Consider the following 55,924-nt stretch of genomic DNA (forward strand, 5'->3'; position numbering starts at 1 on the left):
AGAGTCTTCCTGATGTTGAACGCTTCAAACGAGGTGTGCTTCGTCGCGAACGCATCGAAACTACCGGTATTGGGCATGGAGTAGCCATTGCACATGGGAAAATCCTTGGCCTTGACTCGGTGAAGATAGCCTTAGGGCTCAGTACAAAGGGGATAGACTTTGCATCAAAGGATGGGCTACCTGTCCATTTGCTGTTTGTCATTGCCTCAAGTCCTTCCATCCAGATTGAATATCTCCGCGCTCTCAGTGCAATTTTGCAGAGTGTCCGTACTGAACAGGTACGTGAACATTTGCTCGCACTCAAGGATCTTGGTCACGATGAACGTTGTGAGAGATTTTTTTCTATGATGTCGTCGCAGAACTTTGTCTGGCTATGCAAAACCCAGAAAGATTAGTAAAAAATACCGTTTACGAGGACTTTGTTAACGTTTTTATCAAACTTTTCTACAGGAATATCATCAAAGAATTGGTATCTCCTGCAAATGCCTATGGTCATGACCGAAGGATAGCGGTTTAAAAACCTGTCATAATACCCCATCCCTCTTCCCAGCCTTTGTTTGAGTTTGGAAAAAGCCAACGCAGGAACAAGAATGATGGAATGCTCATCTGGTTCAATGATGTGTTCGCAGATTGGTTCTGCAATGTTTCTCGATGATCTGACCAGTCCTTTGTTCCAGACTTTTTCTGCAAGGCAGAATTCCATAAGCCCTTCATCGAGACATCTGGGAAGGGCCAGTCTTTTTTCTTTGACTGCGATATCTAAAAATTTATTGATATTCACTTCGCTGGGAAGGGGTACGAAGGCAAAGACTGAGGTTGCGTTTTTATACTCGTCACAAGCAAGCAAGGCTTCAATGCTTGCATTATCTTCTTCTGAGAAATCATGGTCCTTGTTGTCGAGTGCTTCTTTTTGAAGCAGTATTCGTAGCTCCTTCTTTGTAACCATAGCCATATTATAGCATGTACCCTGCTATCACAAGCAAGATGGTGGCAACAAGGAGGATTCCGTCTGGTTTTCCATATCCGAGGGTCTGCCTTTCTCGCCCAGGGTCAAAGGCCCTTGCATCGAGGGCTGAAGCGAGATCCTCGCTGCGGTCCAACAGCAAGGAAAAAATGCTGCCACCTAAATCCGATAGGGTGCGTATCGGGTTCCCTGTCCTTGCCTGCCGGGACTTTCTGGCAGCCGTTACTTGTTCTGTCACATCAAAGATGATCGGTACCAAAGAAAGGGTCAGCTCGATGCTGCTTGCAATTTCCCAGCCTTTCACAAAAGGTATCCTTTCCAGGATTGAACCAAGGGATCGGGCAAGGTCGTCAGGGGCAGTGGAGTCTGCGAGCAACATGCCAGATAGTATGATTGCAAAAAAACGTACGCATGCTGCTGCGGCCTGTTGTGCGTCATGGGTAGAAAAAAAAGTGGTCAGGGCTATGAGCAATGCCATGAAACCGAAGAATTTCAGCTCCCTTCCATAGGAGCGTACTGGTAACCTTTGCAGTAAGGCAAGCAGGATGAGGGGAGTGAGCAGGACAAGGGCGGTAATCAGGGGGGCTTTCACGAGTGGGAAACAGAGGGCGATGACGCAGCCGAACTTTGTTACCGGGTTGCTTGCATTGAGGAAGCTCTTTCTGTCCCGGAAATGGAAGATCATTGCTTCAGCCATGTAAGCTCCTCGATTTTGGCCTGCAAAGGAACGTATACCCCATGCTCAGGCAAGAGCGGAAGGATATCGATTGCTTTACCGTCTGCAATCACGCTTCCTTTTTCCAGGAGTATGGTTTGGTCTGTGTATGCAAGGATTTTCTCCACTTCATGGCTGACTAGAATGATGGTATGCCCTGCCTCATGCAGTTTGAGGAGGGTCTTTATAACCTGGAGGACCGACGGATAGTCAAGGTTGGCAAACGGTTCATCCATGATGAGAAGCTTTGGGTCCATGACCAGGACCCCGGCAATAGACAGGCGGCGTTTCTCACCACCGCTGAGTGTCCGGGGTCTTTGCTTGAACTGCTCTTTCAGTCCCATGAGGGTTCCGACTTCCTCGAGTCGTCTCATTTGTTCTTCTTGGGGGAGGCGAAGGTTCTCTACACCGAAGAGAATATCTCTCTCCACTGTCTGGCCGACGATTTGGCTATCTGCATCCTGGAAGACGAGACCGATTGAATCCAAGCGCTTTTTTGGGGCTCTGGTGACGTCCTGTCCCTCGATAGTAACTGTTCCCTCCGTTGGTTTGAGCAGGCCTTTTACACATTTGAGCAAAAGGCTCTTTCCGGAACCGTTTGGACCGGTAAGCAAAACGAAGGCTCCTTTCTCGATGGAGAAGGAGATGTTCTTGAGAATCGGTTTGTTTTTTTCAAACCCAAAACTAAGATTGTGTACCTGCAATATAGGCTCTTGTTGTTGTGTCATGTTCAAATTGACTGTACCAGATGTACCTTCTTTGAACAAGATAAACAAAAGGGTGCAGGTGCAAAAGGAAAACGCTAGAGTCGATCTGGGCAGAATACAGGAACAAGTTCTCCCAGTCCATCGAATGTCTGGTAGAAAGACTTGAGGATTCGCTGTAGTCCTGTGACTGATTTATGGGATATGAGGTAACAGCCAGCATAAAAGGTGTTATATAAAAACAGCGACGCTAGCAAATAACAACGACTGAGAAACGAGGCATGAAAAATTGAGAAACTGTCAAAACCTTTGATTTTTAGACTGCAAACTATACTTGACTCAGCTATATATGTTGGAAAAATTATTTATTAGCAATTTGAATCAGCCGAAAGAATCAAAATAGCATTTTGCCATCATTCACTGGTGACTGTTGATTCATGTTACAAAGCAAGGTTTCAATGTCCTGTCTGCTTGCAAGATCATAGGAAAAGGCACTTGCACTACCTGCACAAACCCCCATACGGAGAGCTTGTTTATAATCACCAGTTTTTAAATATCCTGCCAAGAATCCAGCAACCATGGAATCTCCCGCTCCTATGGTGTTAAGCACTTTTCCTTTAGGAGCATCACATTGGTGGACTGTCCCAAATTCATCTATGAGTATTGCACCTTTTTTCCCCAGTGATACTAAAACATTTTTTGCCCCACTGTCCTGGAGTTTTTTCCCATAGGTTATTGAATCTGCAATCCCAGAAATTTTTACTCCAAAAATTTCACCCAATTCAATATCGTTTGGTTTTATAAGAAAGGGATGGTAAGGAAGCACATTAAGAAGTAAATGATTTGTAGCATCTACAATTGTCTTTATTTTTTTTCCCTGCAAATGGCATAGAATATCTTCATAAATAGTTTGAGGTACCATCGGGGGGATGCTTCCCGCTAGAACTAGACAATCAGCTTCAGAAAGCAGATCGAGTTTTGCATAGAGTAATTCAATATCTTTCTTGTCGATTTCTGGTCCTCTTCCGTTGATTTCACTTTCTGTGTTGGCGGTACGTATTTTCACGTTGATTCTCGTAAAACCGTTGGCTACTTGAATGAAGTCAGCTTGAATCCTTCTTTGATGCAATAAATGAGTCAAAGCTGTTCCCGTAAACCCCGCTTCAAACCCATAGGCAATGGTATCGATCCCAAGAGCATGTAGCACAATGGAAACATTGATTCCTTTCCCGCCAGGGAAAATCTTCTCAGTATTTGTCCTGTTCAAGGCTCCCAAGATAAAAGAGTCGACAGAGATTACATAGTCTAACGAAGGATTGAAAGTAACAGTAGCTATCATGAATTCTCCTCAACAAATCAATAGAAATGACATAGATAATTACAAATGCTTTATAAGTAAATAACCTCGATTTTATGTAAGCTAATGCCACTTATCTGATGATGGACCATTATTTTTCCACTGCAAGACCGTGAATTGTCTAAAGCAATTCACAATCTTGTCAATGAAGTTTAGCTAATTATTATCTTGAAGAAAGGCTTAGCGATTCACTTCAGCCCAAAGCTGATTCCAATGGTCTGTCATTTTGGTCTTGTTTTTCATCAAATACTCATAATCCAAATCAACAAGTCCCAAAGTGTCACTATTAGGTAAGCTGCTTGGTTTGCATAACTTGTTGGAACCACGACCGGCTAAGTCGGTACGCATATTCTGGAAATCAGTTGAAGCCAACAGATCAATCATAGCTTTTGCGGCTACCAAATTGGGAGCATCTTTCACGATTGCCGCTCCTCCAGGCATTGCTGTGTTTCCTTCGTTCATATAGATGATTTGCATAGTGGCACCACCCCCAGCGATAATACCTGCAGGTGTCGATTCATATGACAAACCGACTGCATATTCACCTTCGTTGACTAAGTTATATACATCTTTGGAGGAATTAGTTGAGAAGCTATTCTCCATCAGTTGTTTTACATAAGTCCATCCTTTTTCGTCATCGAACTTATCTCCCATCACTGCCAAGATTGTCTGCAATTGCCTCCAGCCAGACGAAGATGCAGAGGGATCTGCCAGAATAATTTTTCCTTTCAACGCAGGTTGAAGCAGATCTTTATAACCCTTTACCGAAACTCCGAGCTGTTTCAATACGTTTGGATTCACAACTAAACACATGACCTGTACATCATAAAATGTATAGTACTCGGATGGGTCGTGGAATCCTTGTTCTTTGTCTAGGGTTGAGGTATAGGGTTGAAGAATATCATGGTATTTTTCACCATCAGCTGCAAACATTCCTCCAATAACCACATCAGCACCACTTGTTGCATCACTCCGGATCTTTGTAGCCAAAGTACCCACAGAATCGGCAACGATTTCGATTTTGCACTTTGGATAACATTCCTTCCACAGTTTCAATAATAATTCCTGCTGTGTCTCTTCCATTGTAGTGTACACCGTCAATGTTCCTGTAACCTCATCAACCCCTTTTGCCCAATCAGGTCGATCAGTAGTGGTTATAGGAGTCTTCGACTCGTTTGTCCCATTCGCAAATGCGAATCCAAGTGCCATGACAAAAATCAACGATATTGCCAGCATCTTCTTTCTCATGATATCCTCCATTTTTTAATCTGAAAGAATTTCTTTCAGAATTGTTCCCAATTCAATTACATCCGTACGTTTTCGATCTTGGTAAATTTTAAGTAAACCATAAGGCATATGATGGTTAGGATTGTAGTCACTGTTGCAAAGGCTGCCGCTACCCCGTATATACCGTTGTTGATTGCCACATAAGTACCGATTGTCAATGTTATTGTTCGATTGTTGTACAGGATGACTCCACTCGACATTTCCGTGATGATTGAAACCCAACTTAATACTGCTCCTGAAATAATTCCACTGGACATCATAGGAACAGTAATTTTAACAAATGATTTCAGCTTGGAAGCCCCTAAGCTCAAGGCTGCCTCTTCAATGCTTGGACTGATTTTCATCATTGCGGCAGTTGCCGAACGGCTGGTAAATGGCAACCTGCGTATTGCCAAAGCTATTACCATAATTACCAGTGTACCTGCAATGCAGAAAGGCTTATGGCTATAAACGATTACCAAAGCAATGCCGATTACTGCTCCTGGCATGATATAGGGTAGCATAGAGATTGTATCGATGAGGTTACTGATTGCATTTCCTTTTCTTACTACCAGATATGCAATTAAAACAGCCAGCACCACGATAATAGCTAATGTGAATATACTGATTATCAGAGTATTGTTTGTAGCTCTAAGTAAGTTTTTTGAGAACGCCTTCTGATAGTTTACAAGAGAATACCCATTCAATAATATGCTGTTGTTATACTTTCTGAAGGACATATAAATGATATATAGTTGAGGCAACATGGAAATCGCTACCAAGGCATAACAATAAATATGCATCAAAATGCCTGAAGCATGGTGGCATTCTTTCTGTTCAATGGGATGCATCGCACTAATGGTAAATTTGAATTTGCTTGTTGCTATTTTCTGAAGCAAGAAAAAGAAGCCAGTAACAATCACAGCAATAATACTAATTGCAGAGGCAAAATGATAATCTGCACCATTTTCTCCCAAGTATTCATTATAAATCAACACCGGAAAAGTTGTATATCCTCTTCCGATAAGCAAAGGGGTACCGAAATCTGCGAAGGAGCGCATAAAGACAAGCAAAGCAGCAGCCAATATAGTCGGCATGGTTAATGTTATCAGTATTTTGAAGAATCTATTGACTCCCTTGCATCCCATACTTTCAGCAGCTTCCATCAGAGAGTTGTCAACATCCCTAAAAGCTCCATTCATATAAATAACTACCAAGGGAAATAATTTCATGGTTTGTACCAATACAATTCCACCAAACCCATAGATGCTCACATTATTGATACCAATCGTTTTCAATAAATTAGTTAGAAGTCCATTATTTCCCAGTAACAGAATCCAAGCATACGCTCCTATAAAAGGTGCAGACATGGTACAGAGTAAGCAAAGGATAAAAAGTAGTTTTCTTCCTTTCATTTTATAGAAAGAATAGAAATAGGCAAATGGGATCCCTAGGAGTAAACAAAGGGCCATAGAGAAAAAGGCTATCTTGAAACTATTGAATATGGTGGAGTAGTAGTAGCTCTTTCCAAAAAACCTTGCAAACGCATCCAAGGAAAACCTGCCATCAGAAGTAACCACAGCTTCTTTTAGTAAACCCGCAATCGGAAATACCAAGAATACTACGAAAAGGGCCAAGATGCCGAATGAAGTCATATTCCAGAATTCAAATAATTTATGTCTTTTCATTATCTTCATTTCTTTACCATCCAATCCATGTCTTGCATAAGACTCTTACCGGTTGTGGCATCGAATATGTTTATTTTGGCGATATTTACATTCAAAAAAATTTGACTACCGGCAGGAAGAATTGATTCGAAATCTGATTCCTTTATTATCTCTGCCTCTTCGTTTGTATCAAGTTTAACAAAATAATGAGTATTTAATCCTAGAAATATGCTATCTTCAATAGTTGCTTTAATACATTTTTCCTGAGGTTGCGTATTGATTATCAATTCTTCAGGACGACAGGATACCAAAACATTTTCATCCGATACTTTTTTTGGATCGATCTTATCGACAGAAATTCTATAGCCATTAGAGAACTCCAATTCAAAGCCGTGGTTGCCTTGAAATAGTTTCCCCTCAAGCAAATTTGATTTTCCTATGAACGTTGCAACAAATAGATCAGCCGGACGCATATAAATATCTTGCGGTCTTCCGCATTGATGAATGATTCCATCCTTCATGACAGCAATACGATTGGAAATCGCCATAGCTTCCTCTTGGTCATGAGTCACGTACACTGTAGTAATTCCAACATTTTTTTGAATTGCCTTGATAACAGAGCGCATCTCCACCCTGAGTTTTGCATCAAGGTTTGAGAGCGGTTCATCCATCAATAACACATCGGGTTGAATAACCAAAGCACGGGCAAGAGCTACTCGCTGTTGTTGTCCACCGGAAAGTCTATCAGGCATTCTGTCTGCATATTCATCTACATGAACTAGTTTTAAGAACTTGTCAGTTTCCCTTTTGGTTATATCAGCGGGGACTTTCCTGCTGCGCAACCCGAATTCAACATTTTTACGGACTGTCATATTAGGGAAAATTGCATAGTTCTGGAAGACCATCCCAATATTCCTCTTATCAGGCTCTAAATTGTTGATTTCCTTGTTGTTGAAGGAAAACTTTCCACCTTCAATGCTATTAAAACCAGCAATCATACGTAGTAGTGTGGTTTTTCCGCAACCGGATGGGCCCAATAAAGTAAATAACTCTCCATCATGAATCTCAATGGAAAGATCTGGAATTACTATGGTCTCTCCATATTTTTTAACAGCATGTTCGATTGAAATATTCACGCTCATCTATTGGCTCCTTTGGTTTTTTTAACTAAGTCTATGTCCAGTTGTTCAGTAGATATTTCTCTGCTTCAACACACCAAAGTCCGTTATGAGCATCGATGATATCAGCTAAGATGCCAAAACGAATATCCTTGACAGATAAGGTTCGAAAATCCTCAATTGCGGTTAGCGGAAGGTCCAGATGGGTATAGATAAGTTTTTTCCCTCCAGGAATTTTAGGAAGGTTCAAGGTGGTCTCAGCTGCGCAGTTCAATCCACCAATATGTGTGATCATTACTGCAGGATCCAACTGTTTTTTTTCAGTCATTCTAAGGGATTCAAGCATATCATATGTGTTTCCACCTGTCGTGCCGATTACATGGGTTGAATTGTAGTGTACATCATAGAAATTCAAAGGTGCGCAGAACTGCTTATCAATAGGACCTGCAAAGAAATTCAAACATCCGTCTCTTCCTAGAATATCGGAACCTAATTGCACCACAGAGGCAATCGGCGCAAATGCAAAAACATCGTCAAATCCTAAGGGAGAGAAGCGACGTAAATAGTTGGCGACATCATCTATATTGGAAGTATTGATAAATTCTACTCGTACGCCACACTCTTGTGCTTCTTTTTCAAATAAGAATTTTGCTCTCGAAAGTCTTTTTGAATTTATATCAGTCAATACAATTAGCGAAGGCCGGTGTTCTGAATGAATTGCATATGTCAAAGCGCCCAATCCCATTGGCCCGGCGGCAGCCAATAGGGCAATGTTTCCTCCTTGTTTAATACCCATTGTGTGGGCATAAACTCCCATTTCTGTATGGAAACATGCATGAAATGCACCAATGCAGCATGACATCGGTTCTGCTAAAGAGGCTTCAAAATAGGCCTCACCTTTATATTCCAATAGACATCCAAGTTCCATAACTTCAGGAGGAAGTATGCAGTAGGTTGCATCTCCTCCGCAAAACTCATATGAATAACCTGGAGACCACATGGTTCCCTTATAATTTAAAGCTGGTTGCAAGGTGAATTTCATACCAGCCTTGAACTGGTCTTTATATTTCTCACCAACCTCTACGATATCACCTGCAAATTCATGACCTGTAATAGCTGGATGTTGTGCAACATCAGAATGGACACGTTTGTGTTTGGGGCCTAAAATCGCACATTTGTAAGTTGACATACAAATACTATCGGAAACAACTTTCACTAATATTTCATCATCGTTGATTTTTGGCAACTCAAATTCGTCAATTCGCAAATCTGATGCCCCATGAATTCGAAGCGCTCTTGCTTTCATACCAAAACTCCCTTTCTTTATACATGAATGTACTATGTCCATGCGTTTTGCAGGGTAAACCCGGTATGAGCAGTTGTCAATTAAATTGTTGTTTTAACAAAAATATATTTCTTAAGAACAAAAAAATTGCGATATATCGAATAAAATTCTCTTTACACCTCTTTAAAGAACCTTAATATTATTGTTTCGAAAGTATTCGGCAATTTGAGGATCAAGTTCGTCGTCGGAAATTAAAATATCAATATCCTGTACGTTCGCGAAAGAAAATGTATTGCTAATTTCCACTTTAGAAGAATCCATGAGTAATACAGTAGTTTCAGCTCTGCTGATTACAGCACGTTTAAGAGAGCTTTCTTCCAAGGCTCCACAATTAAAACCTGTTGTTTTCATATAGCCTGTAGTCCCTAGAAATGCAATATCATAATTCATCTCGCGAATTTTCTCACAGCTATCTGAACCAGAAATGCTCATACTTGAGGGATTGATCTTTCCCCCTGGCATGAATATTTGGACCTTGGAAAGTTTTGCGAGTTCGATGGCACAATGAATACCAGAAGTAAAAACCAAATGAGGTTCATCAGGAAATTTCCGAGCCAGTTCTGTAACAGTTGAGCCTGAATCAAGGAAAATAGAAGTACTTGGATATATTAGGTTAGCGGCTTTTTCCGCGATGCAACGTTTTTTTTCAACGTTTCTACAAAAACGTTTATTCAGTAAATCATCCGTACCGATAATTCGATCAACTGATTTTGCTCCTCCATGTACTCGGACAATTAATCGCATCTCATCAAGTGCTTTGAGATCATTGCGAAGGGTCATCTCAGAAACTGTAGGAAATGCTGTTTTTAAAAGAGAGAAACTGACAGCTCCATTCTCGTTGATAAATTCTTCAATTTGGTTTCTTCGGTTTTTCAAAAGAATCCTCCAAGATTTTCGAAATAAAAATTTCCAAATTAGCATAACGGAATATTGCATTATTTAGAGTCTGAAATACTGATAAGTCTTTTGATGAAATATTTATAACATATTCAACCAAGACTATTATTTATACTATCGTACAAATGAAAACTAACAGTAGAAAGCCATGAACTTATCTTGTGCTATGCCATGATAACCCGTGTTTAGAGGAAGTTTCAAGCGCGTTGCAATCTCAAATATATTTTTTTGCAGCATTCACCCATTCAGGGTAACCCTTTTGGAATCACAGCCCCCACAAAGGGTGACACTAAATATCGATTACTGCACGCCAAGTGGGCATCAGTCTTGCTTTGTATTAATGGTATCTCCCTCCAGACACTAGTCAATCTCCTCTCTCTTTAAAGTGAACCAAAATCAATTGTTTCCCTTGATCACCAATGACACCGAACACAAGAGAGGATTTTCTGTGGTTTTAGAGGTGGTCCGAAGAGGATGCCTACGACCTGCTGAAGAACCGCTTCCAGCTGGAAACCACCCTCAAGCAGGATTTCCGGGCGACTATACTCACCTTCTCCATGCTCTTGGCCATGGAAGAGGTAGTGAACGAGCAGATCCGCAAGGAAGGGGAAGACAAATAGAACAAGCATGGATATTAGATGGGCCACAATAAGTTCGTGGGCATCATCCGCGATGACCTCATACATGCGTTGACGGCCAGAAACCGGATGGACCTAGTAGCTAAGATGAACAAGGTAAGGAAGAGGGCCCGGGCTTTTGTCTGTCCTGCTCCAAGTGCAGAGAACATGAAAAACCCTGATTCCCTCATAATCTCAAGTCAACCTGCTCATCTTCCAGATGAGTCATATTTAAGTTCTGAACAATAATTATTTAGTACTGAAACATCAGATTTGTGCTATTATTTTGCGAAAAAGATAAAGGTATGGTGAATGTAGATGTATTCTTCTGTTTTCCGAAAGGTTTTCCTGATATTTTCTATATTTCTCCTAGGATTAACTGAGGTATGGGCTTTTTCTTTCCAATGGGCGCCCCTTGATCCTTTGTTTCGAGAACCTCTTGCCGATCCCTTTGCCTGCTCAACCAGTTTTCGGTCCTTAGGTATGCTGGATGAAGAGAGTATCCCCGATTCTGTATTGGTTTCAAACGAAGCTACCAACCGTTATGAGAGTATCACTTATGATGATGCCAATCAGCGTGAATATTGGCAGATGAAAAGTGCCGTGAATATCGGTCTGCTTAGGGCTTCGCTGGGATTTATTGAGATGGAAGGGTATATTCAAGGTGGGCTGAACACTGTTTTCCAGAAAAATGGTTCGGTCAATGCCTTGGGGTTCGATGGTCTCTATGGAGCCGGGGCAACCATAAGGCTTTTCAATGTCCTTGCCCTCCAGGCGGGATTTCATCATTTTTCCGGCCATTGGGGAGATGAAATCATAGGGGATTTGCTTGAATACAATCCATCTCTGGATTTATATTCTTCCACTGCAACGTACCATTTGGAGGAATATACCAGAGGTAATTCCTGGATTGCAGGGGCTTCCTTGGACCAGGGCTCTTGGGGCCGTTTGTATTTCTTTGCCGAGCTTCCTATGGAAAGATCCTGGATCAGGCCGGGAATCCATGTACCGGCAGACACCCTTAAGCCAGGAAATAGCGATACTTCTCAGTTTGAGTATATTACCGGACAGGAAGGCCTCACGGGTTTGACCCCGTATGATTCTTCCTACAAGGCTTGGAGACTGCAATCAGGCTTGGAACTCTATATTCCGGTTTCGACTATCGGCTCCTTGTTTTTGGCAGGGGATGTTCAGGCGCACCAAGATGGACAGACGCTCCATCAGGTCGGAGGCTATAATCCTTCCAATCCCTGGGAATTCGAATATACAGTAGGTGGAGGTTTTGCCTTCAATAAGGATTTCATGGAAAGAACGTTTCGGTTTGAAATCTATTATCATGATGGAAGATTCCCGCTCTTGAACTATTTTTTCCAGCGCAGCAAATATCTTGTTATGGGTATAGTAATCAGTGGTTAGGAGTCTTTTTATGAAACGAAAGGTTGTTTTTCTCTTTGTCCTTGTGTTTGCGGTTTCGTCCTGTTTTGCTTCCTACGATATGTTTGAAGATAATTTATCTTTCGATTGGTATGCGGCTGAGTCTCTGTTTCCCTCGTCTGCCCTCAATCCTTTTTCCTCGACTTCGACGCTGAATATCCTCCATCTTATCGAAGGGCAGCCTAGGTCGATTCTCTATACCGATAATGGAGAGTACACATCGGTACCTTTCTATTCAGGTACGAGCTATGCTGATGAAACGCTGTATGCCCAGCTGAAAACAGGGGTTAATATTGGTCTTTTACGGCTTTCGTTTTTTGATATGGTGGAATCGGAAGTAGGATTCCAAGGAGCCTTGAATTCTGTATTCCAAGGATTCGGAGGAGCTAAAAACCTTGGTTTCGATGGAATTTTCTTTTTCGGTTTGCATGTGAGGTTTTTCAATACAGTGACGTTCCGAACAGGGTACCAGCATTACAGCGGCCATTACGGGGATGAAACGCTCTTAAATATTACAGGGCAAACCGAGGATCCCGTAGAGTATGTCAGGGATAATGATATTCTGTTTGGGGTTTCGGTTCAGCCGGTTTCTTTCCTTCGTCTCTATGCTGATGCAAACCTTCCTTTGCCCAAGACATGGATGGCTCCTGCCATCCATATTCCTTTCTGGGTACTCAAGCCTTCTTCTGGGGAGTCTTTGCTTGAGGTTGAATCAGGGAAAGAAGGAATTGCTGTCACTGAATTTGCAGATTCCTATAAAGCGTGGATCATCGATTTTGGAATGGAGGTTCGCCTTCCTGTCCGTAATCTTGGATCCTTGCTTCTTGGCGCCGATGTCGTTGCCAACCAAGATGGACAGACACTTCATCAAGTCGGAGGCTATGATGAAGACAATCCCTGGGAATTTGAATATACCCTCGGTGCAGGTCTTGAGTTCGACCAGAGTATTGGCCTGGGGGCTACCAGACTTATGCTCTGCTATCATGATGGGAGATTCCCTTTGCTAAATTTCTTTTATCAACGGACGAAATACCTTTCCGTCGGCTTTTCAATCAGCCAGTAGTATAGGGCGGAAAAGCTAAAGGAAATACAAGGAAATTTAGAAAGCAATGAGGGGTGAAAAAATTTCCTTTGCTTTCTATTCCCTGGCTAAGGACCAAAGGTACCTTGATTTTAAAAATCTCTTATTCTGCTCTTGAGGGACTGTAAATTGCAGAATATGAACGAGAAGAATCTAAAATTTCCTGATAGGTGTTGACAAGAAAACTCAATTCAGGGTATATAAGAGAACGTCGAGCCGCTTTAGCTCAGTTGGTAGAGCAAAGGACTGAAAATCCTTGTGTCCTCAGTTCAATTCTGAGAGGCGGCAGAAAATCCTGTTACAGCAATGTAGCAGGTTTTTTTTGTCCGGAGTGTTGCGGGTTCATGTACGGCCTGGAAAGGCTCATACGATTTCCCATTGTTTTCTGGTCCATGGGAAATATCCTTGTACCCTGCTTTAATGTGTTGTATCATTCGCTTAGACCAATGCATTACCCTCAGTTTGAGGCTAATGTATAATAATGTATTTGATAACAGCGAAGTGAGAAAGTAATGGAAATATGTGGCAGATTGAAGTTAATAAGAGAATGCTATGGGAAATCTCAGGCCAAGTTTTCTCGTAGACTTATAATGTCACAGAATACGTGGGGACAAGATAAGATAGCAAAACACTCAGTGCCCATTGAATTCAAACAAAACCTTACTGTTATGGGTATCAATATTTATTGGTTGGTTACTGGCAATGGTCCGATGTACCTGTCCGAAGAATCTATAAAACAAGAAACTGGAAAAAACAGGATAGTCTATGACCGTTCAGAATTATTTAATATCCGAATCAATGCTGGAACACTCTCTTCATGATGCATCTCATCACAAGAGCCTGGGAAAGGTAATCGGCAGGTTCATGATGTATTGGTAGAAACACCCCTGAGGGTGTGCATATATTAAGTATGGTCTTTACTTATAGGGTGTGTGCTTCTGTGTGACCGGGGTTAAATGAATGTCGCTCGAATTTTTATTCTTCGCTTTTATTGAGATTGTTACGTTTGTATTGATCTATTTTTTGATGCGTACTAAAGAAAAGCTCTCAGAGAGTAATTCAAAGTATGCTGCTCTAAAAAAGCAGTATGAGCAATTCATTAGTGTCGATGAATATAAAGCTTCTATAGAACAGGAACTTTTACGTATTCAGAAGGAAAGCCAAGATCACCTTGAGTCTAACCGTCAAGAAATTGCACAACTCAAGAAGGAAAGTGAAGATCAACTATCTACGAATAGAACAAAGCTTGTACAAGAAACACAACGTCTATTTGATGAAAGGAACAAAACACTCTCAGACATTGAGAACCAGAAGAATGAAAGCATCCATTCCAAAGAGCAGCGAATATCCACTTTAAATCAAGAAATGGATGAGCTGTCCACTAAGTACAATCAAGCGAGAACATTGCTTTCCAGCCTTTTGAAAGAGGTTTCATTGTTCCAAGATGAAGTAGAAACAAATTCCTTTGGAATATATTCACCTCATTTTGAGTTCGATACTTCGGAGGAATATAAAGATAAACTGATTGAGATCCGAAAGGAATCTAAAGTTCTAATATCTTCAGGCGATGCTGTTGATGCCAATTTTGGGTGGACTGTAAATGGGAGCAAGGCTGAAGGGAAAAAACAGACAAACCAATATATAAAACTGATGCTCAGGGCTTTCAACGGTGAATGCGAAGCAATGGTTGCTGATACTCGTTGGAACAATATCACCAAAATGGAAGAAAGGATGAAGAGTGTCTATGAAGCAATCAACAAACTTGGGACCGTTCATGAGATTTCAATCCGTTCTCAGTATTTGACCCTTAAGCTTCAGGAGCTTCAATTAACTTTTGAATATGAAAACAAGAAACATGAAGAGCAAGAAGAGCAACGTAAACTGCGTGATCAGATAAGAGAAGAAGAAAAGGCTCAGCGTGAATATGAAAAGGCGATGAAGGATGCTGCAGATGAGCAAAAACAATACCAGCAAGCTCTTAATCAAGCAAGGAAAGAAATGGAAAAGGCCCAAGGAGAAGAACTGACAAAGCTTCAGAAAAATATTGCAGACCTTGCGGAAAAGCTTGAAGAAGCCCAAAATCAGCAGCAACGAGCAATTTCAATGGCCCAACAAACCAAGGCTGGCAATGTCTACGTCATTTCAAATGTGGGGTCATTTGGTGAGAATGTTTATAAAATTGGTATGACTCGTAGACTTAACCCACAAGAAAGAGTGAACGAACTTGGTGATGCCTCCGTCCCATTTACCTTTGATGTCCATGCGATGATCAGGTCAGACAATGCTCCTGAGTTAGAATCTTATTTCCATAATCAACTAGATAAGAAGCGGTTGAATCTCATTAATACCCGTAAAGAGTTTTTTACAGTAACGCTTCGTGAAATCGAAGAGCTTACAAAACGAAGAGGAATGACGATTGAGTTCACCAAATTGGCTGAAGCAAGAGAATTTAGGGAATCCATTGAGAAGAGAAAAGAATTCGGAGCCCCTAAGTCAGAGCCAGTGAAAAATGATTTAGATAAGTTTCCAGTGAATTTGTAATCAGGAGTAGACAATGGGAATAGACATCAAAAAATTCATTCTGGAAGTTACAGAAAAGAAACAGTTCTGGGAATGCCCATTTTGCAAGAAGCATATACAGCTGGTAAAAGAGAATCTTAGTACCATTAGAATGGATGCTGGAAATGGGAATATCACCTATGTATTAGGCATTCTATGTCCAAATCCAAATTGTAAGAAAACTTCGGTGTATCTAGCAGCATACACAGGGTTATATGAAGGACCACATTTTGTAAATCCGGATACGGAGAAACCGCCTATCGGACGATTTGAAACATTGTTCCCTCATGGCACTTATATCAACTATCCTTCGTATATTCCAGAGTCAATAAGAAACGATTATATGGAAGCTGCATGCATAGTTGATTTAAGCCCAAAAGCCTCTGCTGCGCTTATCAGGCGTGCTTTACAAGGAATGATAAAAGATAAGAAACCTCAGCTTAAAAATCTAAAATTGGAGAAGCAGATTGAATCGCTTAGAACTGAAGTATCAAGGCAAGAATATGCGGCACTAACGGCAATACGAAAGATTGGTAATGTAGGAGCTCATATGGAGGATCCTGGTGTAATAGCAGAACAGGATTGTCCTATAAATTCAATTGATGCCACTGATTTAGTGCATCTAATCGAATACTTGTTGAAGAGTTGGTATGTGGATATACATGATGCTGATTTCTTGATGAACAGTATTTCTAAACGAGGAGAAGAAATTCATGATATCCAAAAAGGAAGAAGGTAAATTAATATTGCAAAATAGATTTCTATAATAGCGAGAAAACACTCTTGAGAGTGTCTATAATATTTACATAAATCTTTGCTTCTTGTTGTGCTCTTGGATACGGCCTGGATGCTGCGATGGGTAATTACACAAAGTATCTTCACAGTTTGAAAGATTTTCCTAAAATTACGAAAGAAATTATTAAAAGAGATTTCCAGACTTCGTAATGGAAATGATGTGAAATGGGCCTTGTGCAAGTTCAAAAGATTCCGAGGTCGTCCTTTAAGAAGGGTTCCTGACCTATTTACACATTGGAGATACTGTGGTTTCTTGATAAGAGCTGTATGAATCGAGAGATTCACGTACGGTTCTGTGAGAGCCTTGGGGTGAAACTCCCTTTGGCTACTCGATTTGCAGCTCTGTTAAACGGTCAGTAAACGGTTACGCATTGAAGAACCCGGCTTTTCTGAACCGTCCTATTGATATCCATGGCAATATAATGGATAGAAACCAACAGGAGGGTTTGTTAAACTATGAAGGAACTTCGCAAAGACTATGAGAGCTTGCCTGAGGATGTATCTCCTGAACAGGTTGAAACTACTGCCGCGGCCCTGGAAAGAAGGAAGTTTTCACCTGTCCTGATTCTTGATGTACCGAATTTCAACAGACTGACCAAGCAAGATATGCTCAATGAATACGACCGGGTACAGGCACTGCCTTCTACCTCCCGGGAATTGAAGATGGTACTCGCCATAGAGAATCCCGAGCAAGTGAAAGAAAAACATCTGGTCTTGTTGTTGAACCAGTATCTTCTCCTCTGTGGATTAAGGAAAAATGAAGCTTCCGCTTGGGATGTTATCAATGAAATGTATGAGGATGACTAGGTTTTGTTTTTTTTGTTACAAGGCATGTCCCCAGGCAACTTGCAGCTGGTTTTCTCATAGCAACTCAGTATAGGATTTTTCCAGTAGTTCCCTGAACCTGTTGATGAAACGGGCTGCAGGGGCCCCGTCGATGATATCATGGTTGAATGCAACGGTAATATTGTACATTTCCCTGATCTTGATCTCGTTTTGGACCACGACGGGTTTTTTGGTGATACTTCCGAGGGCAAAGGAAACCGCCTTTGGGCCTCCGATGTAGGGAATGATATAGCCCGGGACCTGGGAGAACATACTTACTGAAGTAACGAATATTGTACCTGACAGCTCTTGTACCAGTCTGTGATTATGCAGGATCCTTCTGAACATGAATCGGACAAGGGGCAGGGGAAGCGAAGTGAGCATTTTCCTGATAAAGGGCGAAGACACATATCCCTTGTCTGCATTTTTACTTGTCTTCGCATTGGTAATCTCATGGTCTATCTCTGTAATGGTCTTATGGTTGATATCCCTGATAATACATTGCTTTGTGATGGATTTCCCAGCATCTTCGATTTCGATGGGGATGTTCAAATCTACCTGCTCGAAGGTAGTAGTATGCTTCAAGTCGATCATCGAATTGAACTCGGAAAACTCCTGCAAGCACATTCCAATGGCTTTCAAAACCAAGGAAAAAAGGGAACCCCCGGTTCCTTCCCGTCTTTTTTGGCGAAGGAAGGTCCGTAAGTTTGTTATGTCGATATCAAGCAAGGCAAAGAAATTATGGCCACCTGTTACCAGTTCAAACCCATACATCGATAGTTTTCGCAGGTCTGTGGTTTTTTCGCGTTTCATACATTTCCACCTTGATTAGTAAAAAAGAGGTTGTTTGCAACCAAAAGTCTTGGCCTTGTAGATACCGTATCGGATTCTGAAAAACGAGGCAATGTGGTTATGCCTTCCCAGATCTATTTCATTGCATAGATCCCCATTGCCTGAGAGAGGAACAAGGAAAGGCCTTTCCCAAAAGAATCGATGTTTTTTGTAAACCGTTCATCCTTTATATACATCTGGCCAAGACTGGCAAAAGCCTCAAGGGAGTAGTAATAGCCGAAACTGGCATTGAAAAACCGGTACATCTCTTCCATTGCACCCTGTACGATACGAGAAGAAGGGTCTTCGGTTCTGAGGTTTGCCAATTTTGAAAACAAAGCATCCATTTCGGTTCCCATAGTTTTTTTGGTTTCCGGCGGAAGGTTTTTGATATGGGAAATGCTTGCCTTCACTGTTTCTTCGCCCCATCGTTCTTTCGCTTCTTTTTCATACGGGTTCTTTGTCATGTCAAAACCCTTGAACTGGTCTTTCGTAGCCATAGCGTAGCCTCCTTTCAATGCCCTGCTCGAGTTGTCCAAAGTTTCGAGCATAGTGTCTATACGGTTTTTTTGTTGCAACAGATAGCTTTTCTGTAATTGGAAGGCTTTTTCCCTGTCAAAGTTTTTATCGGAGAGCAGGCAATGGATCTTGTGCAAGGAAAAGCCGCATTCTTTGAAAAACAATATCTGCTGTAGGTTTGCAAGGTCTTGCTGTATATATTCCCTATATAGGTTTGTTTCGCTTCGTGAAGGAGATAGCAACCCGAGCGATTCCCAATGGTGAAGGGTCCTTACGCTCACGCCAATCAAAGTGGCAACTTCTTTTACTTTCATGTTAATAGCATGCACTATGACGTAGCGTCATAGTCAAGGGGAAAGTGAAATTGATTACCTCGTTGTCTTTTGCTACTCAAGGCCCAGTTCGAGTTTCAAATTCTCGTTATAGCGGACAGCAGCCTGGGCTGCTTCGCTGGCAGGAATCTGTGATGAGTTGTCAATTATTATGCCGATTCCCCCTGATGCGATTCCCCCGAAAATGAGGCCGAGCGAAGAGTAGAGTAACACCTTGCTGTCAGGGTCTATTGTCTGGGAACCAGCTAATAGCAACGTACCGGCCAGAAAAAGGGAGAGACCTGTCCAATTGAATATCCGGGCGGTTTTTTGCGCTTGTTTGTAGCGTAGGGCTTCCTCCTGCATACCGGCAATCTGGAAGAACGTTTCTTTTTCCAACGGCTGTGTGCCTAAAAATGGAGTCCATCTAAGTTCGACAGGGCTAGTAGTACTGAATACGCCTTCACTCGGATACGAGGTGTAGAATTCGGTGTTCCTGCCGGTGTCGATCCAGAGTGCAGATTGGGTATATTCCTCAGAGAGTTCCAAGGATTGGCAAAAGGCAAAAGAGGTAATACCCAAAAGGGCAATGAGGAAGACTGAAAAAAAATTCAATCTCTGTTTCATACATACATGATACAACGCTCTTTTGTTTTTTCCAAGCCCGCCATTCGTTGCAAGACAGGGCCTTGTGGTGATAGAGTGCATTGCGGAGGAAACATGGATAAGACGAGGCATCAGGCTTTGAATTTCCAATCGATGGTCGTTGCCTGCAAGAATTCGGAAGCCAAGGCTATCGAAGCCTTTGGCAAAGCTGTCCTTCTTTTTGACACCTCCGATTCCCTCATTCTTCATATCAGCGAGTATGCCCGTTTGCTTGAAGTAGGCGAACATGCTTTAAGTGACGCCTATTATACTTTGCGTCCTGTTTTTGAGGCTATGGCTGAAACTGTACAGGTCATTACCTGGGAAGACCCCCTTTGGCCGGTACAAACCAAGGGGTTTGCCTATTGCCCCAGGTTTCTTTATGTCCGCGGGGATATCTCCCTATTGGGCAAGCCAGCCATTTCGATCATCGGGACTCGCAGCCCTTCGCTTGAGGGTCTTGCCTCGGCAGCGGTGACTGCCAATGCAATCGGGAGCAAAGGCTATGTCGTGGTCAGTGGACTTGCCAAGGGTATCGACGGGGTGGCCCATAAGACAGCCTTGTCTTCGGGGTTTCCCACCATGGCCGTAATTGGGACCCCCCTAGAAAGCTGTTATCCTCTTGAACACCAGGCGCTCCAGCAGGAAATTGCTGAAAAAGGTGTGGTAGTCAGTCGCTTTGCTCCCTCCGAGATAACGCAGAAATGGCACTTTTTACTTCGTAACCGCCTTATGAGTGCGCTCTCCCTTGCCTCGGTAGTTGTTGAGGACAAAGATGGTGGAGGCGCCGTCAGGCAGGCTTCTTTTGCACTGGAGCAGAAAAAGTACTTATTTGTCTACCAATCGTCCTTGGACAACCGCAGTGTGCTCTGGCCGAGGCAGTTTGCCGATCAACCGCGAGTGTTTGTCGTAAAGAAGAGCCAGGATATTCCCCGCCTGCTTGCAAAAGCATTGGACCAAAATGCAGGACTACGGGAAAAGACTGGGAACAAAGAGGAAAAGCCGTTACAACTTGACCTCTTCTCCCTCTAGAAATGCCTGTTTGCCTTGACATGAAAACGGTCGGAAGACTACTATCTAACATTATGAAAAACCAACTAACCGCGAATGAATTGAGGCAGAAATACATCGATTTCTTCGTTTCAAAACAACACACGCAAATCAGTGGGGCTTCCCTGATTCCTGAAAACGATCCGACCGTGCTTTTTACGACTGCCGGAATGCATCCTCTTGTACCGTACATCCTTGGTGCAGAACACCCTTCTGGAAAGCGTTTGACCGATTACCAGAAATGTATCAGGACCGGAGATATCGAGGCAGTAGGGGATCCGCACCATCTCACCTTTTTTGAAATGCTTGGAAACTGGTCGTTGGGCGATTACTTCAAGAAAGAAGCAATCGGATACAGCTTTGAATTTTTGACAAGTGTCCTTGGTATCGACGCGAGCAAGCTCTCTGTAACTGTGTTTGCCGGGGATGACCTTGTTCCGCGCGACGAAGAAGCCGCTGCAATCTGGGAAAGCTATGGCATCCCCCGTGAACGGATTTACTTCCTCCCCCGTGAAGACAACTGGTGGGGACCCGCCGGTGAGACCGGACCCTGTGGTCCTGACAGCGAGATGTTCATCGACACCGGGCGCCCTTCCTGTGGTCCCGATTGCCAGCCTGGTTGCTCATGCGGGAAATATTTCGAAATCTGGAATGATGTGTTCATGGGCTATCGTAAGACAGCTGAGGGCACTTACGTACCGATGGACCGCAAATGCGTTGACACCGGTATGGGAATCGAACGCACCATTGCCATCCTGCAAGGAAAGAAATCGGTATACGAGACAGAAATCTTCACCCCGGTCATTGCCGGAATAGAAAAACTGAGTGGCAAGAAATATGGAGTGGAGGAAGAAACAGACATTTCTATCCGCATCATAGCTGACCATGTTAGAACCAGTGTGTTTATCCTTGGCGATCCGAAGGGAATGGCTCCCTCCAATGTCGGCCAGGGATACATTCTCAGGAGGCTCATCCGACGTGCAGTCCGTCATGCCAACAAACTTGGCATAGACCATGCCTTCCTTGGGGAACTTGCCCAGATTGTTTTGGACCTGTACGACAAGCCGTATCCTGAATTGGTTGCACATAAGGTCTTTATCATGGATGAACTTGCAGCAGAGGAAACCAAATTCTCCGAGACCTTGCTCAAAGGCGAACGCGAATTTGAAAAAATGCTTCCCAACCTTTTGAAGGGCACTTCCCGCCAGATCAGCGGGCGTACCGCCTTCAAGTTGTATGATACCTATGGCTATCCTATCGAGCTGACCCGTGAACTTGCCCATGAACATGGTTTTAGCGTTGACGAGGAAGGGTTTAAGGCAGCCTTTGAAAAACATCAGGAAGTAAGCAGGAGTGGAGCCGAACAGCAGTTCAAGGGCGGCCTTGCCGACCATAGTGAACAGACTACTGCTCTCCATACTGCCACCCATATGCTCCACAAGGCCCTGAGAACCGTCTTGGGCGACCATGTAGGGCAGAAGGGTTCCAATATTACTGTCGATCGTCTCCGCTTCGACTTTACCCATCCCTCTCCGATGACTAGTGAAGAAATCCAGAGGGTCGAGGACATTGTCAATAAGCAGATTGCACGCAACCTTGCGGTAACCTGTGAGACCATGACCCTTGACCAAGCCCGTGAGGCTGGAGCTATCGCTTTCTTTGAAAGCAAGTATGGCGAACAGGTAAAGGTCTATTCCATCGGTGATTTCTCCAAAGAAGTCTGTGGTGGCCCCCATGTTAAGAATACCTCGACTATGGGTCATTTCAAGATTCTCAAGGAGCAGTCCTCCTCGGCCGGGATTCGTAGGATAAAGGCCATCTTGGAGAAGTAATTTCCCTAAGGCAAAACGAAACCATGCAATTTTATGTAGGGCACCTGTGATTCTGGCAACAGAACGGCGGGTGCCCTGCTTATTTTGCCTCTGCAATTCATTTTGTAGCTGGAGGTAAGGTGATTTCTCTTCCTGCACATCCCAAAGCTTGTTTTCTCTCTGACTCTTTGGTATTCTTTGGCAATGAATACTCCGGTCTAAACAGAAGTAGAATTCCAAATAAGGCTTACCCGTATGGATAGGCCCATCTTCTGTGTGGAGTTTTCACATGCATATAGTATCAAAACGCGCTTTGGTTCTGATGAACTTCAGTGCTTTCTTTTCGGGCATGGTTTTCTATGCCCCGGTTGCAACCTTATATCGGCAGGCAAGGGGCTTGGACCTTGCCCAGATTGCCCTCATCGAAGCGATTTGCCTTTCGCTGACCATGGCCCTTGAAATTCCCTGGGGGTATATTGCCGACAGGATTGGGCACCGATTAACCTTGGTCCTCTCGTTTTTTTTGCTCTTTGTTTCAAAGATAGTCTTTTTCAATGCATACTCTTTTCCCGTATTTGTCTTTGAACGCATTCTGCTTGCCCTTGCAAACAGTGCTGCAAGCGGGGTCGACACCGCGTATCTGGCACGGTTTGACAGCAGGCAGGAAACCTACGGAATCTACCACTCTTTCCAGTTTGCAGGTCTCGTTATGGTTGCGTGCATATTCCCCTTTTTCAAGGATGTCTTTGCAAGCAGTGCTTTCTGGACCATTGTCACCAATGCTCTTGCGTTCGTATGCATCATGTTGCTACCTAGGGAACGCCCACAAGAGAACGGGTTGCCGCAAAAAGAGGCCGTTCCGCTTTTGGCGATATTGATAAAGGTGCTCAAAGATTGGCATTTCCTTATCTTTGTCGGGAGTGTTTCCCTGCTGTTCTCGGTTAACCAGATAGTAACAGTCTTTCTCGTCCAGGTCAGGTATAAACAGGTAGGGTTGGGTGATTCATTCTTTGGCTATCCGTTCCTTGCCTTGGTAATTGTTTCGTTTCTGGCTTCGCTGGTTTCGGCCAAAATTACCAAGTTCCTGGGTAGAGGCAATGCGCTATCCTTCTTTTTTGCCCTGGCAGTTCTTGGGCTTTTTATGCTTACTCTTAAGAGTGGCTTCCTTCTTGTCCTCTTGGGTGCATTGTTACTTCGTTTTGGCGCCTCAGGTGTCGTTCCGCTGGTACTGTCTATCGAGGCAAGGCAAGCAGAGGGAAAACAGAGTGCGACCATCTTGAGTATCTATGCCTTGGTTTCAGAACTGATCGAACTGGTTCTGACTGTTATCCTGGGCATTTTGGCAGATAAGAACCTGCAGCTTTCCCTGCTGGTTGCAGGAGGTTTTGTTTTTCTTGGTCTGGTCGCGTTGCATCCAAAAAGAAGGTTTCCTTTTATAGCTTAATGGTTGTCGTAAAGATAATCCGTGCCCTGCCACTGACCTTGACTAGGTTTGGCTCAGTGGGGGAACTGAATACCTGTACCTGCATATAGCCTTTCCTGCCCAGCGCTTCCCCTTGTTTGACCATAAAGGAGGTACCTTCTGTACGTTTTTCCAAACGTCCATAGTGGGTAAGGTAGGCACCGAGTGGTCCGTTGGCATTTCCTGTCACAGGGTCTTCCTGGATGCCTATTGCCGGTGCAAACATTCTTCCGCTCGTCAAAATGCCCTCTTCTCCTGAGTCGAAGGTAAAGGTATAGAATCCATTGCAATGGATATCCTTGCTGAGTTGCGAAAGGATATCGCTTTTCGGAAAGAGGGCATCGAGCACTTTTCTTTGGAGAAGGGGGACCATCACCTTGGAATGGCCTGTAGAGATAATCTGTATCGGAAGTGATGCGTCGAGATCTTGCTCACTGATATCCAGACCCGATAGCAATAATTGCCTCTGTTTTCCTGCAAGGACCTTGCCAAAGGTTATAGCTGCCTGGGTCATGACAATCCTAAGGTCATCACCTTCTTTGATGATTTCAACATCAAGGATTCCTACCTTTGTTTTCTGCTTTATGATTCCGCTGGTGATTTCATGGACCTTTGCATATACATAATGCGTGGCAATGGTAGCATGTCCACAGATAGGGACTTCTTGAGTTGGTGTGAAAAAGCGAACTTCCAGGTCATAGCCTGCTCCACCTTTGTCAAAAATGAACGCTGTCTCGGAATTATGTAGCTCATTTGCAATCTGAACCATCTGCCGTTCACTCAACCCCTCGGCATGCAATACAACCCCTGCTGGATTTCCTTCAAACATGTTTGTCGTGAAGGCATCGACTTGAAATACTTCAAGAAGCATCTTTTACCCCCTAGCGCAATGGTATAGCACAATTTACAAAGAAAATAAATTCTTGTTGAAAATTGAGATACCAAGGGAGGGGAGCTAGCCTTCATTTAATCAAAGTCCGAATAATCGAGGATTCCCAACCAAAAGCCTTGTGCAAGCGTTTGTAGGCCATGAACGTATAAAGATTGGATATTTTATGTGATATTTCTCTGTGCATATGCAACGGAAGCAATCCCTTTCTCTATAGATGTTCCCTTTCAGATTTTCTTTTACCGTGTATATACTGGAACAAAGGAGATTTTCCTATGGGATACTATGATGATGTAAGCAATGTCGAACGGTATCTCCAGATGGCCGAAGGCTATGATGGAAGGAATTTGGTTGAAAGGCTGGAAGCGTATCTTCCCCTTGGCAGCTCTGTATTGGAACTGGGCATGGGGCCAGGTAAAGACCTCGACCTTCTCAGGGAGAAATTTACGGTTACCGGCTCCGATACTTCCAAGGTGTTTATTGAACGGTACTTGAAAAAACATCCTACCTCAGATGTCCTGCTCCTCGATGCCCTTACCTTGAAGACCGACAGGCAATTCGATGCCATCTATTCGAACAAGGTCATGCATCATCTTCGCCTCGAGCAGATGAAAGTATCTTTCCAAAGACAACAGCAAGTATTGCACCCAAATGGAATTGCCCTGCATTCTTTCTGGTATGGTCATCGCATAGAGGATCTCGACGGATTACTGTTCTATCAGGTGACGGAAACCGAATTGGAAGCAATGGTAGCCAACAAATTTGAAATTTTGGAGATGAAACGGTACACAGAGATTGAAGAGAATGATTCGCTCTACGGTATTTTCAGGTGCCTGAAATAAAAACCTCCCCGTTTTCCATGGTTGGAAGGGGAGGTCTCTCACAAATCAATGAAGGGTCCTATTCGTCGTCGTCATCGTCATAATCGGCATCAAATCCCTTGTTGAGGGGAACAGCCAGCTGCCCGCAAGCACCATTGATCTCCCTGCCCCTGGAATATCGGCGGGTGAATTTGATATTCATCCTGTCAAGATAATGGGCAAAGGAATCAATCTCCTGTTCACTCGGCGTCTCATAGGGAAGCCCTTCTGCAGGATTCCAGGGAATAAGATTGACCACAACGTCCATCTCACGGACATACGTGGCTAGTTTCTTAGCCGCAGACTCATCCGTATTGACGTTGTGCAGGAGACAATATTCGAGGGTAAAGCGCTTACCGCCAGTCCTCTGGTACCTAAGCAGGGCTTTTTTCAATTCCGGCAGGTCCCAGGTTTCATTGATAGGCATTACCCTGCTTCTCGTCCGATTATCTGCACTGACAAGGGAGACCGCAAGTTTAACCGGAAGTTTCTGCTCGGAAAGCTTCAAGATACCCGGTACTACCCCACAGGTGCTGATCGTAATTCTCCTGAGGCTGATGTTGAAACCATTTTCCTCATGGAAATACCGTATCGAGCGGGTAACCGGTGCAATATTTGCCAAAGGCTCTCCCATTCCCATATATACGATATGGGTGATAGGTTCGTCGCTAACCCTGGTCAAATGAATATATTGCTCGATGATTTCCTCAGCAGTAAGGTTTCTTTTCAAACCCATGGTACCGGTACGGCAAAAAGTGCAACCCATGGCACAGCCAACCTGACTGGAAAGGCAGGCAGTGTGCCGGCCTTTGCTGTCAATGAGCAGAACACATTCAATAATGCTTCCGTCAAAAAGCTTAATGCCGAGTTTGCTGGCACCACTCTCGTCAGTCTCTGTGGTTTCCACCGTAGAGGAACTGAAAGAAGGCATCATTTCAGAAAGGCGTTGCCGTTCAAGTTTCGGCAAGTCGGTCATCTGGTCAAAGGAGCTCGCTCCCCTGATCAACCATTTGTAAATTTGCCTGCCGTAGAACGGTTTGGCAAGGCCCAATATCCCACTCAGCATCTCAGGAGAAAATCCATAGAGCGAGAGGGGAAGTTTCTTTTCGTTTTCCATATGCAGAGTATACCTATTTCAGCATTGAAAGGATAGCGATAGCTACCCCTGTAATGCCTTCTCCCCCGAGCAAACCACTTGCAACCAAACCCGCTGTCCCGGAAATCGTATCTTCCTTATATTTTTTGGAGAACCCTTTTTTCACAATTGCAGCAACCAAGGCTCCCAATCCCATGATTGAGGAAATATAGACAGGCAGGTACACTCCCAGCCCAAGGGTAGCCGCGGGAACCTTACAGAGAAACAGGGTCAACCCAACGATGCAACCGATGACAAAGGCCGGGACGTTTCCCAATCCTCCCACCATTGCAGAGACTGCGGCAGCCTGGGGAGCAGGAAGCTCTGCAGTCCCGAAACCTCCGAAAGCCCGTTTCATGATGAGCAGCACGAATACGGAAAGGATGGCGCCGATAACCCCCCCGATTCCTTCCCCTGCCAATTGTTGTTTGGGGTCGGTCCCAAGCATATGTCCGCTTTTAAGGTCGTTCATTACATCGCCAGTCAGGCCACAGGCAACAGCTGTTACTGCTGCTATGCTAAAAGAAGCGATAAGTGAGGGGTTTGTGAAAAACTGCACGACCAAGAGTGTCAGGATTCCGAATATTTCCATCGGATTGATTCCTGTCTGTCCGGTAAGCATACCGGAAAGATAGGTTGTCAGGTAAATTCCCACGATGAGGATCAGGGCCTGGGGTAAGGAAATTTCCGTACCGATGCCCAAAAGGACAGCTGCGAAAAGCATTACCAGGAAAATCAGGAGTTTGGTGCGGAGCGGAAAGGGTTTTCTTTCTCCGTTTCCTTTTTTCCCCTTTGCCTTGGAGAATACGGCTTTGACGAATACGCCCAGTCCTGTTCCGATCATCAGTCCTATTCCCAGGTTCGAGCGAAAGACATCGGCTTCAGCCATGGAGTGGAATAAACCTGTCGCAAGAGCGATAGGGGTAAGCACGAAGAACCCGAAGATCGAACCTCCAAACCAGACAAGGGCCAGAATGGGCCCGATAATTGCCCCGATTCCCATTGCCATAGGGGATATCCAGATGGAGAAAGAGGGAATCATGGCATTTCCCTTGAAAAGGGTAAGCAAGGCAGGGATTTTCCCGAACCCATCGCGCAGTACCGTAAAGACAGCCGAACCGCCCATGGAAGCAAACAAGGTCTTTGCCCCATTGCCTCCCTTCATTCCAGCCAAAAGGGTATTATAGGAAGCAAGCCCCATCGGATACGGGAGTTTTTCCTCTTCGATGAATTGCCTGCGAAACAACGCAGAGAATAACGTTCCGAGGATTGCCCCTACTACTGTCAGGACAATAAGGCTAAGGGTCGAAAACGAGGCATCTGGATTCAGCATCCAGAGGCCGGGGAGCGTGAAAGCCAGACCACCGGCTACCATAGCCCCGGAACTCATGATCGTATGGGTCACGTTTATTTCCTGCAAGGTGGAGCCTTTGGCTTTTTTCAAGGCAGCCATGCTGACGACTGTCACGAAAACGGTTGGCCATGGCAATGCCCCCATCCGAAGTGCCACATACATGGAACTTGCGGTAATTACGAGCAGCCCAAGCAGTCCTACAAGCATCCCACGGGCGGTAAGTTGTCTATTCATTTGCTACGTTCCTGTTATTACTATAATTTTTGAAATATAAAATAGGACCTAAAAATAAGACTTATTGGAAGATATGTCCAGAAGAGAAACTAGCTTTGGCTATAATGGTATGCTATATTTTATCTAACGTAAAGGTAGGGAGCAAATTCCTACAAGGGAGCATAAGATATGAAGAAAGTGTTTTTCGTATTGGTTTTAGTTGCACTCATCCTTGTTCCGGCTACTTCTGCAACGTTGGAAACCTCCAGTGCAGCAAACAGCAAATATGCTGTAGGCTTGAATCTGGGTACAAACACCGGTATTGGGTTTCAATACAGAATGAGCAACAAGTTTGATGTGATCGGAAACCTTGGGCTCAGGAATTTTGGAGTTTCAAAGCTTGCCCTTGACGCCGCAGCAAATTTCAAGGTGTATGAATTCAGCATTAAGGACTTTGATTTTGATGTTACCCTCGGGGGAGGTTTGTTTCTGGGAATCCCTATCCAGAGTGGCTACAAACTTGACTTAGCCGTTCTCGTTCCAGTCGGTCTGGTATACAGCATCGATAAGGATATCGTGCCAATCGATGTGTATTTCAGACTTGCCCCGGGTGTTATGCTTATCAAGGACGGAACTACCGGTTTCGACTTTGGGATCAGCAGTTATCTCGGTGCTCTCTGGAGATTTGACTGATACTATTTGGGAAGTGGATAAAAGTAACGGATATCGGAGGGTTCCCGATATCCGTTTTTCGTTGTTTGCAGGACTATTCTTCGGAGGGTTCTTCTTCCTCTTCTGTAAACATCCTGAATCCTTCCAGAGGGCCTTGGAATCTTTTTTGGATCCTCGCCCCCACTTCAATGCCATTGTCGGTGTAATCGAGGGTCTCTACCTGGCCGGTCCTTCTGATATGGGCAATTAGGTCGTACCGGTTGTCAGGGATACGGTAATGGGTGGTAGGACATAGTTCATGGATCGTTTCCCCAATTTGCTTGAGAAGCTCCTCTATTCCCTGGTTGTTCTTGACCGAGGTCTCAACGGTAGGGCTATAGAGTGATTTCATCCTCGAAACAGCAAACTGGTCATAGATGGCATCCATCTTGTTTATCATCACGATGGCGGGTTTATCGGTACAGCCGAGTTCTTCGAGTACCTTCACTGTCGTTTTGTAACAATTGATCATATCAGGATGCGAGGCATCGCAGACGATAATCAAAAAATCAGCATATTTTGCCTCTTCCAGGGTGCTCTTGAAAGAGTCTACAAGGTTGTGTGGCAAGTCGCTTACAAAACCTACAGTGTCAGAGAGGAGAATCTCTTCGCCACCAGGCAACTTAACCATTCTGGTTGTCGGGTCAAGGGTAGCGAACAGTTTGTTCTCTACCAGTACCCCGGCATTTGAAAGCGCATTGAGCAGGGAGGATTTCCCGCTGTTCGTGTAGCCTACAATTGCACCCATGGGTACGTTTCCATTCATTCTCTGGTTTCTTTGGATGGTTCGTTGTTGCTGGACTTTTTTCAATTGGGTTTTCAGCAGTACGATTTTATCCTTGATCTGCCTATGGTCGAGTTCAAGCTGCGTTTCGCCTTCGCCCTTCGAGCCCTTGACACCACCACGCTGCTGCGAAAGGTTGGCCCAACGCCTGGAAAGGCGGGGGAGGGAATACTCGAGGCGGGCAAGTTCTACCTGCAGTACGGATTCTTTTGTAGCGGCCCTGTCTGCAAAAATCTGGAGGATTACCTCATCACGGTCGATGACGCAACAGTCAAATTCTTTTTCCAGGTTTCTTTGGACCCTTGGGTTGAGCGAATGATCGAAGATGATGAGATCAGGGCTTTGCTGATCAATCAAAGCCTTAATCTCCTGCACTTTTCCGCTACCGATCAAGGTGGCGCTATTGGCTTCCCTCAACGGGATATAGGTTGTAGAGATAACCGAAGGACCCATGGTCTCGACCAGCGACGAGAGTTCCTCGCCCCTGACTTGCGCATGGGCCTTTTCTTCATTGTTTTCCATGATAACCATGAGAAGGGCTTTCTGCTTGTCTTCCCCTATATCATGAATACGTTTACCTTTGGAAGAATTTTCTTCCTTCTGCTCAAAATGATCTGTTTCCATTGCAGTTGACTATAGGGCTGGTTAACGGAGAAGTCAATATGTGATACACTGCACCAACTGGCTCCACTGAGCCTAGATGAGGTAAATATGGGTTTGAATTGTGGTATCGTTGGTCTTCCCAACGTCGGTAAATCGACAATATTCTCTGCTTTGACATCTGCCCCCGCCGAGGTAGCGAATTATCCTTTCTGTACGATTGATCCAAATGTAGGGATGGTCAGTGTTCCTGATCCCCGTCTCGATAAAATTGTCTCCTTGATCCCCCCTGCCAAGGTAGTCCCTGCTACTTTCGAATTCGTTGATATTGCAGGATTGGTCGCAGGTGCTTCCAAGGGTGAAGGGCTGGGAAACCGGTTCCTTGCCTCGATTCGTGAAGTTGGAGTGATCGCGCATGTCGTCAGGTGTTTCGACAATAGTGATGTTGTCCATGTAAACAACAAAATTGACCCTGCCAGTGATATTGAGACTATTAACATAGAGCTTGCCCTTGCTGACCTGGATACGGTTACCAACCGTTATAACAAGCAGGCAAAACTTAACAGACTCAGCAAAGAAGCCCAGAAAGAAAACGAAAGGGTGCTTCCTGTCCTGGAAAAGGTCAAGAAATGCCTTGAGGATGGCAAACCTGCAAGAAGCCTGCATCTTGATGAGGATGGGCTTTCGGTAGTCTATGATTTGCACCTGATTACCCTCAAACCGGTTATCTATGTCTGCAATGTGGATGAGGAAGGGATTGTTGAGGAAAATGAGTACGTGAAGATCGTACGGGCCATTGCCGAGGAAGAAGGTTCTGAGGTAGTGGTTATCTGCGGAAAGATTGAAGCTGAAATCGCCGCTCTCGAGACAGAGGAAGACAAGAAAGAGTTCCTTGAAGCCGTGGGGTTGCAGGAATCCGGACTGAACCAGCTTATTCGACATGCCTACCATATACTGGGAATGAGGACCTTCTTCACCGCAGGTTCAGACGAGGACCGTGCCTGGACGTTTAGGGCCGGATATAAAGCTCCCCAGGCTGCCGGGGTAATCCACACCGATTTTGAGAAAGGCTTTATCAAGGCTGAGGTGTACAACTGCGAGGATCTGTTCCTTTATAAGACAGAACAGAAAGTCAAGGAAGCAGGCAAACTCAGAATTGAAGGAAAAGAGTACTTGGTCAAGGATGGGGATATCATGCACTTCAGGTTCAATCTGTAAGACGTGGGATTGAACAGGTACAATTCCAGTAACATTAGTATTGAATATATTGTATAATTACAGGCATCAGGTTCGTATGGACCCGATGCCTGTTTGCAAATAGCAAGGCCTCTCTGGATTTTCTCTTTCGCTCCTGTTAGGGACTATTCGGTTCTATTTCCAACTGACCGAGAAGCTGATAGGTTTTGCGAGAAGCAGGAAATCGATAAGGGGGAAGCTGAACTCAAAGACCTGGTCACTGATTTTTTTCCCGTTGCTGAACGTGGTGATTATCCCAGGCGTATTGATTCGCAACGTAATTACTGACTTACTGATGGCCCCGGGGCCTTCCTCGCCAAGCATGAAGCTAATCATTTCCAAATAGTCGGCCTCACTCAGACCCTGATTATACGTCGGTCCGAAGGCTTCGAAATTTTCATCCGAGAGAAAGGGAATGACGGGAACCAGCTGGTCATAGTTGTCCATCGAAAGGTTGAAATGGAGGGTTTTTCCCTGTTGTACCAGGATGGTCTGGTTGCTCCCAGCTCCAAGATCTGAAAACAGTTGCTCGATATTGGTGAAATCGAAAGTACCTTTATAGGCATTGTCATTGAGTTTCTGCATCGATACGTTGCTTGTCGAGATACCGCTTTCCAAGGCTTTCTGGAAGTCGGCTATCGCTCCATCCATTATGGTTTCGTTGCTATCGGATGGCATGAAATCATTGAAATCCTGTAATACGGCTATGAAGAAATCTTCAACGCTGAAATCAAAAGCCGAGGAATAGGAATTGTCCTTGAGAATATGTAGATCCTCGGTAACAACACAGGAAGAAAGAGAAAGCATTGCCATGACAGCCAAGGCTACCATGGTGATTCGTAGTGTTTTGTGTCTCACGTATTTTTTACCCTTTGCAATCTAATGTATTTGATTTGCTTTTCTCGGGCAAGCAAATAGCCCCATATTGACTAAACTTTTTGTTCCTCGAAACTTATTGAACCATCTTCTTCATAGAAAATCCCATAGGTCTGTCGTTTCTGCCTTGGGTGGTTTTTTACAAACTTCCCGATTGGCTGGGTGTCGAGTAAGGCCAGTTCATCCAGTTCATAGGAAACGGTAATCACCGGATTATTCCCTGTTTCCTGGAGAAAGGAAATCCCCTGATGGAGTTCCATGAAAGAGAGAAGGGCCGGAAGGTAGCTATTTCTGTTGAGTTTATTCAACAGCGCTTTCACGAATTGTTCCTGCAGTTCGTAGATATCCATTTTTTGGATATCCTGGTTCTGTTTTCTGACGAGAAAGTCGCAATAGGTATTGAATAACAGCAAAATTTCGCTTGATTTCAAATCTGTGGCCTCACACAGTGAGTGTATCCACATGCAGGCCTGTCCCTTGGTATAGAAGAGATCGCAGGCATCTTTAAGCTGCAAGGCCTTTTCCAAGTCTTTTTTTGTATAGGTTTTGCTTTCTTCGATGATGTAGGGGCTCTCATTTGTATAGATGAGCCCAAGTGAACTGGCTTGCTCTGCCAGTTTCGTCCCAGGAAGCAGGGAAAGGGCGAAGATATCAATATTGCTCGGTTTCAAGCCGATAGCAAAGTTCAGGCTTTCTGTGAAGGTTTCATACGTATCCAAGGGAAGTCCGATGATGAGGTCAAGGCCGAACACAATCCCCCTCTGGTTTAAAAGATCGATTTTCTCGACGAAAAGACCTGGTTCGAAGCGTCTGTTTATTGCCTGCAGAATGGTTTTGTCCGAACTCTGCAACCCTATCTGCAACGAGCAGTTGAGTTGGGCAAAGAGATCTGCAAGCTCTTCATCTAGCAATTCTGCCCTTAGTTCAAAGGTAAAATGTATGGAAGGGGCTTTTTCGACGAGCAAGGAAAGCATTTTGACCGTACGTTTCTTGTCCATGTTGAACGTGGGATCGAGGATGAAGACATCTTCGATTTGATGCGCAAGGATATAGTCAAGTTCCTTTTCTATTCTGTCATAGGCATAGGAACGAACCGAACGCAATCCCTTGGATTCAAAACAGAAAGCACAGCTAAACGGGCAGCCCCTGGTCATCTCCCAGAGGATCGAGGCACTGGTATCTACCAGGGCATCGGCATTGCCCGAGAGGAAAACTGAAGGGAGGCTGTCCAAATCAGAGGGGTAGGCAAAGGTAACCGGTAACCCTTTGGTAAGGATTCCCTGTCCCCGGGCCTTTTCTCCCCGTAAGAGTTGCCCGATTGCCAGGGCGGTGGTTTCTTCTCCTTCACCCAAGGTCAGAAAGCAAAAGGTATCAAGGTCGAAGCTTTGCGGGTTTGCCGTTACCTCGGTACCCCCTGCAAAGATCACGGCAGAGGGGTGTTCTTTTTTGAGAACGGTAACGAAGGTATCGAACCATGCACGATTCCAGAGATAAACCGAGCACCCGATGAAATCGCTCTTGCGGCTTGCAGCCATCAAAGCCGCTTGTTTCGGGTCGTCTGTCAGAGTATATGGATAGAGCAAACAGGCCTGTTCGTCCAAGGCCAGCTTTTTCTGGAGTGAGGTCTGTATGCACAGTGCACCGAGGGGGAAACTGAGGTTGCCTTCTTCGAGGCAACAGGAAACGATATCGATTTGCATTATTGGATAGTACCCATAAGCGTGTGGGCTTGCAAGTGCATTGCCCCGATGGTACCTTATCAGCAGGTGGAACCATGAGAAAAATCGAGTTGGTGGCAGTTTTCCTGTTGCTCCCTCTTTTTACCCTTTTTGCCCTGGAGGGGGCGGTAATTAAAAATTTTCCCAACCAAGTGGAAATTTCTTGGGGGGCGGAAAAGAATGCTTCCTTTTATGATATATACCTTGATGGAGAAGGGCTCGGGAGGCTTCCCTCGACAGTCCTTTCTACCTCTGTGGGCTCGAACGAAAAACCGCTTTGCTCACGTACCGACTACAAGGTGATTGTTGCTGCAAGGGACAGGCAAAACAGCACGCTCTCGTATGCTTTGATACCCTTTGCTACCACGGGATGGGAAGGGTCCTACCACTGGCATAATACAACCGGTTCTGATAACAATGGAAAATGCAGGGATCTTGAACTTGTGGTGTACGACACTGATTCCGGCCTAAGCATATATGGTGATTTCAGTGGCAATGGTTTGGTCTTACTCTTTCCGCTGTTTCCCTTTATGGATGAATATCCAACTGTGGATTATATGAGCGGGGATCCCGAGGCGATTGCGTATCGCCTGAACGCCTCGGTGTTCAATACGACTTCCTTTACGCCGAAATCCTGGAAACTGTTGAAAATGGAATCAGGGGTTTCTTCGGTTACGACTGTTGTTGAAACCAGAGTTGCAAGTATGCACTTCACTACCGAAACAACCTTCAACTTCCAGGTGTCTGCAGACGGGAAAAAGCAGGTAGTGCTGCATAATTCAGGCAAGGGAATCGCCTCTTGGGGGCTGTTTCGTTGCCCTGACAAAGAAGCCGGGGGCGATTTTGTTTTTACCTGTTATGAACCAATACCGTGACGCTGGGTCAAAAATAATACGTTGACAAAACCATTCAGCGGCATTATATAGTGTTAACTTAAGGTTAAGTGGCATTTAGGAGCGCACTGCATGGATGATACTAAGGTTCTCATCATCGTTGAATCACCGACCAAGGCGAAAACGATAACAAAATTTCTCCCCAAGACCTGCAAGGTCGTTGCAAGCAAGGGACATATCAGGGATCTCCCCGAAGACAGGATGGCTATTGATGTGGCCAATGGCTTCGCTTGCGATTACAAGACAGTCGAGGGTAAAGAATCCTTGATAAGGGAACTGAAGAGCAGCCTCAAAGGTGTCGATAAACTGTTGCTTGCAACTGATGAGGACCGTGAGGGTGAGAGCATTTCCTGGCATTTGCTTGAAGTACTCAAGCCAAAGATTCCCTATCAGCGGATGGTGTTCCATGAAATCACCAAGGGGGCAATCCAGAAAGCGCTTGAAAGTGGACGCGATCTGGATCTCAACCTTGTCCAGGCCCAGGAAGGAAGGCGAATTGTAGACCGTCTCTATGGATATACGCTTTCTCCCACTCTCTGGAAAAAACTTGCCAATAAAAGATTGTCGGCAGGCAGGGTGCAGTCAGTAGGTTTGCGTCTTACCGTTGAACGCGAACGACAGAGAATTGCCTTCACCAAAAGCTCCTATTTTGATGCAAAGGTCGATTTGCTTTCATCCGATGGGCAACAGTTTGAGGCGAAGCTTTTCTCCTATCAGGAAAAGTCCATAGCCCAGAGTAAGGACTTTGACTCAGTGTCGGGTATCTATAAGGGAAAGGCTTCTGTGCTTCTCCTTGACAAGAATCAGTTGCATGCAATTGTCCAAGACCTTAACGGGGCTCCGTATGAAATTGTCGATATCCAGAGAAAGCCCTTTTTGACGCGTCCGAATATTCCTTTTACCACGAGTACCCTGCAACAGGATGCTATCAAAAAATTGCATTTCAGCGCTTCCGATACCATGCGTATAGCCCAGAAACTGTATGAGAATGGGTTTATCACCTACATGCGTACCGACAGCCCTGCCTTGAGCAGCGAAGGGACCCAAGCTGCCCGTTTGCTGGTCAAGCAACTGTATGGCCCCGATTTCCTTTCTCCTACCGAGCGGCATTTTGCGGCAAAGACGGCAGGGGCGCAGGAAGCCCACGAAGCCATCCGTCCTTCCGGAGAGCGATTCAGGGTTCCTGGCGAGACTGGTCTGAGCGGACGGGAGCTTGCCTTGTATGAATTGATCTGGAAACGTACCCTGGCTTCCCAGATGGCCGATGCCAAGAAAGCAACTACCAGTGTTTCAATACAAGCAAACGATGCACTGTTCACCGCTACGGGTACGCAGATTGTATTCCCTGGATTTTTGCGAGCCTATGTCGAGGGAAGTGATGACCCTGATGCTGCCCTTGAAGACAAAGAATCCTTGCTCCCTCCGCTTTCCGTAGGTGAAATTTGCCCCTTGGTCAAGCTTTCTGAGGTTGAGCACCAGACAAAACCGCCTGCAAGATATACTGAGGCTTCCCTTGTACAGGAACTGGAGAAACGAGGTATCGGTAGACCCTCTACCTATGCTACAATTATCAAGACTTTGCTGGATAGGAAATATGTAGTCAAGGATGGCCCTGCGTTGGCCCCAACCTTTATCGGGTTTGGAGTCTGCCAGTATCTGGAAGACTATTTTGCCCAGTTTGTGGATTATGACTTTACTTCCACGATGGAAAGTGGTCTCGACCAGATTGCCTCGGGACAACTGGACAAGGAATCTTTTTTGGAAAAGTTCTATCTGGGAGCAGAGGGACTGGAAAACCAGAATACATTGCAGCTCGCGCAGGATAACAAGGTTACATCGAAAACCATCCGGTTGAGCCAGATTAGTGAGGAAAATCCTATCATGATAGGTCCTTACGGGCCGTATGTACTCGGGAGCGAGGTTGAAGGAAAGGCTCAGTACCTGTCACTTCCCCTTGATTGGACACCTGGCAACATTACCGATGAGGATGTGAAGGCCTTGATTGCACGGGGAAAAGTAAAGGCTGAACCTGAAATCCTGGGAACAGGGAAGGTTGCAGGACTTCCGGTACAATTGCTCAATGGCCGTTTTGGACCTTACTGGCAGGAAGGGGAAGGCAAAGATGCAAAAAGGGCAAGCATCCCCAAATGGGTGATGGATGCCGAAAAGCAGCATGAACTGGAGATTGCCAACCGTTACCTAAGCCTCCCGAGGCTTCTGGGTAAAGACAAGGATGGGAACGATATTGTTGCAGCCAAAGGTAAATTTGGACCATTTATCAGTTGCAACGGGGAATTCAGGAATTTACGAAAGACCGACCATGATGCGCAGCTGTTTTCCATAACCCTTGAAGAGGCTCTTGCATTGCTTGCAGAAGAGAAACCCAAAGCAGGGGCAAAAGGGAAAGGAAAGGGGAGTTCCTCTTCCGCTGTGGTCCGGCAGATTGGAGAATTTGAAAAAGAACCGGTAGCTTTGGCAATCGGACGTTACGGCTATTACCTAAAGGTGGGAAAAGACAATATTGCCCTTCCCCCGAAGTACAAGCATGATGATGAGCTTGCAAAGGCTATCAGCTTGGAAGATGCCGCAGAGATAATCCGCACCAAGCGTGCGAAGGATAGTGAAGAGTAAGATATGGCTAGACTTTTGAGAAAGAGAACTCCTATTCCGAAAGTTGAGATGATTGCATCGGACGATGTTACCGGTGTGCTTTCAGCTGAATTCGGGATGTCCAAGGAGAAGACCCTCAGCATTCTCAGGAGCGTTGGAATTAGTCTCGATGGAAAGAACCCTGCAAGCGAAATGAACCTTTATCGGGAAGTTATCGCCTGCAAGATGGGGGATAACCATCGATTTAAGAGTAGTGACGAAGCCTATGAGGCTACGTTGGACGAACAACTGCGCTCATTCGATGAGATTTATGTTGATACGGCGCCTATTATCCAGGAGGATTGGTTCCTGCATTTTGTTTCCGATGCAGAGCCGATTCTCAAGAGGCGTAAAAAGAAAATGATAATCCTCGAGAAAACCCTTGAGGAATTGCATGGTTTGAAGGACAACCAAGAGAAGGACAAAGAGGTGAGGATCCGCTCTACGATCCGTCCTGATATGATTCGTTCCCTGGCTCGCAAAGGGCTTGTCCGCATAGGTGATACCGGGAGCGTAGGCATAGCAGATGACCATTTGGTCAATCTGTTTGCCGTGCAGGGAAAAACGAAGAACTTGATGCTGGTTACCCAGGATAGGGGTTTGAGTGAAAGGATCGTACATCTTTCCCATGAAATGGCTAATGAATCGAGTTCCCTTGCAAAGGTTTCCTTCCTGAAACGTTTATTTGGAAAGAAGGAAGACCTCGCACCAAAGACCCATCAGATGATTGCCTGCAAGTTGACCGAGAATGGCATACTGAAACGGTGCTATATCTGTCCTGAATGCAATGAGAGCTATTATGATGATCTCCTCGACTGCGATGGTATTGTGCTTTGTGGTCGTTGTTACCTAGACCTGAAGGAGAAAGACGCCAAGCTGGAGGCCGAGCAGCAAATGCAAAGGGAGCTTGAAGTGAAACAGGAAGAGGAACGCCAGAGGAAGGTACAGAAAGAACAAGAGGCTCTGCTGAGAGAAAAGCAGCAGGTCACGGTTGAACAGACTATCAATAGGAAGAAACGGAAATATCTGATTATTGGAATTATGGTCGTTGTCATCGTGCTCTTACTTGTACTGCAAATGATTTGATCTGAAACGAAGGACTACTGGAAACGGAAAAGGCCCACACTAACGTGGGTCTTTTTTCCTCTTTGGACTAATTGGATAAAATCCTAACTATACGGATTTTATCAATGCAAAGATTAAAATGGCAGCCAATACAGATCTCACTACCGACCAGAACCCTCATTGCTGGTAATGCTTTTCGATTGTATGCTCCAAAGTTGCAAGAACCTTTTGTTGGTGTTCAAAAGATGATATTCCGATTCCAGCCAGACCTGTCGTGGTAATTCCTATGAGCGTCTTCAAGCTGTTGCTATTGTGTTTTTCCAGCAAAGGACGATATTCGCAAAGGCTAAGAGTCTTGAAGTACTCAGAAACTTCTGAGGTTTCAGACGAAGCATGTTTATATACCATGGGGTACCTTCTTTTTTGGCTGGGTGTAGAAAACTGTTTGTAATTACTATACATGTGTCTAAAAAAAGCTGTCGAGTAACTTGTTTTTTAACAGGTGGTTTTCTCAATGTGATTTGGTAATTTCTTGCATATGAAAGAAATTAGTTGACAGAAATATATTTTTGTATAAAAAATGAATATATGAAAGAATCATTCACAAGTTCACAAAAATACAAGCAACGCGAAGCTTCTGTCTTGGAGACTGCCTTGGAGGTTTTCGCCGAATATGGGTTCAGGAAAACCTGTATGGAAGATATATCTAGCAGAATGGGGCTTGCAGTGGGTACATTATATAGATACGCCCAAGATAAAAAAGATTTATACGGCAAGGCAGTGGCCTATGGCTTTTCGCATTGGCAGAGAGCTGCCATAGCAGCGGCTGAGACTTCCTCAGACCCCATTGAGAGATTTCGTCTGTTTTGTAGCAAGGCTTTTTCCTATCTGAAAGAAGAGCCGCGTCTGAGGAAAATCCTTGCAGGGGATCCTGCATTGTTCCCTCTCATAGATGCCAAAGATCCCTTTGAATCCATTAACAGTCGTTCTGTGGCTATCCTGCAAGGTCTGATACAGGAAGGTATTGATGCTAAAGTCTTTTCGGTTCCCGATGCACGCATAGCCGCTCGTATCCTGTTTTCCATTTACCAGCTTTCCATAGAGAAAGCGTACGTCGAAGAGTCGGGGGATGAGCAGTTGCTTTTTGAGCAGAGCCTTGACTTGGTGCTTAACGGGTTGATTACCCGTTCTTGAAATAGCAAGTCGATTCTCAAGGAGGTTTGAAGAATGGAGGAAAAACTGGCATATCTTAGCCAGCAATGGCGAGATCAGGGTTTTGAGCTTTTGAAAAGTCAACTGGATCCGGGAAAAATGAATGGGGTAACCACATCGATGGCCGATATTTATGAGGATTGCCCGGATGGAGGGGAGGAATATCTCTTTTTGGCCTGCGAACAAGGTAAAGTAACCAGGTTCGAAACAGGCAAGGGACCTAGCCCCCAGGCAGAGTTTTCCATCAGGGGAGCTTATGATACCTTTGCTTCGATTACCAGGGGAGAGCTGAGTTCTACCCGGGCGTTGATGACAGGGAAACTGAAGCTCCGGGGGAATATGGCCAAGGCTGTTCGGCTTGCTCCGCTTGCTGACCGGGTAAACAAGGTACTTGCCGGAATTCCGACAATCTATTAGGAGTAAACCATGCCTAGGATTATTGACAGCACGAGTCCATATTGGATTGACAACCGCTCGCGGGTAGCTGATATCCAGAGAATGATGGAGAAAGAGGGCCTTGACGTGTATTTGGGGACCCGTCTGCGGACACTCAGTTTTGTATTGGATGCGTTTTGCCCCTGGAGAAGCTTCCTGGTAATTCCGGCGAAAGGCGACCCTGTACTCTTTACCTTCCTGGTCGATGCCGCGAGAGTTGCCGATGAGACTTGGTTGCCTATAGATAATGTGAGGGCCTACGCTCCCATGGGAGGCCAAGACCAGATTTCGGTTGTTTCTCAAATGATTACCGATGAATTGGGGCTCTCAAAGGGACGCCTTGGGGTTGAGGATGGCATTTCAACCTATACGCCTGAGGGAAATCTCACTCATTACGAATGGAAAGCCTTGCAAGCTGCCTTAAATGGCTGGGAATTTGTAAATGCCCATCACATCGTAGACGAAATCTCCTTTATCAAGGATGCTGGGACAATTGCCCGGTTCCGGGAAGCTTCCCGGATTGTCGATGAAGGACAAAAGGCTGCCAGGGAAGCTCTCGAACATGGTGGCTGGAAGGGAATGACCGAGACCGAGATTGCTGGTATTGCCGCATTGGCTATGCGGAGGGCTGGCTCCGTATCCGAGTGGAATTTTGCCGGTCTTAACGAAATTTCCTCAGGGTATAGGACTGGTCTCGGGGCTTGTACGCCCCCCACCAATCGGGTTTTTCAGGCTGGGGAACCCTTGATGCTTGATTTTCATTCAATGTTCATGCTGGCTTTGGGCGACCATTCCCACAATTACCTTATCGGACCTTCCAGCCCTTCGCTGAGAAAGCATGCTGATAATTTCGTTGACTTGGTCGAGACTGTCCTTGCAAATTATAAACAAGGGGCAACCCCATCATCTCTTTCTTCGATCATGATGGACCGTGCAGAAGTCTTGGGCTGTGCCGATTATCTGCTACCAGGGTGTGAGCATGGGATTGGGTTGTTTGGGGACGAATGGAGGATAGGCCATGCGAACGCTGGCCCCTTCCCCTACTGGACTGACCCAGATCACGAATACAAGGCTGGTGAATTGCTTATCTGTGCCATGCAGTATGCTGCGCCTGACCAAGGGGTGGGGTTCCGTTACGAAAATCCCATTCTGATCGGGACAAAAGGCTGTGAAACTTTATCGAAATTCCCTTTGGCAATCGAGGAAATAGTCTAAGCACTCCATGCAAAGGACATGAGAGGATACCGGCTGTCAGGGAAAGAGAAAAGGACCTTCGCAAGGTCCTTTTCGTCATATGCTGATTGCTTGTAGGGTTTGTTGGTCAGGTTCTTTCTTCCCCAAAACCTGATCTTGCATACTGCTTCCAGAAAGATTCATATCCAATTGGCTGTGCTGTAGGCCCTGATAAAACCGGTTGCATGCAATCGTTGAGGTTGCTTTCTCTCAAAGAAAGCGTATCTTTGATCTTTTCCATCCAGGCTTTTCCTTTCTGGCTGTTTACCAGTGTAACCGAAACACCGTTCGATTCGAAGAAATCAGGCATGCTATGTTCAATTCCCCAATAGTCGCCAATGGAAAGGTCTCCCTTCCGGTCTAGGTTTGAGAAATGACAATCAAAACAGGAAGGCCTGTTTATCAGTCTTTGCAGGAACAATTGCATATACGCATTCTCATTGTTTTTTTCTACGCTTGCGGTATGCTCGGTTTCCAGGCGCAGGGAGAAATCTGCCCATCCATATGTCTTGTCCCTGAAAAAGGCCTCCTTGACCGGTTCCCCTTTTTCCCTTTCCACCTGCTTGAGGTAGTCTTTCCAGACTTTTGGGCTGGGAACCCCGAAACAGAATACATCACAACATACCAAAAGCGAGGTATCGGTATTGGTTTGTGCGAGGAAGGACAGAAGACCTGCTACCTGGCACGGGGTGCCTGTAAACAGTACGGGTCTTTTTTCGTTCAAGTCTTTCTTCACCTGGTCTAAAACACCTACTAGGTTGCTCTGGACATATTTCGATCCGACACAGCGGTCACGTTCGGTAAACGTGGTGCATCTGCAATGGCTGACTTCCATCAAGGGGTTGAAGGCAGCTCCATAGACAACGCCGCCTTCTTTGAGCATGGCATCGGAGAGGGGTATGAACATGCCTCCCGAGGAGCTTTTACGAAGGATTTCCTTGTCTTTTGCTTTTGCTGCGTACACAGAGAGTACTTTGTTTTCCTGGGAGATCGGTTTTAGAAGTGGGCAGGTTCTCTCGCACAAACCGCATTCTATACACAAATCATAGTCAACCGAAGGATATAAAAAGCCTTTGGCGTCCTCCTGCATTGCGATACAGCTGACAGGGCAAACTGCCTGGCAGGCAGTACATCCGGTACAATTCTTTTCTTCTGTAATTTGTATGGCCATATAAAAAGTATAGAACATCAATGGCTTTTTTAAAACCTGAGGGGATACAAGGTAATTAATACGTGTCCTAACGTGAGAAATAAGGGAGAAAATTGGATGAATGGTAAGAAACTTCTGGAAAACTCTACAGACTTATATTAGTATTTGCATGTTTGGTAGCATTGAAATATTACCTAAAGGAGGAAGTATGAAAAAGAAGGGTTTGTTTTTTACGTTGATGGTTCTCTGTGTTGCGATGATTGTGTTTTCATCCTGTGAACTTGCGCCAAGAAGCCAGATGTTGGTGATTTCCAATGGAAGTGACTATGCGATCGACGCGGTTTATATCAAGCAATATGGCGTAGGTTCAAAAACTATTGATTATGGGGTAAATATTCTGGATGATGGGGAAACCATAGCGGTAGGGGAAGAGAAACCCATTTATCTTGCGCCATATGCAGATTCTGTAAGACTTACCCTTAGCAACACTAATTCGGAAGTGGATGTCATTACATTCGAATATAATTATATCAAAGGCTTTTGGAACCAAAAGATCAAGGCAGTTTTCAATGGTACGGATATTACCGTCAGCGGCAGTGGCGCCGCTATCGTCAATGTTGTATGACGTTGAACCCATAGAAACGCCAATACGCTGCAAATTGTGAATTCCTATGCGTTTTTGGCGGGTTTCTAGATTCGGAATACTTTTTATTTGAATATAGGGGGTCATGGAGTAGGGGAAAATACTTGTGTTTATCTTGCTGCAAGAGCCCGGTATTGAAAAATGATTCAGGAAAACCAAAAACCATACTATGGTCTGTAGTAGGTTTCGGGCATAAAAATTATAGTAAAAGGTGGAAACATGAAAAATAAGGGTTTTGTTTTTGCATTGATGGTTCTCTGTGTTGCGATGATTGTGTTTTCATCCTGTGACCTTGCGCCCAGAAGCCAGGAATTGGTAATCTCCAATGGAAGTGATTATCCCATTGATGAGGTGTATATCAATCAGTATGGCGTAGGTACGAAAATAGCTTTGGGTGGAAACGCATTGAGTGATGGAGAAACCATAGCGGTAGGGGAAGAGGAATCCTTTTATCTTGCACCTTATTCGAGAGAAATAAGGCTTCAAGTAGTGAATACTCATTTGGATTCTGAAAATGATAGCGATCAATATGCATCTATCTATTTCGTTTTCGAATATAAGAAAGGTTTTGAGAACGAAAAAATCCAGGCAGTCTTCGATGGTACGAAAATTACCGTAAGCGGCAGTGGCGCCACCATTCCTCTAGACGAATGATTTTTCTCTAGCTATTCGGTGATGGCATCCTTGATTACCTCTTGGATGTCATTTTTATAGTTTCATTCTTATTCAGATTTCCTGTAGGTACTCATGACCAATCCGTTGTCAAAGGATTGTGTCCGCTCATGCTTGAATCTCATCATCTGATTCAGTGAACCGAAAAGAGGAATCCCTTTTCCGAGTAATACAGGTACCGTTGTTATAGTCATTTCGTCGATGAGATCAAGTTCCAGAAAACTCTGAATAGTCTTTCCTCCATCGATGTAGAGGTTGCGGTATCCTTTTCTGTGCATCGAGGAGAGAAGGGTAGGAAGGGTTGCCTTGCTTATCGTTGCCTTCCCTTTGAGTCGTTTTGGAATTGAGTGAAGGGTCCTGCTCAACACGAATACCGGTTTCTCATAAGGCCAGCTTTCAAAGTCTCTGACCGTTTCATACGTATGGCGTCCCATGACAATTGCATCGATGGAAGAGAGGAACGCGTTGTAGCCGTAATCACTGCCATTGGGATTCGGAATCTCTGACAACCAATCGATCTTACCGTCCACCGTTGCAATATAACCATCTAGGCTTTGTGCGATATAGACAGAATTTTTCATTCGCTACCTCACCTTGCAGGATCGTAATACTACTTCTTACTATACCCTTGGTAAGGGGTTTTTTCCAGATTGGAAGAACGTGTTAAAAGCAGTGGCTGCAACAAACGAATGAGAGGGGCTTCCTATTCAGAGGTGTTTTCGCTGTAGTCCTTGATGAACTCAATCAAGTTTGCTATGGTCCTGTGTTCCTCAATGCTATGCCTCAGTTTTTTACCCTGATGGATACTGTATACGTTGCATCGACCTTCTTTTTTCCGGTCTATGTAACCGGCGTGTACCAGATCGGCAATGATGTGTTGTACGGCACGTTCCGTAATTCCTACTTTGTCTGCAATCTCACGCATCCTCATTTCAGGTGTCTGGGCAAGGCACAGCAACACATGTGCATGGTTGGTAAGGAAGGTCCAACCGAGATTGTTTTCCTTCGTGCTTTCACTCATTTTCTTCATCCTTATGTGGAAACTCTTGGGGATCTTCGAGATAGTATACTATGTATTTGCTTCATTGTCGGGGAAGTTGTTTCCAGATGGTAATTATCGAGAGGAAAAGGATTCCCAGGCTCAAGAGTATTGCATAGCTATATGATCCTGCAAGAGTTGCAAGCATACTTCCTGTTCCCGGCCCAATAAGTCCAGATAAACCATAAGCGAGAAAGCATAGGGGATACAACCGTGAAAATGATTCTATTCCGAAATATTGCAGGGTTGCAGAGGCATACACGACAAAACAGGCCCCGAAACCTAGTCCGGAGAGCAGGGCTACAACAAGGACTACAAAGGGATGGGTGGAAAAGACAAGGGGTGTTATTGCCAAGGCGAGAAAGAGCAGGGATGCCAAAATTGAGTTCCTTGAGCCATACTTGTCTTGAAATATTCCCCATACGAGGCGTCCCAGTACGTTTCCAATTGAGAAAAGACTGATATGAATCGCAGGGTTTATGAGGTTTCCCTCCATTTCTGTTGCGATGGGATAGAGGTTCCCTATGATGAGCAGGCCTGCAAAAGTCCCGGCAAAAAGGCCTAAAACCAGGGAGATGAATTCTTTGGATGCCAGTTGATGCCCTACTTGCTGTTTTTCCCCTACCCGGTGGTTGTTTCTTTCCATCGGCAGAGAGCATATGAACAATATGATGCCGTAGGTGATACCGAGGAAGCGAAATATCTGTAGGACATTGAGGTTTTGGTTTTCCATCAGGTGCCTTGCCAGGTTGCTCAATAGGATGGATCCCCCTCCAAAGGCTGCCATGAGCAACCCTGCCACTGTTCCCCTTTTGTGAGGGAAGAGGTGCATTGCTAATCCCAGAACCGAGACATAGCCAAACCCTATTGAGCAGCCTACCAAAATGCCCATGCCAAAAAGCAGGAGGAAAAAACTTCCCGAAAAGCTGGAAGCGACCATATTTCCCAAGAAATAGAGGAGTGCACTGATAGCTATTGTTGTTCTTGCTCCTCTGTGTCTCAATACAAAGGAACCAGGTATGGCAGAGAGGGTGAAGGTGGCGATCATAGTACCGAAAATGAAACCGCTCTGGCTGAGTGAGATTCCGTGGGCGGTGAGGCTCGGGGTGAAGGAACTCCAGGCATAGACGCCTCCGAGTATCATCTGCACAGCGATGCTTGCAAGTAGCATGAGTATTCTTCTCTGGTTCGTAACTTCCATGGGCACTAAGGGTTCCTTTTTTGACAATAACTGAATATTTGTAATTATCTGACTATATACGAAGAAATGTTCGTATATCAAGAGGAGAGCGAACAGGCAAAGAAAAACCCTTGCAAGAATTAACCTCTATGGGTTACCTACGGTATTCAACCCTCATGCCCAAGCCTTGGTCATAAAAATAAAGCAATAAAATTCTTATTTGTGAAAAGGGAATTGAATTAAAAAACAACCCATGGCGAAATAATAAAGGTTATAGCTATTGGATTTCTTTACAGTATCTGGAAAAATCTGTAGAATACAGCTACTTGCACATCTTAGCTCTACTAAATTTACCCTGGGAAGAAATTCCTGGGGTTTTGTATGTATCCTCGATCCAAGGGTTTTTGATGTATATGAAAATAAAAAAATCTCCTGCAAGGTATATCTTGCAAGAGATTGATTCGCTGCCCCGAGGGCGATTCGAACGCCCGACCCCTTCCTTAGGAGGGAAGTGCTCTATCCAGCTGAGCTATCGGAGCGAATGCTTTAACGATACTACCGTAAAACAAAATGGTATTCAAGGGGAATCCCCGTTTTTCCCGTTACGATAGATACATCTTCATCAAGAAGAGCTCTGCCATCCTATCTGGAAGCAATCGATCGGTAAAAGCAGCGCAGTATAACCAGAGCCTACGGTCTGGAAAATTTATCTGGTATCATGGGAGATTGCGGATAATCGCCACCTTGTTGATGGTGATGGATTCCAGTTTTTTGACCCAAGGCTCTATTTCGAAGACAAACATAGAGAATCATTTCTGACAGGTTGTTCTCTATGTTTCAAAATTGTGGCTTATAGTTGATTTTTCTAGGAAATTTTTAGTTTCAAGTCTATACTGATCTGGAGTTAGCCTATTTTAAAAGAATGCAAGACCTAGAGGATCATTATGAAAAAAGGAATAAGTAGTATTCTGCAGGTTGCAGTGTCCTGTCTGCTGTTGGTTTCATTGTTTTTTGGATGTAGCGACATCCCTAGTAGCCAGGCCTTGATAGTAGTAAATGCTAGCGAGAATGTGGTCAGCCTTGTTTCGATCAGGCAGACCAACATAAGCCCAAAGAAGATGGAAAATTCTACGAATGCGTTGATAGAAACCATTGCACCAGGTGAGAGCATGACCTTCTATCTGGGTACTTCCCTGGTCGATTCAATACGCCTGTATATTTCTGATGCAGAGGGTTATGCCAGTATAGATTTTACGTATGAGTTTCACATGCATGGGGGCTACGAAGATATTATTGCCAGCTATACCGGGACTGGAATTACCTTGAGCGGAGGCCACGCAGAAGAGATAGTGCAGGATTATTCATAATCAATTCTGTTGTTATTAAGTGATTTGGGTACAGATTTTCTTGGTTCCTGCAATCCCAAACATTAGTTCTTTCAAGGCAGGATTGCAACAACACCTTGAAGATTTTGTTTGGTAATATGGCCATTTTTTACCTGTGTATGAACCAGATACGTTTCTTCTATGACCTTTTTTAATTTCGATTATGTACTAGTCTTTGGTTGATCAATTGCAGAGAGATTGGAAAACAGGGGGTGTTATGAAACATAGAATATATGAAGGTCTATTGGTACTGGCTTGCTGTCTGTTGCTGGTTTCGGTTTTCTCAGGGTGCAATGACAATCCCCGTTGCAAAGCTTTGGTTATCATAAACGAAAGTGACAATGCCATTGAGGATGTAGGAATCAGACAGTATGTATCTAAACCCAAGCTAGACGAGCCCTTCTCTGGTGATGAAGTAACCATTGCAGCTGGTGCCAGCAAGACATTCTACCTGGCCCCCTATTCGGCCGATTCTGTAATCCTGAGTTTCTATGATGGTGTGGAAGTTTCTGAAGGCGGTATAGAGTTCACGTATGAGTATCTTGTCAATGGCAAGAATGAAACGATTACCGCCCTATACACGGGAACTGAGATTACTTTGAGTGGAAGCAATGCAAAAAAGGTTGGGCATTTCATCTAAGTAGTCCCCTTGCCGCTTGGTTTTTCTCTCATGATAATAGATACCACTTCATCAAGATGGGTACACGATCCTATCATGAAGCAATTGCTTGGAAAAAAGCAGTGCCTTGTTCCTGAAGGCAACTACCTCACAAAAAGAAGGGTTCCTTGTTCCTGCCAGCTTGCATACTTTCTTGATAATTGACGGGGAGGAGCCACACATTGTAGCCTTTTGCTGGCAGCAACTGGCAGGAAGCAAACCCGATGTTCAAGGTTGCTCCTGTTACCAATATGTTTCATCCAATTGGATAGTTCATCCTACTTCTGCTTTTTCAGAAGATCTCGAATTTCCGTAAGCAATACAACGTCTGCAGGAACCACCGGTTTTGGTGCAGGTTTTGCAGCTTCCTCGGCTTTTTTCTGGGCTTCGCCCTTTTCACGAAGCTTGTTTATCATTTTGACAATCATGAAGACAACTAAAGCAATGATCAAAAAGTCTATGATTCTCTGGATGAAGTTACCATATGTCAGAGCTACCTCGGCAGTATCTGCGGTAGCTGCAGTAATGACAACTTTCAGGTCCGTGAAACTGACTCCCCCAAGAATCAGGCCTACGAACGGCATTATTATGTCCTTTACCAGTGAATTGACAATTGCGGTGAAGGCTGTTCCAATGATTATCCCGACAGCCAGATCCATGACGTTTCCACGCGAAATGAATTGCTTGAACTCATTCAAAAATCCGCTTTTCTTTGCCATTCTCTTTACCTCCAAGATTTTACTTCCGATTATAACATGGTATTGGCTGGAGTCCTATATTGGCAAGGCGGTGGAAAACGATAATGAGAGTCATATGAGTACTGTTCGGGGTCGCAAGAATTGCCAAATCCTCTAAAAATGGGAAAAATAACAATTTCAAGTCATTTTGTTTTTATTTATATTGTTTGAATGTTGCATAAATATACTTGTTAATGTATAAAGAATCTTATACTTTACCAGGAAGTCCATTCCTGCTGTTTTTGTACAATTTGGAGGTACCGAAGTATGAAGAAACGCCTGTTTGTAGTTTTGGCTCTGGTTGCTTTGTTCGCATTAGTAGCCGCACCGGTGTTTGCCCAAGGTGGCGCTGAGAAATCAGTTGCCGGCCCTAAAATCGGTTTCATGGGACCTATGACTGGTGACTACGCCAACTATGGTGTCCTTTGCAATAACTCAGTAAAACTTGCCGTTGATCAATTCAATGCCAAGGGTGGTATTGCAGGAAAGCTTCCTGTAACCCTTATCACCGAAGATACCGAAGGTAGCGTTGAGAAAGGTCTCTCCTCAATCGAGAAGCTTTCTTCCTCAGACAAAATCGTTGCCCTCGTTGGTCCTGTCTTCACCGGCGTTTCGTTCGCAGTTGGCGAGCGCGTCCAGAATGAAGGCATTGTCATGATCACCCCATCTGCCACCCACGCAGATATCACCAGCATTGGTGACTATGTATTCCGTACCGTCGTTTCCGATGGTCTCCAAGGTGAGGTAGCCGGTCGCTATTTCTTCGAGAAACTTGGTTACAAAACCATTGGTGTTCTCTATGCAAAGAACGATTACAGCCAGGGTTTGTATGAAGGCATGACTGCAAGCTTCGAAGCTGCTGGCGGAAAAGTCACCATTGCAGAAGCCTGCCAGGTTGGCGACAAAGATTTCAAAACCCAGTTGACCAAGATCAAGACCGCCAATCCCGATGCAATCTACATTCCTGATTATACTGCAGAGATGGCACAGATTCTTGAGCAGGCACGCCAGCTTGGAATCTCCACTCCGTTCGTATCCTGTGATGGTTTCTCAAACCCTGAAATCTACAATCTCGCTGGTGAATTCACTGACGGTGTTGTATACGTCGGTCCTGCCAAAGTTGCAGAGAGTAAAGCCTATGCAACCTTCGTTGCTGACTACACTGCAAAATACGGCATCGGTCCTGACTCCTTCGCCACCAACGCCTTCGACGGAACCAACCTGGTTCTTGCCGCTTTGGAGAAGGTTTACAAGGAAACCGGAAAGTTCGACCGCAAGGCAGTACGTGATGCAATTGCAGCTACCAAAGACTATCAAGGCGTAACCGGAACGGTAAACTTTGCTGAGAATGGTGACTTGGTTGCTTACCAGGGCCTTTACAAAGTCAACAAGACCACCCCTGAATACCTCGGGACGTATACTGTTGTCGATGGAAAGCTCGTAGAAGTCAAATAACCCGTTCAATTCCTTCTTTGCTAGGGAAAAAAGGGGAAGGACCGGTGTTGTTTACACCGGTCCTTCTATGTTATCGTACTATCCAGAATTGTATGTAAGGAGTGCCTCATCGTGGGAATCGCTGAATTTTTCCAACATCTGATGAATGGCCTGACACTTGGTGGCATCTATGCCCTTATCGCACTAGGTTACACTATGGTGTATGGCATTCTCAAATTCATTAACTTCGCCCATGGTGATATTCTCATGGTTGGAGCCTACATCGGGCTTTTTGTATTCGATGGGCTCAGGGGAAGTGCCCCGTTAGGGACATGGACCTTCGTTTCTTTCTTCATAGCCATGCTCGTCAGTATGGCAAGTTGCGCTTTGCTCGGAATGGCAATTGAGCGTATAGCCTACAAACCCCTGAGAAAAGCAACCAGATTGGCTCCGCTTCTCAGCGCAATCGGTGTTTCGTTCATCCTTTCAAACAGTGCAGCCTGGATGTTCGGTACCCAGTCACGGAAACTGAACTATCCGTTTGACAATACTCCCATTGATATTCACGGGGTTGTAATAACTCCTCACCAGATATTGATACTTGTAGTTTCCCTCGTCATGATGATTGCCCTGAAAATGTTTGTAGACAGGTCGAGGATGGGAAAAGCCATGAGGGCTACCAGTCTTGACCAGGATACTGCGATGCTCATGGGTATCAACGTAAACCAGGTAATCAGTTTGACCTTCGCCATCGGAAGCGCCTTGGCGGCAACAGGCGGAATGCTTATCGCCCTGGACTACAAAGTCTACCCGACCATGGGAACCATGATTGGTTTGAAAGCGTTTGTCGCCGCAGTACTCGGAGGTATCGGAAATATTTCAGGGGCTATGTTCGGTGGAATTCTCCTGGGCCTTTTGGAAACGTTCGGGGTAGCAGTTTTCGGAATTCCTACCGGATTGAAAGACACGATCGCCTTTGGCGTACTCATCATAATACTGCTGGTCAAACCCGAAGGTCTGTTCGGCAAAGTTGAAAAGGAGAAGGTATAATATGCTTAACTTTTTCCTGTTAATACTCATTTACTCAGGAATCTATGCCCTTATGGCTATTGGGCAGAACGTAATAACCGGTTATGGGGGGATGCTTGCCCTTTGCCAGGCAGGTTTCTTTGCAATCGGAAGTTATGCCACCGCTATTCTTTCGGCCAATTACGGTTGGTCCTTCTGGGCTACATTGCCTGTTGCAGCCTTGATCAGCGCTTTCTTTGGCTTGCTGATCGGATTGCCGACTTTACGCCTGAAAGGTGACTATCTTGCCATCGCTACCCTTGGGTTTGGTGAAATCGTAAGAAACGTGCTGAATAACTGGGATTCGCTCACTAACGGACCGATGGGAATCCAAAAAATCCCCATGCCTACCATTTTTGGATTTACGATTAATCCCTATAAGAAATGGGCTTTCCTGTTGATGGTTATCATCTTTGTAGCCATTGCATCCTTTCTTTTCCAAAGACTCGCCCGTTCCCGTATGGGACGTGCTTTGACCGCCGTACGTGAAGACGAGATCGCAGCCCAGTCGATGGGCATAAACATTACCAAGTACAAGGTCTATGCCTTCGTACTCGGGGCTTCCGTAGCAGGTATTGCCGGTTCGCTCCAGGCTGTCTTTTCCCTTTCGGTTACACCGGGGACCTATACATTCATGGTTTCGGTCATGGTCCTGTGTATGGTCGTACTTGGGGGAATGGGTAATTTCAAGGCGGCTATCATTGGGGCTTTCATTATCCAGATGATCAGTTATTTCCCGCAGCTCACAGGGCTTTCGGGTGTTATTCCCCCACAGTTCAAGCAGATTCTTTTCGGCTTGATTCTTGTCGTCATGATGATATGGCGTCCGCAGGGTATCCTTGGAAGGGAGGAACACTCCTATGGAAGGGGACATGGCCATAAGGGAGGTTCCAAATGACGATTTTGGAAACTGAAGGACTCACAAGGGAATATGGCGGAGTCATTGCCGTAAGCAAAGTCGACTTTCAGGTAGAATCAGGTCTGATTACCGGGCTCATAGGACCTAATGGCGCTGGAAAAACCACCCTGTTCAATAACATGACAGGTCTGGATACTCCTACTGCCGGTAAAGTATTCTTCAACAACAAAGATATAACCGGGTATCCTGCCCATAAGATCTGTCGCATGGGAATTGCCCGTACTTTTCAGAATATCCGTCTTTTCAAAGAATTGTCAGTAATCGAGAATGTTATGATCGGACGACACTTCAAGACAGGAAAAGATGCTAACAAGGGTAGGTTTCTCAATTCTTTAAAAAGCTATGTCTACTTGAGACAAGAAGAAGAGGAAATCTACGAAAAGGCCGATTCCTGGCTCGATTTCTTTGATATGGGTTCCTTGAAAAACGAACTGGCAAAGAATCTTCCCTATGGGCATCAGCGGGAACTGGAAATAGCAAGGGCATTGGCTACCGAGCCGAAACTGTTGTTTCTTGATGAGCCGGCTGCAGGGATGAACCCACAGGAAACTGACCATTTGATGAACACGATCCGTAAAATCCGTGACCTTGGGATTACTATAGTACTCATTGAACATGACATGAAACTCGTTATGAATATCTGTGATACCATTACCGTTCTCAACTACGGTCAGAAGCTTGCCCAGGGGACACCTATGCAGATCAAGCATGATCCGGGAGTAATCGAGGCCTATCTCGGAAAGGAAGAAGAATGAGTGAATTGCTGAACATCAATGACATATCTGTTTCATATGGAAATATCAAAGCCTTGCAGAATGTGAGCATGCATGTAAACCAAGGTGATATCGTTTGTCTCATCGGCGCCAATGGAAGTGGGAAAAGTACCCTTTTGAAGGCAATTGTTGGACAGGAACCGTTGGATACAGGATCTATTACGTTCGATGGCGAAGAGATTTGCCAGGCAAAGTATCCTTTGGAAGGAAAGAAAAAACACAAAGCCCTTACTACAGACATCATAGTTTCCAGGGGTATCGCACTGGTTCCTGAAGGCCGAAGGGTTTTCGCCGATATGACAGTAGAGGAAAATCTCGACATGGGTGCTTTTATGGTTCGCGACGATAAGCTTATCGCCGAACGCAAGGAATCTATGTACGATTTCTTTCCTATCCTTGGGGCTCGCAGAAGGCAGAAGACCCGCTCCCTCTCTGGTGGTGAACAGCAGATGATGGCCATTGCCCGCGCCTTGATGAGTGCCCCCCGCATGATTTTGCTTGATGAGCCGGGTCTCGGCCTTGCACCCCTGGTCATTGCCGATATCTTTGGTAAAATCGAATTTATCAACAAACAGGACAATGTGACTGTTTTCCTCGTTGAGCAGAATGCAAGGATGGCTCTCAAAGCCTCCACCGAGGGATATGTCATGGAGAATGGACGAATTGTACTCAGTGACAAATCCTCCGCTTTGCTCGCAAACGAAAAGGTCAGGGCAGCCTATCTTGGCGAATAATTACTGGAAATAAGGCTTTTATTGCAGTATAGTATAGTTGTTGAAGTTAGGAGATTCATATGATTATCGAAAGAAGAATGACTCGCAACCCTGTTACAGCTACTCCGGATATGTCTGTAGCCGAAGCTTCTGCCTTGATGAAACGGGAAAAAGTCCATCGGTTGCCTGTCCTTGATAAGGATAAAAAACTCGTGGGCATTATTACCGAGAAGGATATTCTCTATGCTTCTCCTTCCCCTGCAACAAGTCTTTCCATTCATGAGATGGCCTATCTTCTTAGCAAGCTTACGGTCAAGAAATTGATGAGCAAGAATGTCGTTACCATAACTAAAGATACAACCGTGGAGGAGGCTGCCCGAATGATGGTTGACCAGGACCTCTCCTGTCTACCGGTCATGGAAGGCGACAGCCTTATAGGTATTGTCAGCAAGAGCGATATGTTCAAGATATTGCTTGAATTGTTCGGTGCACGTCATTTTGGGGTCAGACTCTCATTTTTGGTCCAGGATAAACCTGGGACTATTGCCAAGATTTCCCAGGCGCTCAGTGAGCAAGGCATAGATATCATTACGTTCGGCACCTTTATGGGGACCGATCCTACCAACGCCATATGTACGATTAAAGTCCAGGGAGCTCCGATGAGCAAAGTCGTTGAAATCGTAAAACCCTTTGTTTCTCAACTTCTGGATGTCAGGGAGGTCTAAATGGCCAAAAAAAAGAAAATAGTTGTCCTAAAAAAGACGGCTGGTGACAGCCGTCTTCCTGTCGATAACGATGCCTTCCTTCCTTTTGAAGGGATTAAAAAGGTAGTCCCGGAGAAAATCAAACAACCGGAAAAGAAAAAAGTGGTAGTCGAGCGCAAGGAACCCGCGGTCGTAGGATATGATCCCCACGCCAATTTTGGGGATATCCTTTCGGCGTGGGAATCGACAGGGGAACTCTCAGGTGTCACCAAGCGCATGAAAAGCGATAGCAAAATCATTGGCAATAAGCCTTTCTCAGAAATATTTGCAGAATGGGAAGGCGAGAAAACCGTTGCTAAAGAGAAAAAGGTGGAACCCATCAAAAAAAGCAAAGCCTATGTCCCTGCAAAGTCTTTCTCGGATATCCTTGACCAGTACGAAGGGGGGAAGCCGAAGAAAGTCAAACCTGTCGAGGTGAAGCCTGAAGTGAAACCTGCCCCTGATAAAGTAGCTGTGAGTACAGAGATTATTAAACAGGCCCTGGAAGACAAACTGGAATCTGATAGCGAAAAGCAAAGCATCGTTTCCTGGTCTTTTGCCGATACCTACCGCAAATGGAATGAAGTTTCCGATGAGCAGAAAGCACTGGAAAAATCCAAAAAGGAAAAGCATGGGACAAAACCTGTAATTGATGGGATATCGAATCTGCGGGCCATGGAACCCCAGGCAACTTTGGATTTGCATGGCATGAAAGTGACCGAGGCAGAGACTGCCTGTGCGAATTTTCTCAAGGAAAGTGCGGAGAAACACCTCCAGAAAATCAGCATCATTCCCGGAAAAGGTTTGCATAATGGAAATGGCGTATCCTTGTTAAAAGACGTGGCATTGTCCCAGATTCGCCTCAGTGGGGTAGTGAGGGAAGCCTACAGCCCTAAGGCCTGTTATGGTGGAAGCGGTGCTATCTGGATAATCCTGAAGGGAAAATAGAGAAGTTTCCCGTGGAGTTGGGGTAA

At 44.9% G+C, this 55,924-nt stretch carries 56 protein-coding genes and 2 tRNA genes (1 of these 58 only partly in view); 32 read left to right on the plus strand and 26 right to left on the minus strand.

What is annotated here, in order from left to right; translation table 11 throughout:
• A protein-coding gene (locus tag SPIGRAPES_RS13305; protein ID WP_172635099.1) for a PTS sugar transporter subunit IIA crosses the window boundary here: on the plus strand, positions 1-395 show its 3' portion. Its footprint begins 100 nt before the window's first position; 395 of the gene's 495 nt are visible here — the last part of the coding sequence; its start codon lies beyond the left edge, outside the window; its stop codon occupies positions 393-395.
• Here the strand turns inward: SPIGRAPES_RS13305 and SPIGRAPES_RS13310 are convergent.
• The 10 genes from SPIGRAPES_RS13310 to SPIGRAPES_RS13355 form a co-directional block, all read right to left on the minus strand.
• Entirely contained in the window at positions 392-946 is a 555-nt protein-coding gene (locus SPIGRAPES_RS13310; RefSeq protein WP_172635100.1) for a 5-formyltetrahydrofolate cyclo-ligase, read from the minus strand. The two genes, SPIGRAPES_RS13305 and SPIGRAPES_RS13310, sit on opposite strands and share 4 nt — an antisense overlap.
• Before the next feature lie 7 nt (positions 947-953).
• Positions 954-1,661, minus strand: coding sequence for an energy-coupling factor transporter transmembrane component T family protein (locus SPIGRAPES_RS13315; RefSeq protein WP_014271271.1), 708 nt, complete (start codon positions 1,659-1,661; stop codon positions 954-956).
• Entirely contained in the window at positions 1,646-2,407 is a 762-nt protein-coding gene (locus tag SPIGRAPES_RS13320; RefSeq protein WP_014271272.1) for an energy-coupling factor ABC transporter ATP-binding protein, read from the minus strand. Before SPIGRAPES_RS13320 ends, SPIGRAPES_RS13315 begins: the two co-directional genes overlap by 16 nt.
• 370 nt (positions 2,408-2,777) lie before the next feature.
• Complete coding sequence (pfkB, locus tag SPIGRAPES_RS13325) at positions 2,778-3,722, minus strand: 1-phosphofructokinase (RefSeq protein ID WP_014271273.1); 945 nt, start codon at positions 3,720-3,722, stop codon at positions 2,778-2,780.
• 198 nt (positions 3,723-3,920) lie between these two features.
• Positions 3,921-4,988 (minus strand): extracellular solute-binding protein, encoded by a 1,068-nt coding sequence (locus SPIGRAPES_RS13330; protein WP_014271274.1) that lies wholly within the window; start codon positions 4,986-4,988, stop codon positions 3,921-3,923.
• 56 nt (positions 4,989-5,044) lie between these two features.
• Entirely contained in the window at positions 5,045-6,703 is a 1,659-nt protein-coding gene (locus tag SPIGRAPES_RS13335; protein WP_014271275.1) for an ABC transporter permease, read from the minus strand.
• On the minus strand, positions 6,700-7,815 hold the full coding sequence (locus SPIGRAPES_RS13340) for an ABC transporter ATP-binding protein (protein WP_014271276.1): 1,116 nt from the start codon (positions 7,813-7,815) through the stop codon (positions 6,700-6,702). The genes SPIGRAPES_RS13335 and SPIGRAPES_RS13340 overlap by 4 nt, the downstream gene beginning before the upstream one ends.
• Positions 7,816-7,846: 31 nt before the next feature.
• Positions 7,847-9,097 (minus strand): zinc-binding dehydrogenase, encoded by a 1,251-nt coding sequence (locus SPIGRAPES_RS13345; RefSeq protein WP_014271277.1) that lies wholly within the window; start codon positions 9,095-9,097, stop codon positions 7,847-7,849.
• A gap of 162 nt (positions 9,098-9,259) precedes the next feature.
• The gene (locus tag SPIGRAPES_RS13350; protein ID WP_014271278.1) at positions 9,260-10,012 is read right to left on the minus strand and encodes a DeoR/GlpR family DNA-binding transcription regulator; all 753 of its coding nucleotides are present in this window, start codon (positions 10,010-10,012) and stop codon (positions 9,260-9,262) included.
• A gap of 434 nt (positions 10,013-10,446) precedes the next feature.
• Complete coding sequence (locus SPIGRAPES_RS13355; protein ID WP_155816759.1) at positions 10,447-10,662, minus strand: hypothetical protein; 216 nt, start codon at positions 10,660-10,662, stop codon at positions 10,447-10,449.
• 9 nt (positions 10,663-10,671) lie between these two features.
• Between SPIGRAPES_RS13355 and SPIGRAPES_RS17065 the strand changes: the two genes are divergently transcribed.
• The 8 genes from SPIGRAPES_RS17065 (at position 10,672) to SPIGRAPES_RS13390 (ending at position 17,326) form a co-directional block, all read left to right on the plus strand.
• Positions 10,672-10,899, plus strand: a complete 228-nt coding sequence (locus SPIGRAPES_RS17065) for a hypothetical protein (RefSeq protein ID WP_014271279.1) — start codon at positions 10,672-10,674, stop codon at positions 10,897-10,899.
• Positions 10,900-11,073: 174 nt separating this feature from the next.
• A complete protein-coding gene (locus SPIGRAPES_RS13360) occupies positions 11,074-12,066 on the plus strand; it encodes a hypothetical protein (protein WP_172635101.1) in 993 nt (330 codons plus the stop codon).
• 10 nt (positions 12,067-12,076) lie between these two features.
• Complete coding sequence (locus SPIGRAPES_RS13365; protein ID WP_014271281.1) at positions 12,077-13,147, plus strand: hypothetical protein; 1,071 nt, start codon at positions 12,077-12,079, stop codon at positions 13,145-13,147.
• A gap of 233 nt (positions 13,148-13,380) precedes the next feature.
• Positions 13,381-13,453 (plus strand) — tRNA-Phe (locus SPIGRAPES_RS13370).
• Between the two features lie 302 nt (positions 13,454-13,755).
• Entirely contained in the window at positions 13,756-13,986 is a 231-nt protein-coding gene (locus SPIGRAPES_RS13375) for a hypothetical protein (protein WP_155816763.1), read from the plus strand.
• A gap of 205 nt (positions 13,987-14,191) precedes the next feature.
• Positions 14,192-15,706, plus strand: a complete 1,515-nt coding sequence (locus SPIGRAPES_RS13380) for an SNIPE associated domain-containing protein (protein ID WP_215904751.1) — start codon at positions 14,192-14,194, stop codon at positions 15,704-15,706.
• A gap of 13 nt (positions 15,707-15,719) precedes the next feature.
• Complete coding sequence (locus SPIGRAPES_RS13385) at positions 15,720-16,463, plus strand: DUF4145 domain-containing protein (protein ID WP_014271284.1); 744 nt, start codon at positions 15,720-15,722, stop codon at positions 16,461-16,463.
• A gap of 512 nt (positions 16,464-16,975) precedes the next feature.
• Complete coding sequence (locus SPIGRAPES_RS13390; protein ID WP_014271285.1) at positions 16,976-17,326, plus strand: hypothetical protein; 351 nt, start codon at positions 16,976-16,978, stop codon at positions 17,324-17,326.
• A 54-nt stretch (positions 17,327-17,380) separates the two neighbouring features.
• Here SPIGRAPES_RS13390 and SPIGRAPES_RS13395 read toward each other — a convergent pair whose 3' ends face one another.
• From SPIGRAPES_RS13395 to SPIGRAPES_RS13405, 3 genes are all read right to left on the minus strand, one after another.
• Positions 17,381-18,157 carry a 2-oxo acid dehydrogenase subunit E2 gene (locus SPIGRAPES_RS13395; protein WP_014271286.1) on the minus strand — a complete coding sequence of 259 codons (777 nt, stop codon included), beginning with the start codon at positions 18,155-18,157 and terminating at the stop codon, positions 17,381-17,383.
• Between the two features lie 113 nt (positions 18,158-18,270).
• Positions 18,271-19,008, minus strand: coding sequence for a MerR family transcriptional regulator (locus tag SPIGRAPES_RS13400; RefSeq protein ID WP_014271287.1), 738 nt, complete (start codon positions 19,006-19,008; stop codon positions 18,271-18,273).
• Between the two features lie 72 nt (positions 19,009-19,080).
• Complete coding sequence (locus SPIGRAPES_RS13405) at positions 19,081-19,632, minus strand: hypothetical protein (protein ID WP_014271288.1); 552 nt, start codon at positions 19,630-19,632, stop codon at positions 19,081-19,083.
• A gap of 93 nt (positions 19,633-19,725) precedes the next feature.
• Between SPIGRAPES_RS13405 and SPIGRAPES_RS13410 the strand changes: the two genes are divergently transcribed.
• The 3 genes from SPIGRAPES_RS13410 to SPIGRAPES_RS13420 all read left to right on the plus strand — a co-directional run bounded on the left by SPIGRAPES_RS13410 (position 19,726) and on the right by SPIGRAPES_RS13420 (position 23,955).
• A complete protein-coding gene (locus SPIGRAPES_RS13410) occupies positions 19,726-20,682 on the plus strand; it encodes a DNA-processing protein DprA (protein ID WP_014271289.1) in 957 nt (318 codons plus the stop codon).
• A gap of 53 nt (positions 20,683-20,735) precedes the next feature.
• On the plus strand, positions 20,736-22,532 hold the full coding sequence (locus SPIGRAPES_RS13415) for an alanine--tRNA ligase (protein WP_041384695.1): 1,797 nt from the start codon (positions 20,736-20,738) through the stop codon (positions 22,530-22,532).
• Positions 22,533-22,800: 268 nt separating this feature from the next.
• Positions 22,801-23,955, plus strand: a complete 1,155-nt coding sequence (locus SPIGRAPES_RS13420) for an MFS transporter (RefSeq protein WP_014271291.1) — start codon at positions 22,801-22,803, stop codon at positions 23,953-23,955.
• Here the strand turns inward: SPIGRAPES_RS13420 and SPIGRAPES_RS13425 are convergent.
• Entirely contained in the window at positions 23,945-24,844 is a 900-nt protein-coding gene (locus tag SPIGRAPES_RS13425) for a PhzF family isomerase (RefSeq protein ID WP_014271292.1), read from the minus strand. The two genes, SPIGRAPES_RS13420 and SPIGRAPES_RS13425, sit on opposite strands and share 11 nt — an antisense overlap.
• A 293-nt stretch (positions 24,845-25,137) precedes the next feature.
• Between SPIGRAPES_RS13425 and SPIGRAPES_RS13430 the strand changes: the two genes are divergently transcribed.
• Positions 25,138-25,704 carry a class I SAM-dependent methyltransferase gene (locus SPIGRAPES_RS13430; protein ID WP_014271293.1) on the plus strand — a complete coding sequence of 189 codons (567 nt, stop codon included), beginning with the start codon at positions 25,138-25,140 and terminating at the stop codon, positions 25,702-25,704.
• Positions 25,705-25,762: 58 nt separating this feature from the next.
• Here the strand turns inward: SPIGRAPES_RS13430 and rlmN are convergent, their stop codons facing one another.
• Both rlmN and SPIGRAPES_RS13440 read right to left on the minus strand, forming a co-directional pair.
• Entirely contained in the window at positions 25,763-26,839 is a 1,077-nt protein-coding gene (gene rlmN, locus SPIGRAPES_RS13435) for a dual-specificity RNA methyltransferase RlmN (protein ID WP_014271294.1), read from the minus strand.
• A gap of 13 nt (positions 26,840-26,852) precedes the next feature.
• Positions 26,853-28,445, minus strand: a complete 1,593-nt coding sequence (locus tag SPIGRAPES_RS13440) for an OPT/YSL family transporter (RefSeq protein ID WP_014271295.1) — start codon at positions 28,443-28,445, stop codon at positions 26,853-26,855.
• A 168-nt stretch (positions 28,446-28,613) separates the two neighbouring features.
• Between SPIGRAPES_RS13440 and SPIGRAPES_RS13445 the strand changes: the two genes are divergently transcribed.
• The gene (locus tag SPIGRAPES_RS13445; RefSeq protein ID WP_014271296.1) at positions 28,614-29,117 is read left to right on the plus strand and encodes a hypothetical protein; all 504 of its coding nucleotides are present in this window, start codon (positions 28,614-28,616) and stop codon (positions 29,115-29,117) included.
• Between the two features lie 73 nt (positions 29,118-29,190).
• On the opposite strand, the gene hflX is transcribed toward SPIGRAPES_RS13445, so the two are convergent.
• A complete protein-coding gene (gene hflX, locus SPIGRAPES_RS13450; RefSeq protein ID WP_014271297.1) occupies positions 29,191-30,543 on the minus strand; it encodes a GTPase HflX in 1,353 nt (450 codons plus the stop codon).
• Positions 30,544-30,630: 87 nt separating this feature from the next.
• Here hflX and ychF point away from each other — a divergent pair, with 87 nt between their 5' ends.
• Positions 30,631-31,737 (plus strand): redox-regulated ATPase YchF, encoded by a 1,107-nt coding sequence (gene ychF, locus SPIGRAPES_RS13455; RefSeq protein WP_014271298.1) that lies wholly within the window; start codon positions 30,631-30,633, stop codon positions 31,735-31,737.
• Positions 31,738-31,890: 153 nt separating this feature from the next.
• Here the strand turns inward: ychF and SPIGRAPES_RS13460 are convergent, their stop codons facing one another.
• Together SPIGRAPES_RS13460 and SPIGRAPES_RS13465 are read right to left on the minus strand one after the other, a co-directional pair.
• Positions 31,891-32,613: a hypothetical protein gene (locus SPIGRAPES_RS13460; protein ID WP_245535438.1), complete on the minus strand. Its 723-nt coding sequence runs from the start codon at positions 32,611-32,613 to the stop codon at positions 31,891-31,893.
• Between the two features lie 71 nt (positions 32,614-32,684).
• The gene (locus SPIGRAPES_RS13465) at positions 32,685-34,331 is read right to left on the minus strand and encodes a B12-binding domain-containing radical SAM protein (RefSeq protein WP_014271300.1); all 1,647 of its coding nucleotides are present in this window, start codon (positions 34,329-34,331) and stop codon (positions 32,685-32,687) included.
• Between the two features lie 74 nt (positions 34,332-34,405).
• Here SPIGRAPES_RS13465 and SPIGRAPES_RS13470 point away from each other — a divergent pair, with 74 nt between their 5' ends.
• The 3 genes from SPIGRAPES_RS13470 to SPIGRAPES_RS13480 all read left to right on the plus strand — a co-directional run bounded on the left by SPIGRAPES_RS13470 (position 34,406) and on the right by SPIGRAPES_RS13480 (position 38,977).
• The gene (locus SPIGRAPES_RS13470) at positions 34,406-35,224 is read left to right on the plus strand and encodes a hypothetical protein (protein ID WP_014271301.1); all 819 of its coding nucleotides are present in this window, start codon (positions 34,406-34,408) and stop codon (positions 35,222-35,224) included.
• Positions 35,225-35,314: 90 nt separating this feature from the next.
• Positions 35,315-37,873 carry a type I DNA topoisomerase gene (topA, locus tag SPIGRAPES_RS13475; RefSeq protein ID WP_014271302.1) on the plus strand — a complete coding sequence of 853 codons (2,559 nt, stop codon included), beginning with the start codon at positions 35,315-35,317 and terminating at the stop codon, positions 37,871-37,873.
• 3 nt (positions 37,874-37,876) lie between these two features.
• A complete protein-coding gene (locus SPIGRAPES_RS13480) occupies positions 37,877-38,977 on the plus strand; it encodes a PIN domain-containing protein (protein WP_014271303.1) in 1,101 nt (366 codons plus the stop codon).
• 156 nt (positions 38,978-39,133) lie between these two features.
• Here SPIGRAPES_RS13480 and SPIGRAPES_RS13485 read toward each other — a convergent pair whose 3' ends face one another.
• Positions 39,134-39,364 carry an SAM domain-containing protein gene (locus tag SPIGRAPES_RS13485; RefSeq protein ID WP_014271304.1) on the minus strand — a complete coding sequence of 77 codons (231 nt, stop codon included), beginning with the start codon at positions 39,362-39,364 and terminating at the stop codon, positions 39,134-39,136.
• Between the two features lie 180 nt (positions 39,365-39,544).
• On the opposite strand from SPIGRAPES_RS13485, the gene SPIGRAPES_RS13490 reads away from it, so the two are divergent.
• The 3 genes from SPIGRAPES_RS13490 to SPIGRAPES_RS13500 are packed head-to-tail and all read left to right on the plus strand — an operon-like array spanning position 39,545 to position 41,818.
• Complete coding sequence (locus tag SPIGRAPES_RS13490) at positions 39,545-40,150, plus strand: TetR/AcrR family transcriptional regulator (RefSeq protein ID WP_014271305.1); 606 nt, start codon at positions 39,545-39,547, stop codon at positions 40,148-40,150.
• Positions 40,151-40,183: 33 nt separating this feature from the next.
• A complete protein-coding gene (locus SPIGRAPES_RS13495) occupies positions 40,184-40,585 on the plus strand; it encodes an SCP2 sterol-binding domain-containing protein (RefSeq protein ID WP_014271306.1) in 402 nt (133 codons plus the stop codon).
• Positions 40,586-40,594: 9 nt separating this feature from the next.
• On the plus strand, positions 40,595-41,818 hold the full coding sequence (locus tag SPIGRAPES_RS13500; protein WP_014271307.1) for a M24 family metallopeptidase: 1,224 nt from the start codon (positions 40,595-40,597) through the stop codon (positions 41,816-41,818).
• Between the two features lie 106 nt (positions 41,819-41,924).
• On the opposite strand, the gene SPIGRAPES_RS13505 is transcribed toward SPIGRAPES_RS13500, so the two are convergent.
• Positions 41,925-43,007: a Coenzyme F420 hydrogenase/dehydrogenase, beta subunit C-terminal domain gene (locus SPIGRAPES_RS13505; RefSeq protein ID WP_041385382.1), complete on the minus strand. Its 1,083-nt coding sequence runs from the start codon at positions 43,005-43,007 to the stop codon at positions 41,925-41,927.
• 187 nt (positions 43,008-43,194) lie between these two features.
• Between SPIGRAPES_RS13505 and SPIGRAPES_RS13510 the strand changes: the two genes are divergently transcribed.
• Entirely contained in the window at positions 43,195-43,611 is a 417-nt protein-coding gene (locus SPIGRAPES_RS13510; RefSeq protein WP_014271309.1) for a hypothetical protein, read from the plus strand.
• Positions 43,612-43,848: 237 nt separating this feature from the next.
• Complete coding sequence (locus SPIGRAPES_RS13515) at positions 43,849-44,283, plus strand: hypothetical protein (RefSeq protein ID WP_014271310.1); 435 nt, start codon at positions 43,849-43,851, stop codon at positions 44,281-44,283.
• Positions 44,284-44,351: 68 nt separating this feature from the next.
• Here SPIGRAPES_RS13515 and SPIGRAPES_RS13520 read toward each other — a convergent pair whose 3' ends face one another.
• The 4 genes from SPIGRAPES_RS13520 to SPIGRAPES_RS13535 all read right to left on the minus strand — a co-directional run bounded on the left by SPIGRAPES_RS13520 (position 44,352) and on the right by SPIGRAPES_RS13535 (position 47,059).
• Complete coding sequence (locus tag SPIGRAPES_RS13520; protein WP_014271311.1) at positions 44,352-44,882, minus strand: dihydrofolate reductase family protein; 531 nt, start codon at positions 44,880-44,882, stop codon at positions 44,352-44,354.
• A 122-nt stretch (positions 44,883-45,004) separates the two neighbouring features.
• On the minus strand, positions 45,005-45,322 hold the full coding sequence (locus tag SPIGRAPES_RS13525) for a helix-turn-helix transcriptional regulator (RefSeq protein ID WP_014271312.1): 318 nt from the start codon (positions 45,320-45,322) through the stop codon (positions 45,005-45,007).
• Positions 45,323-45,383: 61 nt separating this feature from the next.
• Complete coding sequence (locus tag SPIGRAPES_RS13530) at positions 45,384-46,541, minus strand: MFS transporter (protein WP_041384697.1); 1,158 nt, start codon at positions 46,539-46,541, stop codon at positions 45,384-45,386.
• Positions 46,542-46,985: 444 nt separating this feature from the next.
• Positions 46,986-47,059 (minus strand) — tRNA-Arg (locus SPIGRAPES_RS13535).
• Between the two features lie 405 nt (positions 47,060-47,464).
• Here SPIGRAPES_RS13535 and SPIGRAPES_RS13545 point away from each other — a divergent pair.
• Together SPIGRAPES_RS13545 and SPIGRAPES_RS13550 are read left to right on the plus strand one after the other, a co-directional pair.
• Positions 47,465-47,887, plus strand: a complete 423-nt coding sequence (locus tag SPIGRAPES_RS13545; protein ID WP_014271314.1) for a hypothetical protein — start codon at positions 47,465-47,467, stop codon at positions 47,885-47,887.
• 235 nt (positions 47,888-48,122) lie between these two features.
• Positions 48,123-48,545: a hypothetical protein gene (locus tag SPIGRAPES_RS13550; RefSeq protein ID WP_014271315.1), complete on the plus strand. Its 423-nt coding sequence runs from the start codon at positions 48,123-48,125 to the stop codon at positions 48,543-48,545.
• Positions 48,546-48,841: 296 nt separating this feature from the next.
• On the opposite strand, the gene mscL is transcribed toward SPIGRAPES_RS13550, so the two are convergent.
• Positions 48,842-49,282, minus strand: coding sequence for a large-conductance mechanosensitive channel protein MscL (gene mscL, locus SPIGRAPES_RS13555; protein WP_014271316.1), 441 nt, complete (start codon positions 49,280-49,282; stop codon positions 48,842-48,844).
• Between the two features lie 285 nt (positions 49,283-49,567).
• Between mscL and SPIGRAPES_RS13560 the strand changes: the two genes are divergently transcribed.
• The 7 genes from SPIGRAPES_RS13560 (at position 49,568) to SPIGRAPES_RS13590 (ending at position 55,898) form a co-directional block, all read left to right on the plus strand.
• Positions 49,568-50,755 carry an ABC transporter substrate-binding protein gene (locus SPIGRAPES_RS13560; protein ID WP_014271317.1) on the plus strand — a complete coding sequence of 396 codons (1,188 nt, stop codon included), beginning with the start codon at positions 49,568-49,570 and terminating at the stop codon, positions 50,753-50,755.
• Between the two features lie 111 nt (positions 50,756-50,866).
• The gene (locus tag SPIGRAPES_RS13565) at positions 50,867-51,784 is read left to right on the plus strand and encodes a branched-chain amino acid ABC transporter permease (protein WP_014271318.1); all 918 of its coding nucleotides are present in this window, start codon (positions 50,867-50,869) and stop codon (positions 51,782-51,784) included.
• A gap of 1 nt (position 51,785) precedes the next feature.
• Positions 51,786-52,700 carry a branched-chain amino acid ABC transporter permease gene (locus SPIGRAPES_RS13570; RefSeq protein ID WP_014271319.1) on the plus strand — a complete coding sequence of 305 codons (915 nt, stop codon included), beginning with the start codon at positions 51,786-51,788 and terminating at the stop codon, positions 52,698-52,700.
• Complete coding sequence (locus tag SPIGRAPES_RS13575) at positions 52,697-53,476, plus strand: ABC transporter ATP-binding protein (protein WP_014271320.1); 780 nt, start codon at positions 52,697-52,699, stop codon at positions 53,474-53,476. Before SPIGRAPES_RS13570 ends, SPIGRAPES_RS13575 begins: the two co-directional genes overlap by 4 nt.
• Positions 53,473-54,228 carry an ABC transporter ATP-binding protein gene (locus SPIGRAPES_RS13580; protein ID WP_014271321.1) on the plus strand — a complete coding sequence of 252 codons (756 nt, stop codon included), beginning with the start codon at positions 53,473-53,475 and terminating at the stop codon, positions 54,226-54,228. The genes SPIGRAPES_RS13575 and SPIGRAPES_RS13580 overlap by 4 nt, the downstream gene beginning before the upstream one ends.
• Before the next feature lie 59 nt (positions 54,229-54,287).
• A complete protein-coding gene (locus SPIGRAPES_RS13585) occupies positions 54,288-54,932 on the plus strand; it encodes a CBS and ACT domain-containing protein (protein WP_014271322.1) in 645 nt (214 codons plus the stop codon).
• Positions 54,933-55,898, plus strand: coding sequence for a Smr/MutS family protein (locus SPIGRAPES_RS13590; protein ID WP_014271323.1), 966 nt, complete (start codon positions 54,933-54,935; stop codon positions 55,896-55,898).
• Positions 55,899-55,924 lie beyond the last annotated feature (26 nt).

Source organism: Sphaerochaeta pleomorpha str. Grapes (assembly GCF_000236685.1).
GTDB lineage: Bacteria > Spirochaetota > Spirochaetia > Sphaerochaetales > Sphaerochaetaceae > Sphaerochaeta > Sphaerochaeta pleomorpha.

What these genes read in the sequence shown, in the direction of transcription:
- SPIGRAPES_RS13590 (WP_014271323.1), top strand. Translation starts at nt 54,933, where the DNA reads ATGGCCAAAAAAAAGAAAATAGTTGTCCTAAAAAAGACGGCTGGTGAC.
- SPIGRAPES_RS13480 (WP_014271303.1), top strand. Translation starts at nt 37,877, where the DNA reads ATGGCTAGACTTTTGAGAAAGAGAACTCCTATTCCGAAAGTTGAGATG.
- SPIGRAPES_RS13545 (WP_014271314.1), top strand. Translation starts at nt 47,465, where the DNA reads ATGAAAAAAGGAATAAGTAGTATTCTGCAGGTTGCAGTGTCCTGTCTG.
- SPIGRAPES_RS13495 (WP_014271306.1), top strand. Translation starts at nt 40,184, where the DNA reads ATGGAGGAAAAACTGGCATATCTTAGCCAGCAATGGCGAGATCAGGGT.
- SPIGRAPES_RS13355 (WP_155816759.1), bottom strand. Translation starts at nt 10,662, where the DNA reads ATGCTTGTTCTATTTGTCTTCCCCTTCCTTGCGGATCTGCTCGTTCAC.
- SPIGRAPES_RS13415 (WP_041384695.1), top strand. Translation starts at nt 20,736, where the DNA reads ATGAAAAACCAACTAACCGCGAATGAATTGAGGCAGAAATACATCGAT.
- SPIGRAPES_RS13485 (WP_014271304.1), bottom strand. Translation starts at nt 39,364, where the DNA reads ATGGTATATAAACATGCTTCGTCTGAAACCTCAGAAGTTTCTGAGTAC.
- SPIGRAPES_RS13510 (WP_014271309.1), top strand. Translation starts at nt 43,195, where the DNA reads ATGAAAAAGAAGGGTTTGTTTTTTACGTTGATGGTTCTCTGTGTTGCG.
- SPIGRAPES_RS13420 (WP_014271291.1), top strand. Translation starts at nt 22,801, where the DNA reads ATGCATATAGTATCAAAACGCGCTTTGGTTCTGATGAACTTCAGTGCT.
- topA (WP_014271302.1), top strand. Translation starts at nt 35,315, where the DNA reads ATGGATGATACTAAGGTTCTCATCATCGTTGAATCACCGACCAAGGCG.
- SPIGRAPES_RS13490 (WP_014271305.1), top strand. Translation starts at nt 39,545, where the DNA reads ATGAAAGAATCATTCACAAGTTCACAAAAATACAAGCAACGCGAAGCT.
- SPIGRAPES_RS13550 (WP_014271315.1), top strand. Translation starts at nt 48,123, where the DNA reads ATGAAACATAGAATATATGAAGGTCTATTGGTACTGGCTTGCTGTCTG.
- SPIGRAPES_RS13530 (WP_041384697.1), bottom strand. Translation starts at nt 46,541, where the DNA reads ATGGAAGTTACGAACCAGAGAAGAATACTCATGCTACTTGCAAGCATC.
- SPIGRAPES_RS13580 (WP_014271321.1), top strand. Translation starts at nt 53,473, where the DNA reads ATGAGTGAATTGCTGAACATCAATGACATATCTGTTTCATATGGAAAT.
- SPIGRAPES_RS13430 (WP_014271293.1), top strand. Translation starts at nt 25,138, where the DNA reads ATGGGATACTATGATGATGTAAGCAATGTCGAACGGTATCTCCAGATG.
- SPIGRAPES_RS13570 (WP_014271319.1), top strand. Translation starts at nt 51,786, where the DNA reads ATGCTTAACTTTTTCCTGTTAATACTCATTTACTCAGGAATCTATGCC.
- SPIGRAPES_RS13445 (WP_014271296.1), top strand. Translation starts at nt 28,614, where the DNA reads ATGAAGAAAGTGTTTTTCGTATTGGTTTTAGTTGCACTCATCCTTGTT.
- SPIGRAPES_RS13320 (WP_014271272.1), bottom strand. Translation starts at nt 2,407, where the DNA reads ATGACACAACAACAAGAGCCTATATTGCAGGTACACAATCTTAGTTTT.
- SPIGRAPES_RS17065 (WP_014271279.1), top strand. Translation starts at nt 10,672, where the DNA reads ATGGGCCACAATAAGTTCGTGGGCATCATCCGCGATGACCTCATACAT.
- SPIGRAPES_RS13335 (WP_014271275.1), bottom strand. Translation starts at nt 6,703, where the DNA reads ATGAAGATAATGAAAAGACATAAATTATTTGAATTCTGGAATATGACT.
- ychF (WP_014271298.1), top strand. Translation starts at nt 30,631, where the DNA reads ATGGGTTTGAATTGTGGTATCGTTGGTCTTCCCAACGTCGGTAAATCG.
- SPIGRAPES_RS13400 (WP_014271287.1), bottom strand. Translation starts at nt 19,008, where the DNA reads ATGAAAGTAAAAGAAGTTGCCACTTTGATTGGCGTGAGCGTAAGGACC.
- SPIGRAPES_RS13465 (WP_014271300.1), bottom strand. Translation starts at nt 34,331, where the DNA reads ATGCAAATCGATATCGTTTCCTGTTGCCTCGAAGAAGGCAACCTCAGT.
- hflX (WP_014271297.1), bottom strand. Translation starts at nt 30,543, where the DNA reads ATGGAAACAGATCATTTTGAGCAGAAGGAAGAAAATTCTTCCAAAGGT.
- SPIGRAPES_RS13425 (WP_014271292.1), bottom strand. Translation starts at nt 24,844, where the DNA reads ATGCTTCTTGAAGTATTTCAAGTCGATGCCTTCACGACAAACATGTTT.
- SPIGRAPES_RS13515 (WP_014271310.1), top strand. Translation starts at nt 43,849, where the DNA reads ATGAAAAATAAGGGTTTTGTTTTTGCATTGATGGTTCTCTGTGTTGCG.
- SPIGRAPES_RS13520 (WP_014271311.1), bottom strand. Translation starts at nt 44,882, where the DNA reads ATGAAAAATTCTGTCTATATCGCACAAAGCCTAGATGGTTATATTGCA.
- SPIGRAPES_RS13405 (WP_014271288.1), bottom strand. Translation starts at nt 19,632, where the DNA reads ATGAAACAGAGATTGAATTTTTTTTCAGTCTTCCTCATTGCCCTTTTG.
- pfkB (WP_014271273.1), bottom strand. Translation starts at nt 3,722, where the DNA reads ATGATAGCTACTGTTACTTTCAATCCTTCGTTAGACTATGTAATCTCT.
- rlmN (WP_014271294.1), bottom strand. Translation starts at nt 26,839, where the DNA reads ATGGAAAACGAAAAGAAACTTCCCCTCTCGCTCTATGGATTTTCTCCT.
- SPIGRAPES_RS13395 (WP_014271286.1), bottom strand. Translation starts at nt 18,157, where the DNA reads ATGAAACGCGAAAAAACCACAGACCTGCGAAAACTATCGATGTATGGG.
- SPIGRAPES_RS13380 (WP_215904751.1), top strand. Translation starts at nt 14,192, where the DNA reads ATGCGTACTAAAGAAAAGCTCTCAGAGAGTAATTCAAAGTATGCTGCT.
- SPIGRAPES_RS13440 (WP_014271295.1), bottom strand. Translation starts at nt 28,445, where the DNA reads ATGAATAGACAACTTACCGCCCGTGGGATGCTTGTAGGACTGCTTGGG.
- SPIGRAPES_RS13315 (WP_014271271.1), bottom strand. Translation starts at nt 1,661, where the DNA reads ATGGCTGAAGCAATGATCTTCCATTTCCGGGACAGAAAGAGCTTCCTC.
- SPIGRAPES_RS13310 (WP_172635100.1), bottom strand. Translation starts at nt 946, where the DNA reads ATGGTTACAAAGAAGGAGCTACGAATACTGCTTCAAAAAGAAGCACTC.
- SPIGRAPES_RS13575 (WP_014271320.1), top strand. Translation starts at nt 52,697, where the DNA reads ATGACGATTTTGGAAACTGAAGGACTCACAAGGGAATATGGCGGAGTC.
- SPIGRAPES_RS13500 (WP_014271307.1), top strand. Translation starts at nt 40,595, where the DNA reads ATGCCTAGGATTATTGACAGCACGAGTCCATATTGGATTGACAACCGC.
- SPIGRAPES_RS13560 (WP_014271317.1), top strand. Translation starts at nt 49,568, where the DNA reads ATGAAGAAACGCCTGTTTGTAGTTTTGGCTCTGGTTGCTTTGTTCGCA.
- SPIGRAPES_RS13375 (WP_155816763.1), top strand. Translation starts at nt 13,756, where the DNA reads ATGTCACAGAATACGTGGGGACAAGATAAGATAGCAAAACACTCAGTG.
- mscL (WP_014271316.1), bottom strand. Translation starts at nt 49,282, where the DNA reads ATGGCAAAGAAAAGCGGATTTTTGAATGAGTTCAAGCAATTCATTTCG.
- SPIGRAPES_RS13330 (WP_014271274.1), bottom strand. Translation starts at nt 4,988, where the DNA reads ATGAGAAAGAAGATGCTGGCAATATCGTTGATTTTTGTCATGGCACTT.
- SPIGRAPES_RS13410 (WP_014271289.1), top strand. Translation starts at nt 19,726, where the DNA reads ATGGATAAGACGAGGCATCAGGCTTTGAATTTCCAATCGATGGTCGTT.
- SPIGRAPES_RS13390 (WP_014271285.1), top strand. Translation starts at nt 16,976, where the DNA reads ATGAAGGAACTTCGCAAAGACTATGAGAGCTTGCCTGAGGATGTATCT.
- SPIGRAPES_RS13470 (WP_014271301.1), top strand. Translation starts at nt 34,406, where the DNA reads ATGAGAAAAATCGAGTTGGTGGCAGTTTTCCTGTTGCTCCCTCTTTTT.
- SPIGRAPES_RS13345 (WP_014271277.1), bottom strand. Translation starts at nt 9,097, where the DNA reads ATGAAAGCAAGAGCGCTTCGAATTCATGGGGCATCAGATTTGCGAATT.
- SPIGRAPES_RS13365 (WP_014271281.1), top strand. Translation starts at nt 12,077, where the DNA reads ATGAAACGAAAGGTTGTTTTTCTCTTTGTCCTTGTGTTTGCGGTTTCG.
- SPIGRAPES_RS13525 (WP_014271312.1), bottom strand. Translation starts at nt 45,322, where the DNA reads ATGAGTGAAAGCACGAAGGAAAACAATCTCGGTTGGACCTTCCTTACC.
- SPIGRAPES_RS13385 (WP_014271284.1), top strand. Translation starts at nt 15,720, where the DNA reads ATGGGAATAGACATCAAAAAATTCATTCTGGAAGTTACAGAAAAGAAA.
- SPIGRAPES_RS13340 (WP_014271276.1), bottom strand. Translation starts at nt 7,815, where the DNA reads ATGAGCGTGAATATTTCAATCGAACATGCTGTTAAAAAATATGGAGAG.
- SPIGRAPES_RS13585 (WP_014271322.1), top strand. Translation starts at nt 54,288, where the DNA reads ATGATTATCGAAAGAAGAATGACTCGCAACCCTGTTACAGCTACTCCG.
- SPIGRAPES_RS13505 (WP_041385382.1), bottom strand. Translation starts at nt 43,007, where the DNA reads ATGGCCATACAAATTACAGAAGAAAAGAATTGTACCGGATGTACTGCC.